Source organism: Streptomyces hoynatensis (assembly GCF_003626535.1).
GTDB classification, from domain to species: domain Bacteria; phylum Actinomycetota; class Actinomycetes; order Streptomycetales; family Streptomycetaceae; genus Streptomyces; species Streptomyces hoynatensis.
The window spans coordinates 1-54908 of record NZ_RBAL01000027.1; the positions used below are offsets into that span (position 1 = coordinate 1).

55 protein-coding genes and 1 pseudogene (1 of these 56 running past the window's edge) are annotated in these 54908 nt (G+C 75.1%); 30 read left to right on the plus strand and 26 right to left on the minus strand.

The window, feature by feature from the left end:
- The first annotated feature begins 132 nt into the window (after positions 1-132).
- Complete coding sequence (locus tag D7294_RS28510) at positions 133-717, plus strand: dihydrofolate reductase family protein (RefSeq protein WP_120684691.1); 585 nt, start codon at positions 133-135, stop codon at positions 715-717.
- Positions 718-799: 82 nt separating this feature from the next.
- Here D7294_RS28510 and D7294_RS28515 read toward each other — a convergent pair whose 3' ends face one another.
- Positions 800-1333, minus strand: coding sequence for a ferritin-like domain-containing protein (locus tag D7294_RS28515; RefSeq protein ID WP_120684692.1), 534 nt, complete (start codon positions 1331-1333; stop codon positions 800-802).
- A gap of 251 nt (positions 1334-1584) precedes the next feature.
- On the opposite strand from D7294_RS28515, the gene D7294_RS28520 reads away from it, so the two are divergent.
- Positions 1585-2061 carry a hypothetical protein gene (locus D7294_RS28520; RefSeq protein ID WP_120684693.1) on the plus strand — a complete coding sequence of 159 codons (477 nt, stop codon included), beginning with the start codon at positions 1585-1587 and terminating at the stop codon, positions 2059-2061.
- 81 nt (positions 2062-2142) lie between these two features.
- Here the strand turns inward: D7294_RS28520 and D7294_RS28525 are convergent, their stop codons facing one another.
- The 3 genes from D7294_RS28525 to D7294_RS28535 form a co-directional block, all read right to left on the minus strand.
- Positions 2143-2982 (minus strand): inositol monophosphatase family protein, encoded by an 840-nt coding sequence (locus tag D7294_RS28525; protein ID WP_120684694.1) that lies wholly within the window; start codon positions 2980-2982, stop codon positions 2143-2145.
- Positions 2983-3062: 80 nt separating this feature from the next.
- Entirely contained in the window at positions 3063-4811 is a 1749-nt protein-coding gene (locus D7294_RS28530) for a hypothetical protein (RefSeq protein ID WP_147450928.1), read from the minus strand.
- 451 nt (positions 4812-5262) lie between these two features.
- Complete coding sequence (locus D7294_RS28535) at positions 5263-7065, minus strand: gamma-glutamyltransferase family protein (protein ID WP_120684744.1); 1803 nt, start codon at positions 7063-7065, stop codon at positions 5263-5265.
- 124 nt (positions 7066-7189) lie between these two features.
- Here D7294_RS28535 and D7294_RS28540 point away from each other — a divergent pair, with 124 nt between their 5' ends.
- Positions 7190-7966 carry an SIR2 family NAD-dependent protein deacylase gene (locus D7294_RS28540; RefSeq protein ID WP_120684696.1) on the plus strand — a complete coding sequence of 259 codons (777 nt, stop codon included), beginning with the start codon at positions 7190-7192 and terminating at the stop codon, positions 7964-7966.
- Positions 7967-8096: 130 nt separating this feature from the next.
- Here D7294_RS28540 and D7294_RS28545 read toward each other — a convergent pair whose 3' ends face one another.
- The 4 genes from D7294_RS28545 to D7294_RS28560 all read right to left on the minus strand — a co-directional run bounded on the left by D7294_RS28545 (position 8097) and on the right by D7294_RS28560 (position 13477).
- Positions 8097-8918 carry a carbohydrate ABC transporter permease gene (locus D7294_RS28545; protein WP_120684697.1) on the minus strand — a complete coding sequence of 274 codons (822 nt, stop codon included), beginning with the start codon at positions 8916-8918 and terminating at the stop codon, positions 8097-8099.
- 156 nt (positions 8919-9074) lie between these two features.
- Complete coding sequence (locus D7294_RS28550; RefSeq protein WP_241562687.1) at positions 9075-10040, minus strand: carbohydrate ABC transporter permease; 966 nt, start codon at positions 10038-10040, stop codon at positions 9075-9077.
- A 30-nt stretch (positions 10041-10070) separates the two neighbouring features.
- Positions 10071-11327 carry an ABC transporter substrate-binding protein gene (locus D7294_RS28555; RefSeq protein ID WP_120684698.1) on the minus strand — a complete coding sequence of 419 codons (1257 nt, stop codon included), beginning with the start codon at positions 11325-11327 and terminating at the stop codon, positions 10071-10073.
- 56 nt (positions 11328-11383) lie between these two features.
- A complete protein-coding gene (locus D7294_RS28560; protein WP_120684699.1) occupies positions 11384-13477 on the minus strand; it encodes a glycoside hydrolase family 127 protein in 2094 nt (697 codons plus the stop codon).
- Between the two features lie 463 nt (positions 13478-13940).
- Between D7294_RS28560 and D7294_RS28565 the strand changes: the two genes are divergently transcribed.
- Positions 13941-14924 (plus strand): LacI family DNA-binding transcriptional regulator, encoded by a 984-nt coding sequence (locus D7294_RS28565; RefSeq protein WP_120684700.1) that lies wholly within the window; start codon positions 13941-13943, stop codon positions 14922-14924.
- Between the two features lie 30 nt (positions 14925-14954).
- On the opposite strand, the gene D7294_RS28570 is transcribed toward D7294_RS28565, so the two are convergent.
- The gene (locus D7294_RS28570; protein WP_120684701.1) at positions 14955-15551 is read right to left on the minus strand and encodes a CGNR zinc finger domain-containing protein; all 597 of its coding nucleotides are present in this window, start codon (positions 15549-15551) and stop codon (positions 14955-14957) included.
- An 86-nt stretch (positions 15552-15637) separates the two neighbouring features.
- On the opposite strand from D7294_RS28570, the pseudogene D7294_RS28575 reads away from it, so the two are divergent.
- A pseudogene (locus D7294_RS28575) lies at positions 15638-16523 on the plus strand (alpha/beta fold hydrolase).
- Between the two features lie 170 nt (positions 16524-16693).
- Here the strand turns inward: D7294_RS28575 and D7294_RS28580 are convergent.
- Positions 16694-17191: a MarR family winged helix-turn-helix transcriptional regulator gene (locus tag D7294_RS28580; RefSeq protein ID WP_120684702.1), complete on the minus strand. Its 498-nt coding sequence runs from the start codon at positions 17189-17191 to the stop codon at positions 16694-16696.
- 126 nt (positions 17192-17317) lie between these two features.
- Here D7294_RS28580 and D7294_RS28585 point away from each other — a divergent pair, with 126 nt between their 5' ends.
- Entirely contained in the window at positions 17318-17701 is a 384-nt protein-coding gene (locus D7294_RS28585) for a tautomerase family protein (protein WP_120684703.1), read from the plus strand.
- Positions 17702-17841: 140 nt separating this feature from the next.
- On the opposite strand, the gene D7294_RS28590 is transcribed toward D7294_RS28585, so the two are convergent.
- The 4 genes from D7294_RS28590 to D7294_RS28605 form a co-directional block, all read right to left on the minus strand.
- Positions 17842-18666, minus strand: a complete 825-nt coding sequence (locus tag D7294_RS28590; protein WP_120684704.1) for a class I SAM-dependent methyltransferase — start codon at positions 18664-18666, stop codon at positions 17842-17844.
- Positions 18663-19301 (minus strand): LysE family translocator, encoded by a 639-nt coding sequence (locus D7294_RS28595; RefSeq protein ID WP_120684746.1) that lies wholly within the window; start codon positions 19299-19301, stop codon positions 18663-18665. Before D7294_RS28595 ends, D7294_RS28590 begins: the two co-directional genes overlap by 4 nt.
- A gap of 133 nt (positions 19302-19434) precedes the next feature.
- Complete coding sequence (locus D7294_RS28600; protein ID WP_120684705.1) at positions 19435-20334, minus strand: aminoglycoside phosphotransferase family protein; 900 nt, start codon at positions 20332-20334, stop codon at positions 19435-19437.
- Between the two features lie 86 nt (positions 20335-20420).
- A complete protein-coding gene (locus D7294_RS28605) occupies positions 20421-21053 on the minus strand; it encodes a TetR/AcrR family transcriptional regulator (protein ID WP_120684706.1) in 633 nt (210 codons plus the stop codon).
- Between the two features lie 20 nt (positions 21054-21073).
- Here D7294_RS28605 and D7294_RS28610 point away from each other — a divergent pair, with 20 nt between their 5' ends.
- Positions 21074-22723, plus strand: coding sequence for an FAD-dependent monooxygenase (locus D7294_RS28610; RefSeq protein WP_120684707.1), 1650 nt, complete (start codon positions 21074-21076; stop codon positions 22721-22723).
- Positions 22724-22738: 15 nt separating this feature from the next.
- Here the strand turns inward: D7294_RS28610 and D7294_RS28615 are convergent, their stop codons facing one another.
- Complete coding sequence (locus D7294_RS28615; protein WP_120684708.1) at positions 22739-23107, minus strand: MerR family transcriptional regulator; 369 nt, start codon at positions 23105-23107, stop codon at positions 22739-22741.
- 565 nt (positions 23108-23672) lie between these two features.
- Between D7294_RS28615 and D7294_RS28625 the strand changes: the two genes are divergently transcribed.
- The 3 genes from D7294_RS28625 (at position 23673) to D7294_RS28635 (ending at position 26509) form a co-directional block, all read left to right on the plus strand.
- Positions 23673-24491: a polysaccharide lyase gene (locus D7294_RS28625; RefSeq protein WP_241562689.1), complete on the plus strand. Its 819-nt coding sequence runs from the start codon at positions 23673-23675 to the stop codon at positions 24489-24491.
- Positions 24492-24739: 248 nt separating this feature from the next.
- Positions 24740-25729 carry an RNA polymerase sigma-70 factor gene (locus D7294_RS28630; protein ID WP_120684709.1) on the plus strand — a complete coding sequence of 330 codons (990 nt, stop codon included), beginning with the start codon at positions 24740-24742 and terminating at the stop codon, positions 25727-25729.
- A gap of 174 nt (positions 25730-25903) precedes the next feature.
- Positions 25904-26509, plus strand: a complete 606-nt coding sequence (locus tag D7294_RS28635; protein ID WP_120684710.1) for a DUF4865 family protein — start codon at positions 25904-25906, stop codon at positions 26507-26509.
- Between the two features lie 114 nt (positions 26510-26623).
- On the opposite strand, the gene D7294_RS28640 is transcribed toward D7294_RS28635, so the two are convergent.
- The 3 genes from D7294_RS28640 to D7294_RS28655 form a co-directional block, all read right to left on the minus strand.
- Entirely contained in the window at positions 26624-27853 is a 1230-nt protein-coding gene (locus tag D7294_RS28640) for an MFS transporter (protein WP_120684711.1), read from the minus strand.
- 682 nt (positions 27854-28535) lie between these two features.
- The gene (locus D7294_RS28650; protein WP_120684713.1) at positions 28536-29282 is read right to left on the minus strand and encodes an SAM-dependent methyltransferase; all 747 of its coding nucleotides are present in this window, start codon (positions 29280-29282) and stop codon (positions 28536-28538) included.
- 235 nt (positions 29283-29517) lie between these two features.
- Positions 29518-30060 carry a hypothetical protein gene (locus D7294_RS28655; protein WP_147450929.1) on the minus strand — a complete coding sequence of 181 codons (543 nt, stop codon included), beginning with the start codon at positions 30058-30060 and terminating at the stop codon, positions 29518-29520.
- A gap of 126 nt (positions 30061-30186) precedes the next feature.
- Here D7294_RS28655 and D7294_RS28660 point away from each other — a divergent pair, with 126 nt between their 5' ends.
- Positions 30187-30576, plus strand: coding sequence for a hypothetical protein (locus D7294_RS28660; protein WP_120684715.1), 390 nt, complete (start codon positions 30187-30189; stop codon positions 30574-30576).
- A 172-nt stretch (positions 30577-30748) separates the two neighbouring features.
- Here the strand turns inward: D7294_RS28660 and D7294_RS28665 are convergent, their stop codons facing one another.
- From D7294_RS28665 to D7294_RS28675, 4 genes are all read right to left on the minus strand, one after another.
- On the minus strand, positions 30749-31480 hold the full coding sequence (locus D7294_RS28665; protein ID WP_120684716.1) for a hypothetical protein: 732 nt from the start codon (positions 31478-31480) through the stop codon (positions 30749-30751).
- A gap of 52 nt (positions 31481-31532) precedes the next feature.
- Complete coding sequence (locus D7294_RS28670) at positions 31533-32183, minus strand: hypothetical protein (protein ID WP_194117774.1); 651 nt, start codon at positions 32181-32183, stop codon at positions 31533-31535.
- Positions 32184-32254: 71 nt separating this feature from the next.
- Positions 32255-32389 carry a hypothetical protein gene (locus tag D7294_RS33810; RefSeq protein WP_277751126.1) on the minus strand — a complete coding sequence of 45 codons (135 nt, stop codon included), beginning with the start codon at positions 32387-32389 and terminating at the stop codon, positions 32255-32257.
- Positions 32386-32817, minus strand: coding sequence for an ATP-binding protein (locus D7294_RS28675; RefSeq protein WP_241562690.1), 432 nt, complete (start codon positions 32815-32817; stop codon positions 32386-32388). Before D7294_RS28675 ends, D7294_RS33810 begins: the two co-directional genes overlap by 4 nt.
- A 240-nt stretch (positions 32818-33057) precedes the next feature.
- On the opposite strand from D7294_RS28675, the gene D7294_RS28680 reads away from it, so the two are divergent.
- The 4 genes from D7294_RS28680 to D7294_RS28695 all read left to right on the plus strand — a co-directional run bounded on the left by D7294_RS28680 (position 33058) and on the right by D7294_RS28695 (position 35669).
- Positions 33058-33906, plus strand: a complete 849-nt coding sequence (locus tag D7294_RS28680; RefSeq protein ID WP_277751128.1) for a helix-turn-helix domain-containing protein — start codon at positions 33058-33060, stop codon at positions 33904-33906.
- On the plus strand, positions 33906-34130 hold the full coding sequence (locus tag D7294_RS28685; RefSeq protein WP_120684718.1) for a DUF397 domain-containing protein: 225 nt from the start codon (positions 33906-33908) through the stop codon (positions 34128-34130). Before D7294_RS28680 ends, D7294_RS28685 begins: the two co-directional genes overlap by 1 nt.
- A gap of 46 nt (positions 34131-34176) precedes the next feature.
- Positions 34177-34527, plus strand: a complete 351-nt coding sequence (locus tag D7294_RS28690; RefSeq protein WP_120684719.1) for a hypothetical protein — start codon at positions 34177-34179, stop codon at positions 34525-34527.
- 134 nt (positions 34528-34661) lie between these two features.
- The gene (locus tag D7294_RS28695; protein ID WP_120684720.1) at positions 34662-35669 is read left to right on the plus strand and encodes an aldo/keto reductase; all 1008 of its coding nucleotides are present in this window, start codon (positions 34662-34664) and stop codon (positions 35667-35669) included.
- 120 nt (positions 35670-35789) lie between these two features.
- Here D7294_RS28695 and D7294_RS28700 read toward each other — a convergent pair whose 3' ends face one another.
- Positions 35790-36935 carry a glutathione-independent formaldehyde dehydrogenase gene (locus tag D7294_RS28700; protein ID WP_120684721.1) on the minus strand — a complete coding sequence of 382 codons (1146 nt, stop codon included), beginning with the start codon at positions 36933-36935 and terminating at the stop codon, positions 35790-35792.
- A 203-nt stretch (positions 36936-37138) separates the two neighbouring features.
- Here D7294_RS28700 and D7294_RS28705 point away from each other — a divergent pair, with 203 nt between their 5' ends.
- A complete protein-coding gene (locus tag D7294_RS28705; protein ID WP_120684722.1) occupies positions 37139-38098 on the plus strand; it encodes a D-2-hydroxyacid dehydrogenase family protein in 960 nt (319 codons plus the stop codon).
- A gap of 115 nt (positions 38099-38213) precedes the next feature.
- Here the strand turns inward: D7294_RS28705 and D7294_RS28710 are convergent, their stop codons facing one another.
- Entirely contained in the window at positions 38214-38705 is a 492-nt protein-coding gene (locus tag D7294_RS28710; protein ID WP_120684723.1) for a MarR family winged helix-turn-helix transcriptional regulator, read from the minus strand.
- Between the two features lie 206 nt (positions 38706-38911).
- Between D7294_RS28710 and D7294_RS28715 the strand changes: the two genes are divergently transcribed.
- The 4 genes from D7294_RS28715 (at position 38912) to D7294_RS28730 (ending at position 45367) form a co-directional block, all read left to right on the plus strand.
- A complete protein-coding gene (locus D7294_RS28715; protein ID WP_120684724.1) occupies positions 38912-40396 on the plus strand; it encodes an MFS transporter in 1485 nt (494 codons plus the stop codon).
- A 118-nt stretch (positions 40397-40514) separates the two neighbouring features.
- Positions 40515-41498, plus strand: a complete 984-nt coding sequence (locus D7294_RS28720; protein ID WP_120684725.1) for an aldo/keto reductase — start codon at positions 40515-40517, stop codon at positions 41496-41498.
- Positions 41499-41609: 111 nt separating this feature from the next.
- Positions 41610-44063, plus strand: coding sequence for a SpoIIE family protein phosphatase (locus D7294_RS28725; RefSeq protein WP_241562692.1), 2454 nt, complete (start codon positions 41610-41612; stop codon positions 44061-44063).
- 116 nt (positions 44064-44179) lie between these two features.
- Positions 44180-45367 (plus strand): aminotransferase-like domain-containing protein, encoded by a 1188-nt coding sequence (locus tag D7294_RS28730; protein WP_120684727.1) that lies wholly within the window; start codon positions 44180-44182, stop codon positions 45365-45367.
- A gap of 16 nt (positions 45368-45383) precedes the next feature.
- On the opposite strand, the gene D7294_RS28735 is transcribed toward D7294_RS28730, so the two are convergent.
- Positions 45384-46370, minus strand: coding sequence for a LysR family transcriptional regulator (locus D7294_RS28735; RefSeq protein ID WP_241562693.1), 987 nt, complete (start codon positions 46368-46370; stop codon positions 45384-45386).
- A 74-nt stretch (positions 46371-46444) separates the two neighbouring features.
- Between D7294_RS28735 and D7294_RS31685 the strand changes: the two genes are divergently transcribed.
- Entirely contained in the window at positions 46445-46651 is a 207-nt protein-coding gene (locus D7294_RS31685; RefSeq protein ID WP_147450930.1) for a hypothetical protein, read from the plus strand.
- 120 nt (positions 46652-46771) lie between these two features.
- Here the strand turns inward: D7294_RS31685 and prcB are convergent, their stop codons facing one another.
- Complete coding sequence (gene prcB, locus D7294_RS28740; protein ID WP_241562694.1) at positions 46772-47617, minus strand: proteasome subunit beta; 846 nt, start codon at positions 47615-47617, stop codon at positions 46772-46774.
- Between the two features lie 221 nt (positions 47618-47838).
- Here prcB and D7294_RS28745 point away from each other — a divergent pair, with 221 nt between their 5' ends.
- The 9 genes from D7294_RS28745 to D7294_RS28785 all read left to right on the plus strand — a co-directional run.
- Positions 47839-48264, plus strand: a complete 426-nt coding sequence (locus tag D7294_RS28745; protein WP_206619580.1) for a GNAT family N-acetyltransferase — start codon at positions 47839-47841, stop codon at positions 48262-48264.
- 33 nt (positions 48265-48297) lie between these two features.
- The gene (locus D7294_RS28750) at positions 48298-48870 is read left to right on the plus strand and encodes a GNAT family N-acetyltransferase (protein ID WP_120684730.1); all 573 of its coding nucleotides are present in this window, start codon (positions 48298-48300) and stop codon (positions 48868-48870) included.
- Between the two features lie 123 nt (positions 48871-48993).
- Complete coding sequence (locus tag D7294_RS28755) at positions 48994-49782, plus strand: TetR family transcriptional regulator (protein WP_120684731.1); 789 nt, start codon at positions 48994-48996, stop codon at positions 49780-49782.
- A 104-nt stretch (positions 49783-49886) separates the two neighbouring features.
- Positions 49887-50867, plus strand: coding sequence for an HpcH/HpaI aldolase/citrate lyase family protein (locus D7294_RS28760; RefSeq protein ID WP_120684732.1), 981 nt, complete (start codon positions 49887-49889; stop codon positions 50865-50867).
- A 544-nt stretch (positions 50868-51411) separates the two neighbouring features.
- Positions 51412-52083, plus strand: coding sequence for a phosphatidylserine decarboxylase (locus tag D7294_RS28765; protein ID WP_120684733.1), 672 nt, complete (start codon positions 51412-51414; stop codon positions 52081-52083).
- An 82-nt stretch (positions 52084-52165) separates the two neighbouring features.
- Positions 52166-52936 (plus strand): CDP-diacylglycerol--serine O-phosphatidyltransferase, encoded by a 771-nt coding sequence (pssA, locus tag D7294_RS28770; protein ID WP_241562696.1) that lies wholly within the window; start codon positions 52166-52168, stop codon positions 52934-52936.
- A 111-nt stretch (positions 52937-53047) separates the two neighbouring features.
- The gene (locus D7294_RS28775; protein ID WP_120684749.1) at positions 53048-53719 is read left to right on the plus strand and encodes an MBL fold metallo-hydrolase; all 672 of its coding nucleotides are present in this window, start codon (positions 53048-53050) and stop codon (positions 53717-53719) included.
- An 81-nt stretch (positions 53720-53800) separates the two neighbouring features.
- Positions 53801-54580: an exodeoxyribonuclease III gene (locus D7294_RS28780; protein WP_120684735.1), complete on the plus strand. Its 780-nt coding sequence runs from the start codon at positions 53801-53803 to the stop codon at positions 54578-54580.
- 57 nt (positions 54581-54637) lie between these two features.
- Positions 54638-54908: the 5' portion of a DUF6278 family protein gene (locus D7294_RS28785; protein WP_120684736.1), read on the plus strand. The gene runs 155 nt beyond the window's last position; 271 of the gene's 426 nt are visible here — the first part of the coding sequence; the start codon lies at positions 54638-54640; the stop codon falls past the right edge of the window.

Sequence of the window (54908 nt, forward strand, 5' to 3'; positions counted from 1 at the left end):
AGCGCGCACATCTCAATCAGCAGCCAGGGCGCCCCGGAGAGCCGGACGGCCACTCCTAGTCAGCCACTGAAGGCAAGGACCCATAAGCCACATCCGGCCCTCCCGGGCCGCCCAACAACTTACGGAGCACCCATGAGCCCGAGGCGCGAGGCGAGCAAGGTGGTGGTGTCCATGTCGGTGTCGCTCGACGGCTTCTTCGAGGGCCGGGACGGGGACATCTCCTGGCACCGGGTCGACGAGGAATTGCACCGGCACTTCAACGAGGAGCTGGCCGCCGCAAGCGCCTTCCTCGAAGGGCGCGTCACCCACGAGCTGATGGCGGCCTACTGGCCCACGGCCGACGCGGACCCGGCCAACGCGGGGGCCGTCGCGGAGTTCGCCGCGATCTGGCGCGAGAAGCCCAAGATCGTCTTCTCCCGGAGCCTGCGGCAGGCGAAGTGGAACGCGAGGGTCGCGCACGCCGTGGACGCCGCGGAGATCAGGGCGCTCAAGGAGCGGTCCGCAGGCGACCTGTCGCTCGGCGGCGCGAACCTGGCGGCCGAGTTCGCCCGGCAGGACCTGATCGACGAGTACCGCCTGTACGTCAACCCGGTGCTGCTGGGCGCGGGCCGGCGCCTGTTCCCCGAGGGGCAGGCGCCGCGGAGCCTGGTGCCCGCCGGGACCAGGACGTTCGGGAACGGGGTCGTGCTCCTGCGCTATCTGCGCGGCGAGCGCTGAGCCCCTGCCGGGCGGCGCGGCGCGCCCTTCGGCCGCGCCGGGGACCGGCCGCGCGCGGGGGCCGCGGCCGGCCCGGCGGCCCTCAGATGCCCAGCAGGTCGACCAGGTCGTCGGCGTGCTCCTCCTCCTCTTCGAGGATCGACTCCATCACGCGCCGCGTGGTCGGGTCGTGCTCGCCGAGCCAGCGGATGATCTCCTGGTAGGTGCTGATCACGATGCGCTCGGCGAAGAGGTTGTCCTTCAGCATCCGGTCCAGGTCGCCGTCCGACGGGGTGGTGTAGTCGGTGTGCGCGCGCTGTTCGAGCGTCTTGGGATCGAAGTCGGGGTCGCCGCCCAGCTGGGAGACCCGCTCCGCGGCGCGCAGGGCGTGGTCCATCTCCTCCTTGGCGTGCTCGGTGAACTCGGCCGAGACCTGGGCCCGGTCGATGCCGATGGCGGCGATCGCGTGCCTGGTGTAGCGCAGCCAGCACACCACCTCCGTGGCGATCACGTCGTTGAGCACGGCGATCACCCGCTCCTTGTCCAGGCCGTAGGTCCCGGTGACGGGACCCGCCTCCATGCGCTTGCGGACCTCGTCGCGGATGCGCGTCACGTCGAGCACGAAGTCGTCCGTCATGCTGCTCGCCCCATCTCTCCCCCCGGCCGGTGTGCGTGTCAGCAGCGGACGGTACGAAGGCGGCCACGGGCGCCGGGAGCGGCGCGCCGCGCGCCCAGAGCGCCGACCCCAATGGCCCAGCGACCGCGGGCGCGGCCCTCGCCCGCGAACTGGTGACCAGCATTCACCCCTCCGAGGGATGCCGACGGGCGCCGCGAGGCGGATGCTGTAAGTGCTCAGTCCATCACACGTGGTAATGAGGGGGCCTGGTCGTGACACGCCGGATTTCCGCTGCCCTGGCCGTTCTCGGCCTCTTCGTCCTCTGCTTCCTCGCCTTCGCCGCGCCGGCCGAGGGCTCCGGCTACGGGCTCGGCCTGGCCATCCCCGGCTGGCTGTGCGAGTACGGGGGCGGCGTGGTCCTGGAGGACGGACCCGGCCTGATCTGTGCCGGGGGGAGGTTCGACGGCTGGGAGGTGGCGCCGCTCGCCCGCGAGTGGGGCGGGCCGGGCTTCGGCGGCCTGCCGACCGCGGAGCGGACGGCCGCCGCGGTGCACGCCGCGGTGGCGGCCTGCCACGCCGACCTCCGCGCCGCCCATGCCTGGGCCTGGGCGCGGGCCCGGTGCTGCGGGCCGCAGGCCATGACCGTGCTGCGGCGGGCCGTCGGGACCGTCCTGCCACGGCCACTGGCCGCGGCGGCCTCCCTCGGGCCGTGCCCCCTGCCGATGGCGTTGCCCCCGCTCGCGGCCTGAGGCCCCGGGGGCCGGCCGCCCCGGGCCCGGGCCGCCCGGCGCGGGGACGGAACCCCGGCCACGGCGGCCGGCGGCCGTTCGTCAGGCCCCGCCGGACGGGCCCCGGGCGCCCGCGGTGAGGAGGGACAGGACGCGGTGGGCGGTGCGCGCGTCGCGGGCGGCGGTGAAGGGAAGGGCGTTGCCCCCGGCTATGCGGAAGGGCACGCCTGACGAGGTGAGGTGGGCGCCGCCCGCCTCCTCGACCAGCAGCAGCCCTGCCGCATGGTCCCAGGAGTTCTCCCAGGTGAAGGCGGTGGCGTCCAGCCGGCCCGCGGCCACCGCCAGGTACTCGAGGCCGGCCGCGCCGCAGGGCCGGGGCGCCACGCCCTCCGTCCACAGGGCGGACAGGGCCCGCTTCTGGGCGGGCGTGGTGTAGTCGGGGTGGGAGCAGGCCACCTTGAGCACCCGGCCCTCGGGAGGCGAACCGGCCTGCAGCCGCTCGCCGTTGAGGAAGGCGCCGGCGCCGCGCCCGGCGTGGGCCAGCTGGCCGAGGGCCGGGGCGTGGGTCCAGGAGGCGAGCAGCTCGCCGCGGTGCGCCAGGGCCACGAGCGTGCAGAAGCCGGTCTCGCCGCGGACGAAGGGGCGCGTGCCGTCGATCGGGTCCACGATCCACACCGGCGCGTCACCGCCCAGGGCGCCGTAGACCGCCGGGTCCTCGTGCACCGCCTCCTCGCCGACCACCACCGAGCCGGGCAGCAGTTCCCGCAGGGCGTGCGTGAGCCGCCGCTCCGCCTCGCGGTCGGCCACGGTGACCAGGTCGTGCGGGGCGGTCTTGACCGCCACCTCGCCCTCGGCCAGCCGCCGCCCCCGCGGCATGATGTCCGTCGCGGCGGCCTCGCGCACGGCCGCCTCCGCCCCCGCCAGCAGCTCCTCGTCGATCACCTCCCCATCGAAGCACGCGCCCCCGCGACGGCCGTGGCGGCCCCCGCCGCCCGCGCCCGGGCCGGGCGCTGGCGGCCTCCTCAGGTCGCCACCCCGGCCCGGCGCAGCTCGCTGGTCACCGCGTAGTGGTGGCGCGGCGACACCCGGCGCGCGGCGTCCAGGAGGACGGGGGCCACCGCCCGGGGGTCCTGCGCCGCGGCGCGCGCCGCCTCTTCCGCGCCCCGGGCGCGCACCAGCGAGGAGAGCAGCGTGACCGCCTCCTCCCTGCGCCCGGCCGAGCACAGGCGCGCGGCGATCAGCCCGGCCTCGGCCGCGGGGCGTGCGGCGCCCTGCCGCAGCAGCCGCCCGCAGTCCGCGGCGCGACCGGCCGCCGCCAGCGCCTCGGCCGCGGCGGCCAGTTCGCCCGGCGGCAGGGAGGCCGCCTCCCACAGCAGCGTCGCCACGTCCGCGGCCAGCCCGTGGCGTTCGAGCGCCGCCGCGAGCAGGGGCAGGCGCGCGGCGGGGCCACCTGCCGCCTCGGACAGCAGGACGTGCGCCGCGGCGCTGCTGCCCTCCGCGCGGAGCCGCCGCAGCCGCAGCGCCGTCTCCGCGGCGGCCCGCTCGTGCTCCTCGGCGGACTGCCGCCCGCGCTCCCGGCGTTCGGAACGCTCCCGGCGCCGCGGGGCGTCCGCCCGCAGCGCCCCGGCGAACCGCGAGCCGCTCGGCGGGGGCACCCGCCCGGGCGGCGGGGCGGCCGTGGGCGCCGCGGCGGCCCGCGGCCCGGCCGCCCCGGGGTCCGCCGCCTCCCCGCTCCCGCCGGGCTCGCCGGCCGCGCCGGCGCGGTGTGCCTCGGCGTTGCCGGCCGGCGCGGCATCCTCGGCGGCCGTGGCGAGGCCGGCGAACCTCGCCCCGCGGGGCCGCCGTCGCGCCTGGGGAGGGGCCGCCCCCTCGGACCCGTGCTCCGCGGCGGCCCCCTGCTCCGGCCCGGCCGCCCCCGCGGCGGCGCCCGCCCGCCGCGCCCCGGCCCGCTCCCGGAAGGCGCCCGCCTGCCGCGCGCCGGTCCTCTCGCGCGGGCCGCCGTCCCCCCGCGCCCGCGCATGCCCGGCCGCACCCGCCCCCTCCCGCGCATCCGCCGCCTCCGGCGCGCCCGCCGCCTCCGGCGTGCCGTCGGCCTGCGGCCGGGCCTGGCCGGCGTCCGCCCGCGCCGGCTCCCGGCCCCCGGCCGTCTGCCCGCCCGCCGGGAGGACCGCCTCCCCGCCCGCCGGGTGGGCCTCCCGCCCGGCCCCGAGGCGTGCGGCCGGGCGCTGTCGCGGCCCGTGCGCCGGGGGTAAGGCGGCCAGCCTGGACCGCAGTTCGGCCTGCCTGGCCGCGCAACGCGCCTCGTCGTCCCCGGCCCACTCGCCCAGCGCGGCCAGCCGCCCGGCCGCGGCGGCCCGGCCGGCGCGCAGCGCCTCCCGCCGCGCCGCGGCCAGTTCCTCCCGCCGCGCCCGGGCCGCCAGGGCGGCACGGTCGAGCCCGGCCAGCCGCGCCGCGAGCGCCGCGCCCGCGCCCGGCAGCGCATCCTGGGCGCGCGTCACCGCCTCGTACGCCTGCCTGAGTCGTCCCGCGGCCTCTTCGGCCGCCTCCTGACCCCGCGCCATGGCCAGGTCCCCCACCAGGTCGGCGACCACGTCCCAGGGCGGCAGCTCCCGCCCGGCGAGCCACGCCGCCAGCCCCTCCGACTCCCGGCCGGCGAAGGCCCCGTACCAGCCCACCGCCGGATCCAGGCCCGCCACGACGGCGCGCAGTCCCGCCGCGAAGGCGGCCGTCCCGGCCGTGACATCCCGCGGGAGCATGGGCACATCTGCCATGGCCGCTACTGAAGCCAAGCCGTGTTACGAGACGTGTTTCCGGTTGGCTACGGCGAGTTTTCACGGCGCCGATTTCCGGCCCTCGCCCGCGGCCCCCGCACCGGCCGCCCACCGGTCCTCCACCGATCCGCGACGCCTTCGCGGTGCCTTCGCGGTGCCTTCGCGGCGCCTTCGCGGCGCCTTCGCGGCGCCTCCCGGACGTCTCCTCCGTACTTCTCCGTACGTGCCGATGCCCCCTCGGCGCCGCTTCCGCGCGCCCCTTCCGCGCGCCCTCGGCCGGGCCAAGGGACGACTCCCCGGCGCCGGGCCGGGTCCCGAGCCCCGCGGCGTGAACTCCCCGGCCCGCCCGGCCCGCCCGGCCTCCCGGGGCCACCGGCCCGGAGTCCGGGGCCGGCCCACGCCCCGGTTCCGGCCGCGAGGTTGCCGGGCCGGGGCGTGGGCTCCGCGTGGGTCAGCGGCCGACGGCGTACCCCTGCATCCCCCTGGGGTTGGCGGCGGCGGCCAGCACGCCGGTCTCCGGGTCGCGGGCCACCGCACACAGGCGGCCCTCGGTCCAGGGCCCGGCCACCGTCACCTCGTGGCCACGGCGCCGCAGCTCCTCGACGGCCGCCTCGCCGATCCGCGACTCCACGGTGACGCTGCCCGGCCGGCTCTCGCGCGGATAGAAGGAGGAGGGATGGTTGTCGTGGTGCCAGTTCGGGGCGTCGATCGCGCCCTGGAGGTCGAGCGCGCCGCGCACCGGGGAACGCAGCACCGCGGCCACGAAGAAGTGCAGCTGCCACTGGTCCTGCTGGTCGCCGCCCGGGGTGCCGAAGGCGAGCACCGCCTCGCCGTCCCGCAGCGCCAGCGAGGGGCTCAGCGTGGTGCGCGGGCGGCGGCCCGGCGTCAGCGAGGTCGGCAGGCCCTCCTCCAGCCAGGTCATCTGCAGCCGCGTGCCGAGCGGGAAGCCGAGCCCCGGTATCACCGGGCTCGACTGGAGCCAGCCGCCGCTCGGCGTGGCGCTGATCATGTTGCCCCAGCGGTCCACCACGTCCACGTGGCAGGTGTCGCCCCTGGTCTCGCCGTTGAACGCGACCGTCGGCTCGCCCGAGCCGACGAGGTCCTGCGGCAGGGCGGCGTGGTCGCGCTTCCCGGCGTGCGTGCTCAGCCGCGGCTCGCGCCCCCCGGGGCGGCCGGGCCGCAGCTCGTGCGAGGCCGTCTCGCCGATCAGCGCGCGGCGTTCGGCGTTGTACTCGGGGGAGAGCAGCACGTCCACCGGGACCTCGGCCGCGTCGCCGTACCAGGCCTCGCGGTCGGCGAGCGCCAGCTTTCCGCCCTCGATCAGCGCGTGCAGGTACGCGGGGGTGCCCAGGTCGGCGGCGTCGATTCCCGCGTCGAGCAGCGCGAGTTGCTGCGGCAGGACCGGGCCCTGGCTCCAGGGGCCCGCCTTGCACACGGTCCAGCCGCGCCAGTCGTAGCGGACGGGCTCCTCGTAGCCCGCCGACCAGTTCACCAGGTCGTCCCCGGTCAGCACCCCGGCGTGCCGCTCGCCCGAGGAGTCCATCGCGGGGGTCGCGGCGTGCCGGGCGATGGCCTCGCCGATGAAGCCCTCCCGCCACACCCGCCTGGCCGCCTCGATCCGCGCCTCCCGCCCGCCGGGCCCGGGGGCCGCGGCGGAGACCTCCCGCAGCAGCCGCCGCCAGGTCGCGGCGAGCGCGGGGTTGCGCAGCAGGCCGCCGGGGGCGGGGGGCTGACCGCCGGAGAGGTAGATCTCGGCGGATGAGGTCCACTCGGTCTCGAACAGCTCGCGCACCACGCCGACGCTGCGCCCGATCCCCTCCACGGCCGGGTGGCCGCCCTCGGCGTAGCCGATCGCCGCGTCGAGGACCTCGGTCAGCTCCTTGGTGCCGTGGTCGCGCAGCAGCAGCAGCCAGGCGTCGAACGCGCCGGGGACCACGGCGGCCAGCGGCCCGGTGCCGGGAACCAGTTCGAGCCCGAGCGAGGTGTAGTGGTCGATGGTGGCCCCGGCGGGGGCCGGGCCCTGCCCGCACAGCACCCGGACCTGCCCGCCGGCCGGGGCGATGATCATGGGCACGTCCCCGCCGGGCCCGTTGAGGTGTGGCTCCACGACGTGCAGCACGAAGGCCGCCGCCGTGGCCGCGTCGTAGGCGTTGCCGCCCCGTTCCAGCATCGCCATCGCCGACTGCGAGGCGAGCCAGTGGGTGCTGGAGACCATGCCGAAGGTGCCCTGCAGGGTGGGCCGGGTGGTGAACATGCGCCGGAGCATACGCTTTTCGTACGACATCGGACGAGGGGGGACGTCTCACCGGGCGGGGCCGCCCCACCGGCCGGGCGTCCCAGGGGCCGCCGGGCGGGGCGGCGGCGCCTACCCTCTTCCCATGACGACACAGGAGGGGGCCCGCCGCCCGCTGGTGGCGATCCTCAGCGGCGCCGGCGTCTCCACGGACTCCGGGGTGCCCGACTACCGGGGGCCGAACGGCCTGTGGCGGCGCGATCCCGAGGCCGAAAAGCTGGTGACCTACGAGTGCTACATGAACGACCCGGAGATCCGCCGCCGCTCCTGGCTGATGCGGCGCGACAGCCCCGCGCTGCGGGCCGAGCCCAACGCGGCGCACGCGGCCGTGGCCCGGCTGGCGAGGTCCGGGATTCCGGTGCGGGTCGTCACGCAGAACGTGGACGGGCTGCACCAGGCCGCCGGGCTGCCGGAGCGCAAGGTGCTGGAACTCCACGGCTCCGCGCGCTCCGTGGTGTGCACCGGCTGCGGGGCGCGTTCCCCCATGGCCGAGGCGCTGGCCAGGGTGGCGGCGGGGGAGCCCGACCCGGCGTGCGCGCACTGCGGGGGCATCCTGAAGTCGGCGACCGTGATGTTCGGCGAGCGGCTCGACCCCGAGGTGCTCGGGCAGGCCCTCGCCGTCGCCCGGGCCTGCGACATCCTCATCGCCGTGGGGACCAGCCTCCAGGTGCAGCCCGCCGCCTCGCTCGCCCCGCTGGCGGCCGGCCACGGCGCCCGGCTGATCATCGTCAACGCCGAGCCGACCCCGTACGACGACTTGGCGGACGAGGTGATCCGCGAGCCGATCGGCCGGGCGCTGCCCGCGCTGCTGGAGCGGATCGCGGCGGGCCGGACGGGCCCGCGAGAGCAGCAGCCCGGCTGACCCCCGCCCGCGGCCCCCTCACCTGCCCCGGCCCGGGCGGCACCCCCGGCCCGAAGGGCGCCCGCGCGGGCGGCGCGCCCCGGGCCCGCGGGCGGCCGGCGCCCCTCACCTCACCGCGGCCCGGCGCCCCTCACTTCACCGAGCCCGCGACCAGGCCGCGTACGTAATAGCGTTGCAGGATCAGAAAGATGACCGCGCAGGGCACCATGGTCACCAGCACGCCCGCCTCCAGCACGCCCCAGTCGATGGTGCCCAGCTGCCCCGAGGCCAGCACCGTCAGGAAGATCGGCAGGGTGAACTTCGCCTCGTCCGACAGCAGGACGAGCGCGGCCAGGAACTCGTTCCACGCCGAGAAGAACGCGAAGAGCGCCACCGACACCGCCCCCGGGCGCACGACCGGCAGCAGCACCCGCCACAGCGAGGAGAGGGTGGAACAGCCGTCGATCTGCGCCGACTCCGGCAGCGCCCTGGGTATCTGCTCGAAGGAGTTGCGCATGAGGAACACCGAGATCGGCAGCTGGAAGGTCGCGTAGACGAAGACGAGGCCGATCAGCGAGTTCTGCAGGTGCAGGAAGCGCAGGACCATGTACAGCGGCGTCAGGATCGCCTGGAACGGGATCATCATGCACAGCAGCACCGTCCCGAACAGCGCGCTGCGCAGCGGGAAGCGGAAGCGGGCGAAGCCGTACCCGGCGAGCGTGCTGACGGTCACGGTCAGCAGCACGGTGCCCAGGGAGACCAGCAGCGAGTTCCACACGTAACGCCACAGGCCCTCGCGGCTGTCGGCCAGCGCCTCGAAGTTCTCCGTGGAGATGCCGTGGGGCAGGTAGGCGGGCGGACTTGCGGCCGCGGCCTGCGGGGTCTTGACGACGGTGACGAGCAGCGCGACCAGCGGCAGCAGGAACATGACGGCGATCAGCGAGCAGACCGTCCACCAGGCCCAGGCGGGCATCCGGCCCCGGCCCGCGCCCGCGCGCCGCCCGGGCCCGCCCCGCCCCCCGGTGCCGCCTCCCCCTGTGCTCTCCCCGTCTCCCGGCGTGCCTTCCCCTCGGCTGCGCCGGCCTCGGGCCGTGGTGTTCAGCGCGGTGGCGGACATGAGTTCTCCCGATCAGTCGCGTTCGCGGAGGAGGTAGAGCTGGACGCCGTTGATCGCCATCAGCAGCGCGAGGAGCAGCACGGACAGCGCGGAGCCGTAGCCGAGCTGGAAGTTCGCGAAGGAACTGTTGTAGATCCACTGCACGACGGTGAGGGTCTCGTTGCCAGGTCCGCCGCCGGTCATGATGTAGAACTGCTCGAACGCCAGCATCGAACCCGACACCGAGAAGACCAGCACCAGCGCGATGTGGCGCCGCAGCAGCGGCAGCGTGATCCGCAACAGCGTGGACCAGCGGCCCGAACCGTCCATCAGGGCCGCCTCGTTGACCTCGTCGGGGATGGACTGGAGCCCCGCCATCAGCAGCAGCATCTGGAAGCCGACGACCTTCCACACGACCATCGCCAGCACGGCGGTGGTGGCGCTGTCCGCCGCGTTCATCCACTGGACGGGCGCGTCGCTCAGGTGCAGGTCCACCAGCACCCGGTCCACGAAGCCCACCGAGGAGTCGAAGAGCCACAGGAACAGGTAGGCCGCCGAGGCGAAGCCGAAGACGTACGGCAGGAACCACACGGTCCGGAAGAGCCCCACCCCGCGCCGCCGGTCCCGCACCAGGTACGCAAGGCCGAGGCCGGTGACGAGCAGCAGCGGCGTGATGATCACCGTGTAGAGCACGGTGTAGTCCAGCGCGTTGCGGAAGGTGCGGTCGCCCGGGATCGCCAGATAGTTGTCGAGGCCGGTCCACTCCGGGCTGCCGAGCAGCGGCCACGTGTGCAGGGACATCCACACCGTCAGGCACAGCGGGGCCAGGAAGAACACCGCGACCAGCAGCAGGGCCGGGCTGATCAGCAGCAGGCCGGTCAGGGAGCGCCTCCTGGCCAGCCCGCCCCTGGCCGGCCCGCCCCTGGCCCACGCGCCGCGGCGCGCCCGGCGCGGGCGGCCCACGCCGGCGGCGCCCGGGCCTTGGGAAATGGCAGTCATCGCGTCGTCTCCCTGCGTCCACTCCCGCGCTCAGCCGCGGGACAGGATGTTGGCCATGTCGTCCTGTGCCTGCGCGACCGCGTGCGCGACGCTGTCCGGGTCCTCCCCGAACACGCTCTGCGCGATCATGGTCGCCCACGGCGAGGTGCCGGCGTTGAACAGCGCGTTCTCCTGCACGCTGCGCACCGTGCGCCCGTTCACCAGCGCCTGCGCCAGCGCCGCGTACTCCGGGCCGCGTTCGCTGTACGCCCCGAGCGCGACGTCGGTGTGCACCGGCACCGGGCCGGACTCGGAGATCATCTGCTGCGTCCGCGGGCTCACCGCCCAGCTCAGGAACGTCCAGGCGGCGTCCTGGTGGTCCGAGTCGCTGGTGATCGCGATGTCGTCGCCCCCGGCGAAGGAGGAGCCGCCGCCCTCGGGACCGGGAATGGGCGTGACCCCGAAGTCCAGGTCCGGGTAGGTGGTGTGGATCTCGTCCACCGCGAAGGAGCCCGTCGCGTACATCCCCACCCGCCCGCCGCCGAACAGGGTCAGCGCCTGCGCCCCGGTGTCCGCCGCGGACTGCGGGGTCATCAGCCCCTCCCGCCACATCGTCCGGTACAGCTCCAGGGCCTGCGCCACGGCCGGGTCCTCGCCGACCACCGGGCGCTCCGCCCCCGCCTCGCCCTCCACGACCTGGCCGCCGGCCGCCCAGACGAACGGCGCCAGGGTGAAGATGTTGCAGCCGCCGCACCGGCCGGAGAAGTGGTAGCCGTGGTAGTCCTCGCCGAGCCCGCTGATCCGCCGCGCCGCGTCGAGGAACTCCTCCCAGGTGCCCGGCGGCCGCTCGGGATCGAGCCCGGCCCGGCGGAACAGGTCCTTGTTGTAGAACATCACCGAGGCGTCCCCGGTGAACGGCAGGGCGTAGCGCCGGTTTTCGTACAGCCCCTGGTCCAGGTGGGTGCGGCTGAGCCGGCCGAGCTCGGCCAGGCCGGCGGCGCGGTCGGTGATGTCCGCGAGCACGCCCGAGGACGCGAAGAAGGGCACGTACACGAGGTCGATGGAGGCCAGGTCGGGGCCCGCGCCGCTGGCGACGGCCACGCCGAGCTTCTGCACGTAGTTCCCCGAGGGCAGCAGCGTCAGCTCCACCCGCACGTCCGGGTGCTCCCGGTTGAAGGCCTCCACCACCGTGTCCATGAAGCCCGCCTGGTCGGAACGCGCCCACATGCTGAGCGTCACGGGGCCGCCCGCCCGCCCGCCGTCCCCGCCGCAGCCGGCCGCGGTCGCGGTCAGGACGGCGCAGATCACGAGCGCCAGCAGCGCCCGTATACCCCGGCGGCGCGGTGGGCGGCGCGGCCCCCGGCTCACCGCTCGCGCCCGTCCGCCGCTGCCGGCCGCTCACCGGGCCCGCCCGCCACCGGGAGCCACACCCGCATCGGGCCGTGCTCCCGGTGCCCCCACAGGTGGTAGGGGACGGCGGTGAACGTGCGTGCCTCTCCCGCGCCGGCCGCGGGGGCGCCCGCGGGGCGGTAGGGCCACCAGCCGCCGCCCGGGGCGGGCGGCCGCAGCTCGCCCTCGGCGTGCACCGCGACGATCCCGCCCAGCAGCCCTGGCTCCTCGCTCTCGCGCAGCGGCGCCCCCGGGTCCAGGCGCAGGTCGTCCAGGGCGGTGCCCTCCGGGTGCCCGGCGCGTTCCACGCAGTACACCAGCGGGCCGCGCTCGATGGCCAGGCAGCCGCGGAGCGCGTCGGCGCGCGGCGGGGGGCTGGTCAGCCGCGGCGCCAGCGCCTCCCCGAGGTCGAGTTCCACCACCTCGCCCGGCCGCCAGGCGCGCCGGAGGCGCAGCCAGCCGTCCCGCTCCGCCGCCGCGTCCACCGGCTCGCCCGCCACGCTCGCCCGCCAGCGCCCGGCCGCCCACTCCGGGACGCGCAGGGTCAGCGTCCACGCGCCGCCCTCGCCCGGGGTGCCGGTCACCGTGACGCGGACCAGGCCGCGCCAGGGGTAGTCGGTGCTCACCTCGACGGCCGGGCCGTCCGCCAGGCCGAAGCTCCCGGTGGCGTACTGGTGCAGGACCAGGCCCTCGGCGTCGCCCGCCGCCAGGTAGTGCGGCAGCGAGGCGAGCAGCCGCATGACGTTCGGCGGGCAGCAGGCGCAGTGGAACCAGCGGGTGCGGAAGGCCCCGCGGTCCCCGCTGCGTGGCACGTAACGGTCGCGCACCTGCAGCGGGTTGACGTAGGAGTAGTGCTCCCCGTCCAGGGAGACCCCGGAGAGGAAGCCGTTGAGGAGCACCCGCTCCATGTGGTCGGCGTAGCGGGCGCGGCCGGTGGCCAGCAGCAGCCGCCAGCTGAGCATGACCGCGGCGATCGCCGCGCAGGTCTCCGTGTAGGCACGTTCCGACGGCAGCTCGTACGCGTCGCCGAACGCCTCGTCGGTGTGCCGGGAGCCGAGCCCGCCGGTGAGGTACGACTTGCTCGCGGCCATGTCCTCCCACAGCCGCTCGCAGGCGGCGAGGAGTTCCCCGTCCCCGGTCTCGGCCGCCACGTCGGCGGCGCCGGCCAGGAGGTACAGCTGGCGGACGGCGTGCCCGGCGACCTCCGTGGCCTCGGTGATCGGGGCGTGGTCCTGCCAGTAGCGGTTGCCGAAGCCGCCGGGCGGCAGCAGGCCGTGGCCCCGGCGGTCGACGAAGTAGCGGGCCAGGTCGAGGTAACGCCGCTCGCCGGTGCAGCGGTAGAGCTCCACGAGCGCGGTCTCGATCTCGGGGTGCCCGCAGACGCCGTCGATCCGGCCCTCGCCGCGGCCGAAGACGGAGTCGATGTGGTCGGCGAACCGCCGGGCGATGCCGAGGAGTTCGGTGCGGCCCGTGGCCCGCGCGTCGGCGACGGCGGCCTGGATGAGGTGCCCGGCGCAGTACAGCTCGTGGCCCCAGTTCAGCTCCTGCCAGCGGCGCTCGGGGCGCACCACCTGGTAGTAGGACTGCAGGTAGCCGCCCTCCTCCTGGGCCTCGGCGAGCAGTCCGATCACCTCGGCGGAACGGGCGGTGAGCCGCTCGGCCTCGGCGTCGTCCGTGTCCGGGTCGCCCAGCTGCCAGGCCACCGCCTCCAGCCACTTGTGCACGTCGGAGTCGAGGAACGGCAGGTCGTTGACGTAGTCGGCGGGGCCGGGCGCTTCGGCCGCGTCCGCCGGGCCGCCCGCCGAACCCTCTGCCCGGCCGTCCCCGGGGCCGTCCGCGGCGCCCCGCCTGGCGGCGCGGGCGGCCAGGCGCAGGTTGTGCAGGTTGCCCGCCTCGGCCAGGCGGTCGTAGCCGCCGGGGATGCTCGTCGCGGCGTTCACCGATCGGCGGGCGGCCCACAGCCCGCCGGTGATCGTGGCGTGCGCGGCCGGGCGCAGGGCCAGGCCGGCCGCGCCGGTCGCCACGAGCGGGCCGGGGGCGGAGGTGGTGCGGTGGGGCGTGCGGGGCATGAAGGGGGCTCCCTGGGTGGTCCTTGGGTGTGCGGGGGAGGGCGCCGAGGCGGGCGCGGCTCTGCTGCTCGGCTCGCCTCGAAGGCAAATGAGGAAAACGGTTGCCTTCGTGGTTCGCCTGGAATCTAGGCCCGGCTCAAGCGGCAGGTCAAGGGGTGTGCACGGGTGGAGTATGATCGTTCCACGTTCAGCGGCGCGTTCGCCGCGCACGGGACCCGGGAGCACGGATGCCGGGGAGCGTGGTGAGCGGGTGGGATGAGGAAAAGGTTTGTCCAAGCCGGAAGTCACCGAGTCAGGGCCGGGAGCCGGGCCGGCGCCCGCGCCCGCGCCGGATGCCGGGCGTGACGCGGGCCGGGACGCCGGGCCGGCCGGCCGCGCGGGGTCAAAGGCCCCGGAAGCGCCCGGCGGGGCGGAGGAGGCGGGCCGGGAGCGTGCCAGGGGCAGGGGCGGGCGCCAGGCCCGGGTGACGATCGCGGACGTCGCGGCGCTCGCCGGGGTGTCCGTCGGCACCGCATCCAAGGCCCTGAACAACCGGGGCAAGCTCCGCCAGGAGACCCGTGCCCGGGTGGCCGACGCGGCGCGGCAACTCGGCTTCCGGCCCAACGAGATGGCGCGCAGCCTGCTCAGCGGGCGCAGCTTCACCGTCGGCCTGCTCACCACCGACCACGTGGGCCGCTTCAGCCTCCCGGTGCTGCTCGGCGCCGAGGACGCGCTGGGTGCCGGGGAGATCTCCGTCTTCCTGTGCGACACCAGGGGCGACGCCATCCGGGAGCGCCACCACCTGTCGGCCCTGGCCTCCCGGCGGGTGGACGGCATCATCGTCACCGGGCGCCGCACCGACAGCCGTCCCCCGTTGCGGCAGTTCCTCGACGTGCCCGTCGTCTACGCCATGGCCCCCTCCGAGGACCCGCGGGACGTGTCGGTGGTGCCGGACGAGTGGCAGGGCGCCCGGGAGGGGGTGCGCCACCTCATCGCGGCCGGGCGCACCCGCATCGCGCACATCACGGGCCCGGCCAGGCACCACTCCGCGCAGGTGCGCGCCGCCGCCTTCCGGGAGACCCTCGCCGAGGCGGGGCTGCGCCCGGCCGGCGGGGAGGTCATGTTCGGCGAGTGGAACGAGCCCTGGGGGAGGCAGGCCGTGCGGCACGTGCTGCACGCCGAGCCGCGCTGCGACGCGCTGTTCTGCGGCAGCGACCAGATCGCCAGGGGCGCGGCCGACGGCCTGCGCGAGATGGGGGTCGACGTCCCCGGCGACATCGCCCTCGTCGGCTTCGACAACTGGGACGTCATGTCCACGGCCTGCCGCCCGCCGCTGACCACCGTGGACATGGAACTGGGCGAACTCGGCCGCGTCGCCGCGATGTCCCTGCTGGAGGCGATCGAGGGCCGCGCCCGGCCCGGCGTCCGCCGCCTGCCCTGCCGCCTGGTGATCCGCGACTCCACCTGAGCCGCGCCGCCCCCGGCGGGCCCGCCCCCCTCAGGCCCGGGGGTCCCCGCCGGTGGGCGCGGGCCGGTGCCGCCGGTAGTAGCGGGCCACGCGGGCGCGGTTGCCGCATCGCGCGGCCGAGCACCACCGGCGCCGCGGGTGGGCGGGCAGGAACAGCAGCACGCAGTCCCCGGCCGCGCACTCCCTGACCCGCGCGGCGCCGGGACCGGCCAGCAGGTCGGCCGTGGCCTCGGCGAACACCGCCGCCAGCACCGTGCCCAGGGGACCCGTGCGCCGCGCGGTGGCCGTCACCGCCCTTCCGTCCCAGGCGAGTTCGCGGATCGCGGGCGCCTCGCGCTGGGCGGAGGTCAGGCCGCGCAGGGCCGGGGCCGGCGGCGCGTTCCCCGCCAGCAGGGCGCGCACCGCCGCCTCGGCGTCCGCGCGCACCGCGTGGACCGCCGCGAGGTCGCCCGGTCCCGGCGTGGCGCCCCGGATCTCCGCGGGCAGCCGGTCCTCCTCCAGGGACAGCCACGCGGCCAGCAGCGCCGGGGTGCCGATCAGGTCGGCGCGGCCGCCGGCCTCCGCCGGACGGGTGTTGATCAGGTCCAGGGCCAGGGGCTCGCCAGTCAGCGGTTCACGCTCCTCCACGCCGACTAATGCTACCTGTGGTGATTGACACGTTAGCTGCCCCGGGTTATGACTAATGCATCTTCTCGCCTAGGAAGCATGTGACAATGTCGGCCGGCACCGAATCCGCCGTGGCCCTTCCCGCGGTCACCGCTCACCGCCGCGTCACCGTCGAGGGGGTGGAGGTCTTCTACCGGGAGTCCCTGCCGGATCGCGCGGACGCCCCCGTCCTGCTGCTCCTGCACGGCTTTCCCTCGGCCTCACACCAGTTCCGCCGCCTGATGGACGCCCTCGGCCGGCGCTACCGGCTCCTCGCCCCCGACTACCCCGGCTTCGGGCACACCCGCGCCCCCGAGGGCTTCGTCCACACCTTCGACGGGCTCGCCGACGTCGTCGAGGGCTTCACCGACCGCCTGGGGCTGCGCCGGTACGCGCTCTACGTCTTCGACTTCGGCGCCCCCGTCGGCTTCCGCCTCGCCCTGCGCCACCCGGAGCGCGTCACCGGCCTGATCGTGCAGAACGGCAACGCCTACGAGGAGGGGCTCTCGGCCGACGCGCGCACCGTGCTCGCCGGCGACGGCCCGGGGGCCGAGCGGGCGGTGCTCGACCTGCTCACCCCGGACGCCACCCGCGCCCAGTACGAGACCGGCACCGCCGACCCCGCGCTCGTCGCCCCCGAGGGCTGGCTGCTCGACCAGTGGTTCCTGGAGCGGCCGGGGCGGCAGCGCGCCCAGCTGGCGCTGTTCCGGGACTACCGGAACAACATCGCGGCCTATCCGGACTGGCAGGCGTGGCTGCGCCGGCACCGCCCGCCGGCGCTGATCGTCTGGGGCACCGGAGACCCCTTTCCTCGAACCCGGCGCCCGCGCCTACCTGCGCGACCTGCCGGACGCGGAACTCCACCTCTTCGCGACCGGCCACTTCGCCCTGGAGGATCACCTCCCGGCCATCGCCCCGCTGATCGCCGGCTTCCTGGACCGGCTCCCCGGCTGAGCCGCCGGGACGGGCGATCCCGGCCGCTCAGTCCTCCCTACCTTGTTGATCGGGATGAGCGAGCCATTCGTAGGGTTGGCTCACCCAGGGGGCCCGGGTGTGGCTTTCAGTCCTCTGCCGTCCGTGGCTGCGCAGGATTTGCCGCCCGGCCCCCACGACGACTCGGCTGCTCATTGGGAATCCCGTTCCTCCGCGACGGCGGCCTCGTAGGCGAGCAGCGTGTCCACGAACATCCGCCGCTGCTCCGGCGTCAGCGGTCCGAGGGCCCGGCGCCAGGCGGCGGCGCCCGGGGCCAGCCAGGCGGCGATGGCGGGCCGCTTCTCCTCGGTGATGCTGACGATGCGGCGCCGCCGGTCGGACTCGTCCTCGCGGCGTTCGAGTACGCCCTTCCTGCTGAGTTCGCCGACCATCAGGCTCACCGTCGTCGGGGCGACCTCAAGGCGCTCGGCCAGGCCGTTCACGGTCATCGGCCCGTCCACGAGCAGGTAGGACAGCAGGGACAGGTGCCGGGGGGCCAGCGCGAGCGAGTCGAGTTCCCCGGGCACCCTGATCCGCTTCGCCCGCCCGACGATGCGGGGCATGAGCAGGAGCAGCGCCCTGACGGCATCCTCCACGGTCGGCCCCGGCGCCCTCCCGCCGTCCCGCCCGCCCGGTTCCCGCGTTGACATCACGCCCGCCCTCACTTACCTTTGCGATCAAAGAGACTTTGCTGTCAAAGATGTTTTGCCGATAAAGGTGAATGGGCTCTTCATCGTAGCCAGCAGAGAAGAGCAGCAGGAGGAGAGGGGAGTCCCGTGCCGCACTTCAGCGCACGCATCCAGGAGAAGGCGCTCGACGAGGCGACCGTGCCCGCGCTCATCGGGGAACTGACCGAGGCCGTGGTCTCGGTGTTCGGCGACTGGGCCCGCCCGGTGGCCGCCGTGGACGTGTTCGGCGTCCCGGAGGGCCGCCTCGGCGTCGGCGGCCTGCCGACCGGGGAGAACGCGCCGTTCGTCACGCTGCACATGCGCGAGGGGGCGCTTCGCCATCCCGAGGTCGAGAACGCCCCCGCCCGCCTGATCGCCGCGATCACCGAGGCCCTGGCGAAGGTCTTCGGCGAGCAGGCCGGGCGGCGGGCGGTCGTGGAGATCGTCGGCGTCCCCGCGGGCCGCTCCGGCGTCGGCGGCGAGGTGGTCTGACCGCGAGACGCCCGGGCGCGCGTGCGCGCGGGCGCGTTCGCGGGGGCGTGCCGCGCGGAGGGGGCGCGTGCCCGGACGCGGGAGCAGGGCGTACCCCGGGGCGCGGGAGCTGGGCGTACGCCGGGGCGCGTGGGGTGGGCTCAGGCCGTGCCCCAGGCGAGCAGCGCGACGTGAGGCAGCGCGAGGGTGCCGTCCCGGGCGGTGAACTCCTCGCTCAGCGCCTCGAATGCGGCCCGGATGCGGGCGACGGCGGCGGCGGGCGCGCCGGCCAGGATCTGCCCGACGGTCGCCACCCCGGCGGCCGGGCCGCTCCACCACTCCTCGCGGGTCGTCCGGTGATCCCAGCCGACGAGCTCGCAGGCCGCCCCGGTCAGGCGGGCCTCGTTCAGCAGGCCGGTCAGCCCCTGCGGCGTGCGGGGGAAGTCCTCCTCGGGCGCGAGGGTGGGCAGATGCGCCGGGCGCGCGACGCCTGCCGCCGCCACGGCCCGCCCCAGCAGCGCCTGCCCTGCGCCGCCGGGGGAGGCCCAGACGGTGACCGCCACCCGTCCGCCCGGGCGGGTCACCCGGCGCAGTTCGCCGAGGGCCGCCCGGGGCCGCCCGACGTGGTTCAGCACGAAGTTGCCCACCACGGCGTCGAAGGCGCCGTCGGCGAAGGGAAGCCGGGGCAGGGCCGCACGCAGCACCGCCGCCGCGGGGGCCGCCCGCGCGGCGAGTTCCGCCATGCCGGGTTCGGCGTCCACCGCGGTCACCCGCGCCCCGCGCCCGCAGGCGGCCACGGCCACGCCGCCGGGGCCGGTCCCCACGTCCAGGAGCCGCGTGCCCTCCCGCACCTCTGCCACGTCGAGAAGCCACGGCACCGTATGGGCGCACAACCGCGCGAAGCTGCCGGCGTAGGCCGCGGCCCGGCCCGCCCAGGCCCGCCGCTCGGCCTCGTCGAAGGGGGTGTCGAAGGCCGTCGCGTTCACTCGCTGCGGCCGGTCGCCGCCACGGTCACGCCCAGGCCGATCATCGTGAGGCCACCGGCCCCGCCGACCAGGGAGAGCCGCCGCGGGGAGCGGGCGAACCACTCGCGCGCGGTGGCCGCGGCCAGCCCCCACACGCTGTCGGAGAGCGCCGCGATGACGTTGAAGACGAGCCCGAGCAGCAGCATCTGGGCCACCACATGCCCCTGGTCCCGGTCGACGAACTGAGGCAGCGCGGCGGCGAAGAACACCATCGTCTTGGGGTTCGACACCCCGACGGCGAAGCCCTCCCACAGGGTGCGCAGGCCGCCCCCCGCGCCCTCCTCTGCGGCGAAGCCGGCCCGCAGCGCGCCCCGGTGCCGCCACGCCCGGACGCCGAGGTACACCAGGTAGGCCGCCCCGGCGAGCTTCAGTGCCGTGAAGACGGCGACGGAACGCTCCACCACGGACCCGACCCCCAGGGCGACGGCCATGACGAGCACATAGGCGCCCAGCGTGTTCCCCGCGACGGTGGTGAGCGCGACGCGGCGCCCCTGCGCCAGCGCCCGCCCGATCACGAAGAGGACGCTCGGCCCCGGGACGACGATCAGCAGCAGCGACATCGCCGCGAAGGCGAGGAGACGGTCGGCGGACACCATGGCGCCCATGGAAGCACGGGGCAGGCCGGCCCGGCAGCCCGATTTTCCGGCCGGGGCGCGCCGGTCCCCCGCCCGGCCGGGAACGCGGGTGCCCGGGCCCCTGCCGCACAACTCCCGGTCCATGCGGCCGAGTTCACAGCAGCGCCGAGGCCAGCAGGTCGGTGGCCTCCACCCGGAAGCGGTCGCCGCCGTGCGCCCGCTCCCACAGCGCGGCCGTCACCGCCCTGGCCTGGGCCCAGCGGCGCGCCCGCTCCCGGTCGATCTCCGCGGCCTCGGCGAAGACCGCGAGCCGGCGCAGCAGGGCGGCGCGCGGGTCGGATGCCGCGAGGAGGTCCTCGTAGCGGCTGCGCAGCAGGGTGATCCCGTCGTAGGCCGGGTCGCCGGCGCAGCCCTTCGGGTCGATGGCCAGCCACGGCTCCCGGTCGCCGCGCAGCACGTTGGTGAAGTGCAGGTCCCCGTGCACCAGCGTGTCGGGCTGGTCGGGGCCCAGTTCCGCGAGGGTGGCGAGGGCGGCGTCCAGGACGCGCGGGGGCAGCGGCCGCTCCAGGCGTGCGGCGTCGGCGCGCAGTTCGGCGGCCCACCGCGCCACCCCGTCCCGCAGCCTGGGCAGGCCGGGCGGGGCGGGGATCGCCAGCCGCCTGGCGAGCAGCCCGGCCGCCGCGACCGCCTCCTCCACGTCGGGCACCTCGGCCAGCGACTCGCGGCCGGCGCGTTCCAGCAGCATCGCGAAGCGCGCGCCGTCCCGCGCCAGGAGCCGCACCGCGCCGCGCCCCGCCCAGGCCGCGAAGGCGTCGGGCTCGTGGACGTTTCCCGGGTGCGGGAAGGACACCTTCAGCACGGCCGCGGCGCCGTCCTCGCACCGCACCGGCTGCACGAGGCCGACCTGCCCGTGCGTCGCCTCCCCCTCGGGGGCGCAGCGCCAGCGGGCGGTCAACTCCTCGACGATTCCGGCCAGTCCCGCGAGCCACCGCCTGCCGGGCTCGCCCTCCCGGTCCACGGTGAGCCGCGCGAACTCCTCCGGTATGCGCACCATCCGGGCAGCCTAGCCCGGGGCGCCGCCGTCCCCGCGAGCCCCCCCGCGAGCCCCCCGGTGCACCCCGGCCGCGGCCCCGGCGGCGCTCAGGAGAGGTCGCCCAGGCCCCGGGCGAGGAGCGCGAAGGCGCGTTCTGCCGCCTCCCTGGCCGCGGGGTGGCGTGCGTCCGCGGACTGGCCCGCCGTCAGCGCCTCGGCGTTGTCCAGGGTCAGCACCCAGTGCACCGCGACGAGTTGGGCCGCGGCCAGGCGGGCGGGGAGCGGGGAGGCGTCGGCCGTCTCGCACAGCGCCTCGGCGAGGCCCCGCTCGGCCGCCGTCCTGAACCTCCCCAGGCGGGCCACCAGCGCCGGGGTGGCGAGGAGCATCCGGTAGAGGTCCCGGACGGCGGGGGAGTCGTTGAGGCCGGTGAACGGGTCGCGGCGGCCGAGGGCGTCGAGGAAGTGCGCGCGCAGCGCGTCGAGCGGGGCGGTGCCCGGCGGCCTGGCCCGTACCACCCGGGCGGCCTCGGTCTCGTGGTCGGCGAAGCGGTGGACCACGAGGTCCTCCTTCGCCGGGAAGTACGCGAACAGCGTGCGCTTGGAGACCTCGGCCGCCTCCGCGATCTCCGCCACGGAGACCCGGTCGAAGCCGCGGTCGAGGAAGAGGGCGATCGCCGCCTCGGAGATGGCGGTGCGCGTGCGCTGCTTCTTGCGCTCGCGCAGCCCCGGCGTGTCCGTCACGCGCCCACGCTAGCAGCCTGCTGCTCCCGGGATATTTCTGCACCTGGTATACATGTAGTCCAAGTGCAGTTTTCCGGAGGGAGCGGGGAGTGGACCAGCAGAACGCGCGGGCGGCGCAGGGAACGCAGGCCGAGGTGATCGTCGTGGGCGCCGGGCCCACCGGGCTGACGCTGGCCTGCGAACTCGCCCTCGCCGGAGTGGACACCGTGGTGCTCGAACGGCTGCCGCGGCGCATGGACCGGATCAAGGGCGGCACGCTCCAGCCGCGCACCGCCGAACTGCTCGAACTGCGCGGCCTGCTGGAGCCCCTGGCCCGGCGGGCCCTGCCGCGCGAACCCGTCGGCGGGCACTTCGGCATGCTGCCGGTGCCGCTGGACTGCACCCCCTTCGGCACCCGGCACCCCCACCCCCTCTCGGTCCCGCAGGGGATCGTCGAGGAGGTCCTGGAGGAACGCGCCCGCACCCTGGGCGCCCGCATCCTGCGCGGCCACCCGGTGACCGGCGTCCGGCAGGACGCCGACGGCGCCACCGCGCACGCCGAGCCGCACGGGCCGGTCCGCGGGCGCTACCTCGTGGCCTGCGACGGGGGGCGCAGCGCGGTGCGCAAGGCGCTCGGCCTCCCCTTCCCCGGCCGCGACGGCACCTACCTCGCCGTGCTGGCCGACGTCAGGCTCGCCTCCGTCTCCGCCACCGTGCCGCGGCAGGCCGGCCACATCAGCGGCCTGACCCGGTCCGCGGGCGGCTACTGGGCCATGCTGCTCCCGGCGGGCGGCGACCGCTACCGGCTCACCTTCGGGCAGGCGCACGCGGCGGGCGGCCCGGCAGGCGACCGGGACGCGCCCGTCACCGAGGCCGAGATCGCCGCCGCCCTGCGCGCCGTCTACGGCCAGCAGACCGTCCTGGCCGCGGTGGAGAACGCCTCCCGGTTCTCCGACGCGACCCGGCAGCTGACCCGCTACCGGGAGGGCCGGGTGCTGTTCGCGGGCGACGCCGCGCACATCCACCCCCCGCTGGGCGGGCAGGGCCTCAACCTCGGCGTGCAGGACGCGTTCAACCTCGGCTGGAAGCTCGCCGCCACCCTGCGCGGCCGGGCGCCGCGGGGCCTGCTCGACACCTACCACGCCGAGCGGCACCCGGTGGCCGCCGCGGTGCTGCACCACACCGCCGCCCAGCGGGTGCTGGCCGCGCCCGAGCCGGACGGGGACGTGGCGGCCCTGCGCGACCTCCTGGGCGACCTGCTGCGGCTGCCCGAGGCCAACCGGCACCTCGCCGGGCTGATGTCCGGCCTTTCGCTGCGCTACGACCTGCCGGGCCGCCACCCGCTCACCGGCGGCCGCGTCCCCGACCCCGAACTCCGCACCTCCCGGGGACCCGCCCGGCTGTCCTCCCTCCTGACCGGGGGGCGCGCGGCGCTGCTCGACCTCTGCGGGCGCCTCGACCCCGGGCCCGCCCTCCCGGCGCACACCGACCTGATCCGGGCCGCGCCCCACCCGGCGATCCCCGCCACCGCCCTGCTGCTGCGCCCCGACGGATACGTCGCCTGGGCCACCGACGACCCCGCCCCCCGGCTGCCCCGGGCCCTCCGGCCGGCGGACGCCCCCGGCGGCGCGAGGGGCCCGGGCGGCCCGGGGGCACGCCCGGTGCGCGAGCCTGCGCCGGGCGGCGCGTGAGGCCGGGCGCGCGCCCTATTCCGCTCCGCCGTCCGCCGCCCGCTCCGTCACGTCGATCGTCCGGCGCAACAGGCGGCGGGCGGCGTCCAGTTCGGCGGCCCGCCGCTCCAGCACCGCCAGCTGCCCGTGCAGGCTCGCGAGCACCCCGGGGCAGGGGCGCAGCCCGGCCTCGCCCGAGGAACAGGGCAGGATCTGCCGCACCACCCGCAGCGGGAGCCCGGCCGCCAGCAGCGCCCGGATCCGCCGCACCGCCTGCTCCGCCTCCTCGCCGTACTCGCGGTAGCCGTTCGCCCGCCGCTCCGCGCGGATCAGCTCCCGCTCCTCGTAGTAGCGCAACAGGCGTTCGCTCACGCCCGTACGGCGGGACAACTCCCCGATCAGCACGGCCGCGCCTCCCTCTCCCTCGGCTTCCCCGGGACTCCGCCGCGCCCCCCGGCGTTCCCGGTGCTCCTTGACCTTCCCCTCGTGTGAGGGAGGAACAGCGGCCCCGCCCGGCCGCATTCCGCGTCGGCCGCCCAGGCCCCCTACGGCGACCCGGTGCTCGCCCGCGCCACCGTGGAACGGGCCACCGCGCCGGGCGAGTTGCGCGAGGGGGTGCCCGGCGGCGCGCTCGCCGAACTGCTCGGCCTGGCCTGAGGCCCCGGGCGGCGCCCGGCCGCCGCGGGACCGCGCTGAGACCCCGGCGCGCCGGGCGGCACGTGCGCTCCCGGCACCGGACCCGCCGCCCGCGCCCGGACCCGCCGCCCGGGCCCTCCCGGCGCCGGCCACCCGCCTGCCCACCCGCCACGTCCCGGCGGCGCACCGGCCGTTGCGTGGGGGAGCGCCGCACCAGCGGCCGGACGGGCTCTGGTCCTCGGGCGGCCCGGCCGCTATGGTCGCCAGGAATGGGAGCGCTCCCAAGGGTCGGCTGGGAGCCGCTGCCGTCCCCCCACACCTCTGGAGGCAACCCATGAGTTCTTCCCCTGCCCGTGCGCGCCGGTGGCGCGTCCCGCTGGCGGCCGGTGCCGCGCTGCTGCTCTCGGCGGCCGGCGTCTCGGCCGCCGCCGGGGAGCCGCGCGCCGCCGCCGGCGCCGAGGCGGCCTGCGCCGCCGACGGCTTCTGCGAGGACTTCGAGGGCCAGACGGGCACCACGCCATCGGGCCGCTGGAACACGCAGGTCCGCGACTGTTCCGGCTCCGGCACCGCCTCGGTGGACGCGTCCGTGGCCCACGAGGGCAGCCGCTCCGTCCGGGTGGACGGCGGCGGTGGCTACTGCAACCACGCCTTCGTCGGCACCACCCTCGACGAGGTCCCCGCGGGCTCGCCGCTCTACGTCCGCTTCTGGATCAACCACGAGACGGCGCTGCCGCCCGACCACGTCGCCTTCCTGGCCATGCAGGACACCGCGGACAACGGCCGCGACCTGCGGATGGGCGGCCAGAACCAGGCCCTGCAATGGAACCGGGAGTCCGACGACGCGACCCTGCCCGCGCAGAGCCCCGTGGGCGTCGGGCTCAGCCGGCCGCTGCCGGTCGGCGAGTGGTCCTGCCTGGAGTTCCAGCTCGACCCGTCCGCCGGAACGCTCCAGACCTGGCTGAACGGCGAGAGCGTCGAGGGCCTGATCGTGGACGGCACCCCGACGCAGGACGTGGACCAGCAGTGGCTGGCCCGCGGCGGCTGGCGGCCCTCCCTGTCCAACCTCAGGTTCGGCTGGGAGAGTTACGGCGGCGCCACGGACACCCTGTGGTTCGACGACATCGCGGTGGGCACCTCGCGCACGGGCTGCTGAGCCCCGGCGCACCGCCGCGGGAAGCCCCGGGTCACGCCCCCGGCCGCCGCCGCACTCCGGGGCGGCCGGGGGCGGGGCCACCCGGCCGGGTGCGGGCCGCGCCCGGCCGGGACCGGGGAACGCCCGCTCCCGCCGCCCGGGCCCCACCGCGGGGCCCGGGCGGCGGGAGCGGCTATCGTCCCGGTGTCACACGGAGACTGCGACCGGCATCTGGTGGGGGAGAGAGCCGGAACGAACAGGAGCCACCCATGGCCGCCACCCCGCAGACCGCATCCGACCACCACGACGGCCGCGGCGACGACCTCGACCACCACGACGGCCACGACGGCCGCCCCGGCCAGCCGGGCCCCGACGGCCGCCCGGACGAGGCCACGGAAACCTTCCTCGCGCATCGGAATCTGCTGTTCACGGTGGCGTACGAGTTGCTGGGTTCGGCGGCGGATGCGGAGGACGTGCTGCAGGAGACGTGGTTGCGGTGGGTGGGGGTGGATCTGGCCGTGGTGCGGGACCGGCGCGCCTACCTGGTCCGGATCGCCACCCGTCAGGCCCTCGCCCGGCTGCGCACCCTCGGCCGCCGCCGGGAGTCGTATGTGGGTCCGTGGTTGCCTGAGCCGTTGCTGACGGCGCCGGATGTGGCGGAGGACGTGGAGCTGGCGGAGAGCGTGTCGATGGCGATGTTGCTGGTGCTGGAGACGCTGGGTCCTGCGGAGCGGGCGGTGTTCGTGCTGCGGGAGGTGTTCGGCCTGGAGTACGGGGAGATCGCGGAGGCGGTGGGCAAGAGCCAGGCGGCGGTGCGGCAGATCGCGCACCGGGCGCGGTCGCACGTGGCGGCGCGGCGTCCGCGGGGCGCGGTGTCGGCGGCGGAGACGCGGGATGCGCTGGAGGCGTTCCGGCGGGCGGTGGAAACCGGCGACCTCCAGGGCCTCCTCGACCGCCTCGCACCCGACGTCGTCTGGCTGGGCGACGGCGGCGGCATCGTGCGGGCCGTGCTGCGGCCCGTCGTGGGGGCCGACCGGGTGGCCCGGCTGCTGGCCGGTGCCCTGGAGCGGGTCCCCGACGCCACCGCGCTGCTTCCGGCGCAGGTCAACGGCCACCCGGCGCTGGTCGTCCGGCTCGCGGGCCGGCTCGACACCGTGCTGGCGATGCGCCTCGACGAGGGCCTGATCACCGGCTTCTACGCGGTCCGCAACCCCGAGAAGCTCTCCCACATGGAGCGGGAGATCACGCTGAGCCGCTGAGCCGCTGAGCCGCTGAGCCGCCGGGGCTCCGGGGCTCCGGGGCGGGACGGCGCGGGGGCGTGCGGTGCCGTCTCCCCCTCGGGGCGCCGCGCCGCCGCCTCGCGTTCCCCTTGTACCTACTGGTATGTACGATGCGGGGGAGGCGAAGTGACAGCGGAGAAAGGCCGGAAGGCGATGTACGCCAAGCAGTACGAGATCACCCTGCCCGCGGACTACGACATGGGCATCATCCGCCGGCGCGTGGCGGACTTCGGCGCGCTCCTCGACGACCGCGCGGGGCTGGGCTGGAAGGCGTACCTGATCCGCGAGCGCGGCGTCCTGGGCTCGACGGTCAACCAGTACGCGCCCTTCTACCTGTGGCGGGACACCGGCGCGATGGGCCGGTTCCTCCTCGGCGGCGGCGGATTCCAGGGCATCGTCCGGGACTTCGGCCGCCCCGCGGTCCACCACTGGACGCCGGTGGCGACCCTGACGGGCCCCGCCCGCGCCGCCGAGCCGAGGCACGCCTCGCGCCGGCTGACCGCCGTCCCCGAGGGCCGGGACCTGTCGGGGGAGGACCTCGCGGCGCTGGTGGAAGGGGAGATCGCGGGCCTGCGGGAGCTGGCGGCGCGCCCCGGGGTGCACAGCGCCGCCCTCGCCGTGGACCCGCGGCACTGGCAGCTGGTCCGCCTCGTGCTGTGGGCCGGGGCCGCGGAGGACGAGGAGGCGACCGAACGGTACGAGGTGCTGCACCTCTCCGCCCCGGAGGCCGCCCGCCTACCCGAGGGCCGCCACTGGTGAACTCGCGCGACCCGCCGCCGCCGCGCGGCGGATGGCGCGGGGTGGTGCGGCGGGCGGGTGGCCGAGCGCGCGGGTGGCGCGTTCGCGGCGGGGGACGAGGGCGCCGGCAGCCGCTCAGCGTTGCCCCTCCGCCGTCGCCACCCGATCCCCGCCGGGCGTCGCACGCCGTTGGCGCGCATGGTCCCACCGGGCGGGGACGACAGCGGTGAGCGTAAGAAGCGCGGTCAGGGCGAAGGCCCAGGGGTAGCCGGTCGCACCGGCCAGCGCGCCGAAGCCGACCGCGCCGAGGCCCATGCCCGCGTCGTAGGCCAGGTTCCACAGGGCGCTCACCGTGCCGTACCCGGAGGCCGCGACCCGGGAGTACATCAGCGTGAGGGTGGCGCTCTGGGTGATGCCGAAGCCGGCGCCGAACACGGCCGCACCCGCGACGACCGCGGCCGGGATGCCCGTGAGGGCGACCGCGAGGATGCCGGCGGCCGAGACCAGCAGCCCCGGCAGGACCAGCCCGGCGGCTCCGCTCCGGTCCGCGCGCCGCCCGGCGAACCAGCGGGATGCGGTCGCGGCGGCCGGTTGCCCGAACAGCGCCGCGGCCACCACGCCGGAAGAGCCTCCCTCCACGGCCAGCGGCAGAAAGGTGACGACGATGCCCGCGCCCACCGCCGTCACCCCGAACACGGCCGCGGGGCGGCCGAGCGCGCCGGAGGCGGCCCCGGCGAAGATCCCCAGCTCGGGGCCCGAGGCCGCCTCCCGTCCCGGCAGGCCGGGGACCGCGGCGACGGACACCAGGGCGGCCAGGGCCGCCGCCGTGCAGACGGGCCCGTACCCGGTGTGCACGGCCAGCCAGGACCCGAGCGGCAGGCACACCAGCGAGGGCACCCCGGCCATCACCCCGATCAGGGCCAGCCCCTCCCCGCGGCGCTCCTGCGGGATCAGCGCGGCCGTCAGCGCCCCGCCCGCCACCAGGGTGAAGGCGAAGCCGAGCCCCCGCAGGAGGCAGACCGCCACGATCCACGCCATGCTCCGCGAGGCGGGCAGGCCCAGCGCCGGAGCACCCAGCAGCACCAGCCCGGCCCCCAGCATCAGGCGATGGCCACAGCGTGCGGCCAGCCAGGGGCCCATCGTCTCGCCGGCCACCGTGGCCAGCATCAGCGCCCCGGTGACCAGGCCCGCCGTGTCGCTGCCCCGCCCCGGCGCGGCCTGCGCGTACGCCGGGGCGACCGACAGCAGCAGATGGAAGCTCGCCGAGGAACCGGCGACCGTCGCGCAGCGCAACAGCAACGGGCGGGTCACCAGAGGCGGCCGCGCCCCCGCGGTGTGGTCCCCGGGACCGTCGGAAGTGGCCATGAGGCGAAACCTAGGAGAAGGAGCCGCCCGAAGGCTCCCCATTTACCGGCCCGTTCGGCTCGCCCATTCACCGGCCCGTTCGGCTCGTGGCCGGCCGCCGGACTCCGCACGGCCCGCGCCCTCCCGAGGCGGCGGCCGGCGAAGACGAGAGCCCACCGGCCGGCCCGGTCGCACGCCGGCGCGGCCTGCGTTGCCTCGGCACTGCCGTCCGGCAGCACGGTCGGCATCCCGTGCCCCAGCTCACCACCTCGGCGGGTCGCCGTCCGCGGAGCGGCCCATCCCGTGCCCCCGCGCTTGAGGCGACCGCCGCCCGGAGGACCACCGGCCCCGGCAGCCCCGGCGGGAGGGCGGAGACCACCGGCCAGTCGGTGAAGCCGGGGCGGTCCTGGTCCCTCATCCCCACTCATCTGGCCACCGCCCGCTCCGTCCGAACCTGACGAACACCCTAGGCGCCACCACTGACAACGGCCGATGCGGCGACCGGCCACGGCGCAGCGATGGCCACGGCACTACGACGGCCACGGCGCTACGGCGCTACGACGGCCACGGGGAACCGCAGTCAGCAGGAAGGCGGTGGGGGACGTGCGCCGGGTGGTGGGGGGCGCGGGGAAAGGGCCCTCGGCCCTCGCCCCACGCCCCCTTGCCTCGGCGGGCCGTCACCTCTCGGCGGGCCCGCCACTCCTCAGCGGGCCATCAGCGCGAACACGCCCCAGCCCAGGTACTCCCGCTGGTAGCGGATGAACCGGATGGGTTCCGTGTCGAGTTCGGCCCGCACCTCGGCGGCCAGTTCGTCCTCCGGGTTGGCGTCCAGCCAGCGGCGGAGGTTCAGCCACTGCGCGGCCCGGTACCGGTCCCAGTCGTCCGGGCCGGCGAGGACCATCTCGACGAGGTCGTACCCGAGCGCGCCGAACGTCCCGACCAGCTCCGGCAGGGTGCCGAAGTCGTCCCTGGCATGGGCCTGGCAGCCTTCGACGGTCTCCTGGTCCGGCGGTTCTTGCCGCCAGAAGGGCTCGCCGATCAGCATCAGCCCGCCGGGCGCGAGGCTGCGGCGCAGCAGCCCGACGGTGCCGGCCAGGCCGCCGCCGATCCAGGTGGCGCCGACGCACGCGGCCAGGCCGACGGGCTCCTCGGCGACGTGCCCCGAGGCGTCGCCGTGGACGAAGGCGACGCGGCCGTCCACGCCGAGCGCGACGGCGCGCGCCCTGGCCTGCGCGACGGAGACCGAGCTGATGTCGACGCCGGTGCCCGTGATGCCGTGGTCGCGGGCCCAGGTGCACAGCATCTCGCCCGAGCCGCAGGCCAGGTCGAGGGCCCGCGTTCCCGGGGGCAGGTGCAGCGCCCGGCCGAGCGCGGCGAGCTTGTCAGGGCTGAACGGGTTGTGGATGCGGTGGCTGCTTTCGCGGATGGTGAAGATGCGTGGAAGATCCACGGGATCGATTCCTTCGGTGAGATGAGGTCCTGTCGTTTCCCGAGGGCGGCCGACCGCGATCGGCCGCCGCTGCCCGCGTCGTCATCTCACGCACCCCATCTCGTCCCGTGGTACTCGAATCGGGCGACCGTAGTGCCCCGCCGCCCCCGGCGTCCACCGCTTTCCGCCCGCCGCCCGCCCCCTTGCGCCCTCGGCCCGCCGCCCGGCGCCTTGCGCCCGGCGCCGGCGCGGCGCCTCAGCCCTCCCCGCGCCACAGTGCGCCGGTCTCGCTGGCCGCCTTGTGCAGGCAGGGCTCGCCCCAGGGGGCGGGCCACAGCCGGATCAGGTACTCCTCCACCGGGTCCCCCTCCTCGCGCGGGTCCCCGTCGTCGCGGTTCCTGCCGTGCACGCGCACGCGGTAGTCCCCGGGCCCCGGCAGCCGCAGCTCCGCCTCCTCCTCGTCCGGGCGCGGCGTCGTGGCGAAGTTGAGGAGGGCCGACTCCCACGAGGTGGAGACCTCGGCGACGTCCTGCCAGCCGGCGAGGTCCAAGGGCGGCGGCCCGTCCCACAGTTCGGCGGCGACGGCGACGGTCCCGATCTCCTGCCCGCACACGATCCGCAGGCCCTCGCCGCCCTCCGGGTCGGCCGCGACGAGCCCGTTCCCCGTCCAGTCGGGTGCGAACTCCGTGACCAGGGACTCCCCGGTCACCTCGACCGTGGAGGCGTCGACGAACACATCCGGCACGGCGGCCCGGCGGATCAGCTGTGCCACGACGTTCCCGCTCCTCTCGTCACGCATGCGCCGGGCCATCCTGCCCCGTCCCGCCGGACGACGGCCGCGGGCCCCTGCCTTAGACTGAGCGGCTGCCCTGTTCCCCGCATGCCCGCCCCCGCGCGTCGCGTCCGTAAGAGAGGACCGCCGGCCATGTTCCTGCACCTGCCCGTCTCCGCCTGGGTCGCCGTCGCCGCCGTCGTCACCGTGGGCCATGTGGCCGTCATGCGCTGGTGCATGCCGACGCGGAAGGGGAAGAGGAGCGTCTCCTTCATTCCCCTCGTCCTCGGGGTGGCCATGGTCGGGTCGTCCGGGACGAAGGGCGTGTCGTTCCCCGCCGCGCTCTACCTGTACAGCGCGGTGCTGCTCCTGCTCGTGGTCATGATCGCCCCGGTGCGCAAGAGCGTGGCCGCCGACATCCTGCGGCAGGAGCAGAACCCGGACGTCAAGGTGGAGTTGAACGGGGTGGCCATGACGTGGATCACCGTCTCCCTGCTGGCCGGGCTGCTCGCCGTGGTCGGCGTGTGGGCGTCCCAGATCTGAGCCGTTCACCCCACCCGGTCCTGCCGCGGCCTCCTGCGGTCCCTTCGCGGTCGTGGTCCCTTCGCGGTCCGGCGGCGGGGCGGCGAGGGGCCGGCGGCGGTGCGGTGGCGGTCCGGCGGCGGGCCGTGGCGGTCCGGCTCGGGGCGGGGTGGCGCGGGTCGGCCACCGCCGCTCACCTGTCGTAGTTGGTGTAGCGGTGCACCGTGTGGGCGCGGTCGATGAGGAAGCAGGTCTGCTCCAGCCAGTCCCCGTGCGTGGTGACGGTCTGGTAGAGCACCCCCGTGCCCTGGCCGAACGCCGCGACGGTGTGCACGGCGTAGTCCCGGTGATCGCCGTACGTGTGCAGCTTCTCGTGGTGGCGGTCGAGGATGCCGGCGATCGCCCGGCTCACCGCCTCCCGCGCCTCCTCGCGCGAGGCGCAGGGGGTCTCCTTCTCCGGCCCCCAGACGCCGAGTCGGAGGGCAGCGAGACCGGCCGCCGCAGGCGGAACGTCCTCCCGCAGCGTGCCCGCGAGCCGGTCCACGACCGCCCGCACGGCGGCCAGCGAGTCCGGCTCGGCCCGCAGGCCGTGCTCGGCGCCGGAGTCGGGGAGCAGCCAGGGCCGGTGCCCGGCGGTGCGGGCGTACGTCAGCCGGGCGGCCAGCCGGGGGTACTCCTGTTGGCACGGCCCGCAGCAGTGGCCCCGCGGGCGGTCGTAGGCGCTGTCGTGCAGCGCGAGGAGGGTCACCCCGGGGCCGCCCGCGTCACAGAACCGGCACCTCAGGGGCTCCTCCTGCTCCGGCTCCTCCTGTTCCGGCTCCTCCTGCGGCGCGGGCGTGGGGGCCGGTGCGGGGGTGGGGGCCGGCGAGGCGGCCGGCGGAACGGGCGGGCGAGGGGCGGCCGAACGGCGCTTGAGGAACCGCATGGCCCCGTAACCTAGCGCCCCGCGCCCGGGACCGGTCCCGAGCGCGGGGCGATCAGCGCGGGGCGCGTGGCCGATCGGGCGCGCCGCCCGGCGCGCGGGGCGGGGGCGCGGTGCCGGCGAGCGCGACGGCCGTACACCGGGTGAGTTCGACGACGAGCTGCGAGGCCAGGAACCACCGGGCCTGCGGATGGCCGTAGGGCAGGTGATCGTCCTCGCCCGCGACCAGGCCGCCGCCGGGGCGGGGGAGGAAGAAGCCGCCGAACGCGCCCCACACGCGCGGCTTGCGCACCCGCACGAACGCCGGCGCGTCCAGGTGCGGACAGTGCCGGGTGGCGAGGCGGGCGCACGGCTCGCACACCGGGGGCTTGCTGCACAACAGCCCCTCCGGCCAGCCGGGCGTCCGTTCCTCAACCCCCGGCCGCCGCAAGGCGAACAGCCACCCCTGCGCGTTCCGGCTCGCCGGCCCGCCGCACACTTGGCACAGCCGCCGCAGCATCGCCGTGCGCTGCCGGACGGTGTGCATCTCCCGGAAGTCCGGGCGCCCCTGGCCCGGCGCCTCCGTGACGCGGGCCCACAGGACGCCGTGCCGGTCGCGGTCGCCCGCCACCTCGTCCGCGTACGCCAGCCCGCGCCCGTCGGCGCGCACGGTCAGCCGGGCGCCCACCATGGCCTCCTCCGCGCTCCACCGGGTGACCTGCGGCACCGGCAGTCCCCGCGGCCCCCACACCACGGGCGGCCGGGCCGACGGCGAAGTACCGCCCTGCCTCCGCGCGTTCACCACCGGCCCCCCTCTGCTTCCTCGATCCGCGCCACCAGGTGCAGCAGAACCCCGAGATGGCACGCGCCCCCCACCGCGGCAACCACCGCCGCGGCCCCCACGACCCCGGCCACCCCCGCCAGAACGCTCACCGGCCCTTCCCCCTTTCGAGGGAGCATGCGAACCACACGCACTTCCCGGCCAGGGGCGCGGGCACGCGTTCCCAGCCGACGCGCGGGCAGGCCGCCCTGAGCAGCCACAGTCCGCGGCCCGACTCCGCCTCCCAGGCCGGTTCGCTGATCTCCGGCAGCCCGGGGGAGTCGTCGAAGACCCGCACCACGGCCTCCCCGCCGTTCCGGCTGACCTGAAGGAGACACCGGCCGCCTCCCGCGTGCTTGTAGACGTTGGTCAGCAGCTCCGAGACGCCGAGCCGGCCCAACTCCACCGCGTCCTCCGGCGCTCCCCACGCCCGCAGCACCTCGGCCACCCGGCCACGCCAGAACTCGACCTCCCACGCCCCGACACGCAGCTCCCACCCGAACGCGGGCTGCTTCCCCAGAACTTCACGGGCGACCTCCACGGACACCTCCAGCACAGAGCGGCACACGCGACCCGAAGTCGTCACGACAGGTAGCCGTGACGCTCCTCGGCGTGATGTTTTCACCGTGGAGCAGCCGGAGAGACAATGTCAAGTCACGCGAACGGTCAATTGACAATCAAAGTCGCCGGACTGGCATGATGATGCAGTGACTGCCTGAGGCAGCCTCAGTTCGCTTGCATGGCTGGAGAAACGATGACCAATGGTTCAAGTACGGCGCTCATGGCCCGGGTTGCTCTGGGACGTGCGCTTCGCCGTCTCCGGGACGAAGTGCACGGCCTGAGGCTGAACGAGGTGGCCGAGGCGCTGGGCTACGACGTCTCGTTGATCAGCCGTATCGAGACCGGTAAACGTCCCTGCTCGCAGGTGATCTTCGGGAAACTGATGGATCTGTACGAGGTGCCTGCCGAGGAGCGGGAGGAACTGGCCCAGCTCCAGGCGTCGTCGAACGACCGTCGTCCGCCGTGGTGGGTCAGGTACCGCGAGATCATCTCGTCGAGTTACGAGCAGGTCATCGCGTTCGAGGACGCCGCGCAGAGCGTCTTCGAGTACCAGCCGGGCATCGTTCCGGGGCTGTTGCAGACGGAGGATTATGCGAGAGCCGTGACAGGAGTGGGCTTTGCCTCGCTGGGACCGGACCAGATCGACGGGCTCGTCGAGGTGCGCATGGTCAGGCAGCGGGAGAGGCTTTTCGACACGAGCACGCCGCTCCAGTGCCACTACGTGATCACCCAGGCGGCGCTTGAGTTCCGCGTCGGTGGCCCGGCGGTCCATCGTCGGCAGCTTCAGCACCTCCTCGACCTCTCCGAGCACCCCAGCGTCACGCTGCGGGTCATCCCCTACGAGAAAGGTGAAGAAGGCTGTCAGATTGCAGGTTTCCGCATCTTCCGCTTCCCCGATGAGCACATGCCGGACGTTGCCTTCGGCGAGTCCGTCGCTGGTAGCCTGACCATCGACGATCCCCGTGACCTCCGCCGGATGCACCGCCTGTTCCGAAGCCTCACCGGCGTCGCGCTTACCGTAGACGAGACGCGGGATCTCGTCTCACGAGTCAAAGACAGGGAAGACTGATGGAGAAGCAGGACCTGTACTCGATCGACCCGGCCACCCTCGACTGGCAGAAGAGCAGCCTGACGGCCAACAACGGCGAATGCTTCGAACTTGCGCCCCTGCCGGACGGCGGGGTGGCCGTGCGGGACTCGAAGAATCCCGACGCGGCGCACCTGTGCTTCACGGCCGGTGAATGGGCGGCGTTCAAGGGCGGCGTCCTGAAGGGCGACTTCGACAACCTCTGACAGAAGCCGCGGTGGTCGTTCTGTGGCCTCCAGCGAAGGAGATTCTGTGACCGACGAGCTGGGCCGTCTCTTTCGCGACGCGTGGATTGCCGGCGTGAAGAAGCACTTCCCGGGGGAGCCCAAGCCCGGCTACATCGCGCCGTGGGAGGAGACCCCGGAGTGGGAGAGGCAGGCCGCCGCGGCGGTCTGCGCCCAGATCCGGCAGTTCGTCGAACTCAGCGCTGGGAGCACGGCGAAGCTCAGCCGTGAGCAGAAGGGCCGCTTCGTGGCCGTCTGCTGGATCGCGCAGATCCACAAGCACTTCGACGCCCCGAAACCCGGCTACGTCGCGGACTGGGACGCGCTCCCGGCGTGGCAGCGCGAGACCGACGCGGACATCTTCGAGGCCATCGAGTAGCCCGGGGCCCGAGGCCGCCGTAAAAGGGGCGGCAAGCCCCGCCGCTTGACCTCGCGTGGACTCCAGCACCTAGCGTCGCCGACGTTCCCCGGCAGGAGCGGGGGACGCGGCTGATGTGAAGGAGGGTCCCAGAGATGGAGACCGTGGAACTCGGGGTCACCGGGCAGCGGGTCAGTCAACTGGCGCTCGGCTGCATGCTGATGGGGACCAGGACGGACGAGGGGACCTCGTTCGCCATGCTCGACCGCTACCTGGAGGCGGGCGGCGGCTTCCTCGACACCGCGAACTGCTACGCCTGGTGGGAGCGGCGCGGCGACTACGGAGGGCACAGCGAGTCGCTGCTCGGGCGGTGGTTCGCGCGCAGCGGGCGGCGCGACGACGTGTTCCTCGCGACCAAGGGCAGCGCCGTGATCGCGGATCTCGACGGCGTGTGGGGCGAGGACGGGCCGGACTGGACGCTGGCGCGCCGGCGTTTCGAGGGGGCGGGTGCCGAGACGCTGCGCCGGGCCCTCGACGACAGCCTGCGCAGGCTGGGCACCGACCACGTGGATCTGTACTACGTGCACGTGGACGACCTGGCGACGCCGCTTGAGGAGACGCTGGAGGGGCTGGCGGAGCTGGTGCGGGCCGGGAAGACCCGGTACATCGGCTGGTCCAACGCGCACACCTGGCGGCTGGAGCGGATCAGGCAGCTGTGCGAGCGCCACGGGTGGCCGGCGCCGGTGGCGCTGCAACAGGAGCACACCTATCTGCGGCCCAGGCGGGGGCTCGACCACTCCTCGATCGTCGACGACGAGCAGATGCACTATCTGCGGGCGCACCGGGACCTGAGCCTGGTGGCGTACTCGCCGATCCTCAAGGGGGTCTACGACGACGAGGCCAAGCGCCGGGGGCACTTCGCGATGGAGCCCTACGAGGGCGCCGACTCCGAGGCGCGGCTGAAGGTGCTCGCCGAGGTGGCCGCCGAGGTGGGGGCGACGCCGAACCAGACGGTGCTCGCCTGGATCCTGCACCGGCAGGAGCCGCGGATCTTCCCGCTGATCGGGCCGCGGACGCTGGAGCAGTACGAGGTGGCCGTCGCGGCGCTGGACGTGAAGCTGAGCGCGGAGCAGTTGGCGCGTCTGGACGCCGCGGGCGCCTGAGGCGCCCGCCCCCGCCCGGGGAAGAGCCGCGCACGCGGGCAGCCTTCGGCGGGGAGCGCCACCTCGTGCGCTCCCCGCCGTCGGCTCCCGGTCCGCGCCCGCAACGCCCCCGCGGGGGGTTCAGGCGGCGGTGACCATCGGTTTCAGCAGGACCTTCGTCCAGCCGTGCACCCGCTTGTCGAACTGGTCGTACGCCTCGGGGGCCTGTTCGAGGGGCAGCCGGTGGGAGACCACGAAGCTGGGCTCGGCCCGGCCCGCGATGATGAGGTCGCGCAGCTGCCTGTTGTACGCCTTGACGTTGGCCTGGCCGGTGCCCATCCGCAGGCCCTTCTCGAAGAACTTGCCGACGCGGAAGAGCAGTTCGCCGTGCTTGGCGCTCTCGGAAGGACCGCCGGGGTCCTCGGGCACGTAGAGGCCGACGACGCCGATGGTGCCGGTGGCCCGGACCGCCTCGATGAGCGTGTTGAGCACGAGGGCGGGCTGTTCCTCGCCCTCCGCGACGGTGGCCTGGTAGCCGACCGCGTCGATGCCCTTGTCGGTGCCGTCGCCGTTCGTCTGCTCCCTGATCTGCTCGACGGCGTCCGCCGTGGAGTAGTCGACGGGGATGGCGCCGATCTGCTCGGCGAGCAGCAGCCGGTCGGGCTGCCGGTCCACCACGAAGACCTTGGCGGCGCCGCGCAGCATCGCGGAGTAGGCGGCCATCAGGCCGACCGGGCCCGCGCCGAAGACGCACACCGACTCGCCGGGCGAGACCTGGGCCAGCTCGGTGGCGTGGTAGCCGGTGGGGAAGATGTCGGCGAGCAGCGCGAAGTCGTCCTCGTGCTCCTCGCCCGGGGGCAGCCGCAGGCAGTTGAAGTCGGCGAACGGCACCCTGAGGTATTCGGCCTGGCCGCCGGTGTAGGGGCCCATCGACACGTAGCCGTAGGCGCCGCCGGCGAAGCCGCGGTTCACGGTGAGGCAGAAGCCGGTCTTGCCCGCCAGGCAGTTGCGGCAGAAGCCGCAGGCCACGTTGAAGGGCATGACGACGCGGTCGCCCTTCTTGACGGTGGCGACGCCGGGGCCGACCTCCTCGACGATCCCCATGTTCTCGTGCCCGAAGACCATGCCGGACTTCGCGCCGGTCCTTCCCTCGTACATGTGCAGGTCGGAGCCGCATATCGCGGAGGTGGTCACGCGCACGAGCGCGTCCGTGGGGTCCTGGAGCGCGGCGTCGGTCACCTCCTCGACGGTCACCGAGTAGGGCTCCTGATAAACGACCGCCTTCACAGCTACCTCCCGCTCCCCGGCGAATGAGGGGAATTACTCCCTTTGCCCACTTTAGGGGTGGGGGCGGGGGGCCGCGACCGCAGCCGTGCGGTCCGGGGCGGCGGCCGGGCGCCCGGCGGCGATTACGCTGACTGCGCGCCCGGGGCCCGCCGCCGTGGCGAGCCCGGCACATGCCCGCTTGCGAACCTGCGAAGAGGTGGCCCATGCCCGCACCCCGTATCGCCGTCCTCGACGACTACCAGGAGGCCGCGCTCGGCAGCGCGGACTGGTCACCGCTTGAGGGCCGCGCCGACGTCACCGTCTTCACCGATCACCTGGCGGAGGAGGACGCGGTCGCGGAACGGCTGGCCGGCTTCGAGGTGGTGATCGCGATGCGGGAGCGGACCCCGTTCCCGCGCAGCCTGCTCGTCCGCCTGCCGGCGCTGCGGCTGCTGGTGACGGCCGGCATGGTCAACGCGGCGATCGACGTGGCGGCGGCGCGGGAGCTCGGCGTCACGGTCTGCGGCACCCGCAGCGGCCTGGCCGGGACCAGGGAGCTGATCTGGGGCCTGGTGCTGTCCCTGGTCCGCGACATCCCGGCGCAGGACGCCTCGATCAGGTCCGGCGGCTGGCAGCGCGGCCTCGGCGTCGAGCTGGCGGGCCGCACCCTGGGCATCCTCGGGCTCGGCAGGCTCGGCAGCGCCGTCGCCCGCTACGCCCACGCCTTCGACATGAACGTGGTGGCCTGGAGCGAGCACCTCACCGAGGCCGCCGCCGCCGAGCACGGGGCCGAACTGGTCTCCAAGCGGGAGCTGTTCGCGCGCAGCGACATCGTCAGCCTGCACGTCAGGCTCTCCGCGCGCAGCCGCGGCCTGGTCGGCGCGGAGGAGCTGCGCCTGCTCGGCCCGCGCGGCTACCTGGTCAACACCTCGCGCGGGCCGGTCGTGGACGAGGCGGCGCTGGTGGCCGCGCTGCGGGAGGGCACCATCGCCGGGGCGGCCCTGGACGTCTACGACCGCGAGCCGCTGCCCGCGGACCACCCGCTGCGCAGCGCCCCGCGCACGGTGCTCACCCCGCACATCGGATACGTGACCAGGGAGGGCCTGTCCGTCATCTACGGCGAGGCCGTGGAGGCGATCGTGGCCTGGCTGGACGGGGCGCCCGTGCGCGAACTCACCGCGTAGCGCCCGGCGCCACCCCGGCCGTGACGCGCCCCCGCCGCGCGCCGCCCTGCCCTGGCGGGCGCCGCCCGGGCCGCGCGCGTGAGGCCCGGCCGTGGTGGCGTGCCAGGCCGCCGTCTCAGCGGGGCGCCGGGAACTCGGGGGGCCGCGGCCAGGGGTGGCCCTTGACGCGTTCGCAGCGGGCGTTGAAGCGGGCGAGCAGGTGGGCGAACTGCCGCAGGTCCTCCCGGGACCAGTCCTCGAAGAGGACGGCGAGCCCGTCGCGGCGGCGCGCCCGCTCCGCCGCCAGCCGCCCGAGCCCCTCCTGGGTGATGGCCAGCCGCCTGGCCAGGCCCCCCTCGGGGTCGAGGTGCCGTTCGACGAGACCCGCCTTCAGCAGGGCCGCGGTCTGCCGGTTCACCGTGGAGGTGTCCAGGCCGAGCGCCTCGGCCAACTGCCCGATGGACATGGGGCCCTCGGCGTCGATGCGGCTCAGCAGCAGATGGGCGGACCGGTCCAGGCGGCCCTCGTGCCCCGCCGCCTGCCCGGGGCCGCAGCTCTCCAGGCCAGGGCACAGGTGATGGCGGCCGACGAGCATGAGTTCGCGCTCCAGATCGGACAACTCCTCCATGGCGGCCTCCTCTTCGATCGCCGGCCCGCCTCCCACAAACCGAAAGCAAGGGGGAAGCAAGTGGAAAGCAAGATAGTCGTGTTCAATCGAACAAGGACATGCATCCTACAACTCGTATGTACATTACATGAGACATGTATGATGCATCGCCGTTGCGCCCCGCCAGCGCCGGAACCCGGCCTGCGCAACGGAATCGGAGGCTTGCCATGGCTCAACCGCCCACGTCCGCCACGAACACCGCGCGGGCGCACACCGGCACGGGGACCATCGTCGCCGCGCTGGCCGGTGCCGGCATCACCGTCTCGATCATGCAGACCCTCGTGGTCCCCCTCATACCCGACCTGCCCCGCCTGCTCGGCGCCTCGTCCTCGGGGGCTTCCTGGGTCATCACCGCCACGCTGCTGACCGGCGCCGTCGCCACCCCCGTCATGGGCAGGCTCGGCGACATGTACGGCAAGCGCCGAATGCTGCTGACCTGTCTCGGCCTGCTGGTCGCCGGCTCGCTGGTGTGCGCCCTCAGCAGCTCCCTGGCCCCGATGGTCGCCGGCCGCGCGCTCCAGGGCTGCGCGATGGGCGTCATCCCGCTCGGCATCAGCATCATGCGCGACGAGCTCCCGCCCGAGCGGATGGGCTCGGCGATGGCCCTGATGAGCTCCTCCCTCGGCATCGGCGGCGCCCTCGGCCTGCCCGCCTCCGCCGCGATCGCCCAGAACACCGACTGGCACGTCCTCTTCTGGGGCTCCGCCGGGCTCGGCGTCCTGTCGATGACCGTGGTGCTGCTCTTCGTGCGCGAGTCGCCCGTCCGGGCCGGTGGCCGCTTCGATCTCGTCGGCGCCCTGGGGCTCTCGGCCGGCCTCGTCTGCCTCCTGCTCGCCATCTCGCAGGGCGCCGACTGGGGTTGGGGCAGCGCGGTGACGCTCGGCCTGTTCGCCGCCGCCGTCGTGCTGCTGCTCGTCTGGGGCGGCTGGGAACTGCGCGCCGGGCAGCCGCTGGTCGACCTGCGCACCACCGCGCGGCCCCGGGTGCTGCTGACCAACCTGGCCTCGGTGGTGCTCGGCTTCGCCATGTACGCCATGTCGCTCGTCCAGCCGCAGCTGCTCCAGCTGCCCGAGGAGACCGGCTACGGCCTCGGCAGGTCCATGGTCGTCGCCGGCCTGTGCCTGGCGCCCTCGGGCCTGGTGATGATGCTGGTCTCGCCGGTCTCCGCCCGCATCTCCGCCCGCTTCGGGCCCAAGATCTCCCTGATGAGCGGCGCCGCCGTCGTCGCCCTCGGCTACGGGGCCGGCATCCCGCTGATGGACGCCGTCTGGCAGATCGTCCTCGTCTCCTGCGTGATCGGCGCCGGCATCGCCATCGCCTACGCCGCCATGCCCGCGCTCATCATGTCCGCCGTCCCGCAGTCCGAGACCGCCGCGGCCAACGGCCTCAACACCCTGATGCGCGCCGTCGGCATCTCCTCGTCGAGCGCCGTGGTCGGCGTGCTGCTCGCCAACATGACCACCGACTTCGCCGGGCAGGCCCTTCCCTCCCTCAACGGCTTCCGCACCGCCTTCGCCATCGCCGCCCTCGGCTCGCTCGCCGCCGTCCTGGTGGCCGCGTTCATCCCGGCCCACCGGCCCGAGCGCGCGGTGGCGGCCCGCCCGAAGGCCCAGGGGGAGGCCGTGCCCGCCGACGCCGAGCCGGCCGGGTAGCCGGGCGGCCGGGCGCGCCGGACCTGCCGGGCCCGCCTGACCCCCGGACCTGCCAGACCCTTCCGGGCCTGCCGGGGCCCGCCGGGTGGCCGGGGCGCCCGCTTGCGAGAATGGGCCCGTGGAGAAGCGCGCATTCAGCAGACTGGACCGGCAGGCGTCCGTGATCGGCCTCGGCACCTGGCAGCTCGGGGCCGACTGGGGCCAGGTGCCCGAGGAGGACGCCCTGGCCGTCCTCTCGGCGGCCGTGGACGCCGGGGTGACCTTCCTGGACACGGCCGACGTCTACGGCGACGGCCGCAGCGAGCGGCTGATCGCCGCCTTCCGGCGGTCGCGGCCGGACGCGGAGGTCATGGTGGCCACGAAGATGGGGCGCCGGGTCGAGCAGGACCCGGCCCACTACACGCTGGACAACTTCCGCGCCTGGACCGACCGTTCCCGGGCCAACCTCGACGTCGACACCCTCGACCTGGTGCAGCTGCACTGCCCGCCCACCCCCGTCTTCTCCTCGGACGAGGTCTTCGACGCCCTGGACACCCTCGTCGCCGAGGGGCGCGTCGCGGCCTACGGGGTCAGCGTGGAGACCTGCGAGCAGGCCCTCACCGCGATCGCCCGCCCCGGCACCGCGAGCGTGCAGATCATCCTCAACCCCTTCCGGATCAAGCCGCTGGAGCGGGTGCTCCCGGCCGCGCGGGAGGCGGGCGTCGGGATCATCGCCAGGGTGCCGCTCGCCTCCGGGCTGCTGTCCGGCAGGTACACCGCGGACACCACCTTCGCCGCCGACGACCACCGCACCTACAACCGGCAGGGCGAGGCCTTCGACCAGGGGGAGACCTTCTCCGGGGTCGACTTCGCCACCGGGGTGGCCGCCGCGGCCGAGTTCGCCGCCCTCGCCCCGGCCGGCGCCACCCCGGCGCAGACCGCGCTGCGCTGGATCGTCCAGCAGCCCGGGGTCACCAGCGTGATCCCGGGGGCCAGGACCCCCGAGCAGGCACGGGCCAACGCGGCCGCCGCCGCGCTGCCGCCGCTGCCCGAGGCCACCCTGGAGGCCATCCGCGAGCTGTACGACCGGCGCTTCCGGGCCCAGGTGCACCACCGCTGGTAGCCGCGCGTGGCGGGACCCCTCCGCGGGGCGATACCGTTTCCGTAGCTATGGGCGCTTTGACGGCTCAACGGGCGGGCGCCCCCGACGGGCGCGAGGGTGAGGATGGGCGCGATGGACCGACCCGCTGGCGTCGTCGTCCCCGCGGCCGACGCCGCCTCCGCGGTGGTCGACGCCCGCGGCGTCGTGCGCGCCTGGAGCCCGGGGGCCGCGCGGCTCCTCGGGCACCAGGCGCAGGAGGTCGTGGGCCGGTCCGCGGCCGGCCTCGTCGCCCAGGACGTGCACTCCCTGGCCGCCCGCTGCGCCGGCGAGCGGTGCGGCTGGCACGGCTGGCTCGCGCTGCGTCACCGGGACGGCGCAGTGGTCCCCGCCGAGGTCAGGGCCTACCCGGCCGAGGACGGCGGGGGCACCACCACCTGGCTGCTGCACGCGGGCGTCACCCAGTCGAGCGCCGACTACCACCGGCTGCTCGAATGGGCCATCGACCAGTCCGCCAGCTCCCTCGGCATCTACGACGTCGACGCCAGGGTCCGGTTCGTCAACGCCACCGTGCTGCGTGACCTCGGCGTCACCAGGGAGGACTCCATCGGCCGCCACCTGGAGGAGATCTTCCGGGACAGCGAGGCCATCCGCACCGAGGCCGGCCTCACGGACGGCGAGTTCGAGGAGTCGGTGCGCTCCCTGGCCGAGGTCAGCGAGCTGATCCGGGAGGTGGCGCGCCGCAACGAGCCCCGCCGCCAGGAGGTGTCCGGGCCCCGGGCCGGAACCCCGGGCCACGTCACCTGGTCCCTGGAGATCTCGCCCATCCGCGACCCCGGGGGCCAGGTGCGCGGCGTGTTCGTCGCCGCCACCGACGTCACCGAGCAGAGCCTCGCCAGGCAGCGGCTCAACCTGCTGAACACCGCAGGCGACCGGATCGGCAGCACCCTCGACGTCAACCGCACGGCCCAGGAACTCGCCGCCACCCTGGTCCCCGAGCTGTGCGACTTCGCCACCATCGACCTCCTCCCCGAGGTGGCGGGCGGCGGCGAGCCCCCCGCCGTCGCCCCCGGCGGCACGATCACCCTGCGCCGCGCCGCCCACCAGTCCATCCACGACGGCATCCCCGAGTCCGTCGTCCCCGTCGGGCAGCTGGACACCTACCCCGACTACTCGCCGCCCGCCCGCTGCCTGGTCACCGGCCGCCCCTTCGTGGACGACCTGCCCTCGCCCAGCTTCGAACGCTGGATCGACGAGGACCCCGAGCGCAGGGAACGCGCCCGCGTCTACGGCTACCACTCGATCATGACCGTCCCGCTGCGCGCCCGCGGCACCGTCCTCGGCACCGCGCTGATGCTCCGCAGCCGCCAGGACTCCTTCGTGCGCGACGACGTCCTCCTCGCCGGGGAGCTGTGCGCCAGGGCCGCCGTCAGCGTCGACAACGCCAGGCGCTACGCCCGCGAGCGCGGCACCGCCCTCGCCCTCCAGCGCAGCCTGCTGCCGCAGCAACTGCACGGCCAGGTCGCCGTCTACGTCGCCTCCCGGTACCTGCCCGCGGGCGGCAGGGCCGGGGTGGGCGGCGACTGGTTCGACGTGATCCCGCTCTCCGGCACCCGCGTCGCCCTCGTCATCGGTGACGTCGTCGGCCACGGCCTGCACGCCTCGGCCACCATGGGCCGGCTGCGCACCGCCGTGCGCACCCTCGCGGACGTGGACCTGCCGCCCGACGAACTCCTCACCCACCTCGACGACCTGGTCTCCCACCTCGCCGAGCAGGAGGGCGTCGACGAGCCGGGGCAGGACCCCACCGGCGAGATCGGCGCCACCTGCCTCTACGCCGTCTACGACCCCGTCTCCCGGCAGTGCGTCATGGCCAGCGCCGGGCACGCCCCGCCGGTGATCGTCACCCCCGGGGGCGCCGCCACGGGCGTCGGCCTCAGCCCGGGGCCGCCGCTCGGCGTGGGCGGGCTGCCCTTCGAGTCGGTCTCCCTCGAACTGCCCGTCGGCAGCCTCATCGCCCTCTACACCAACGGCCTGATCGACCCGAAGAACCGGGAGTTCGACGAGGGCCAGCACCTGCTGCGCGAGGTGCTGGCCCAGCCCTCCGACTCCCTGGGCACCACCTGCGACCGGGTGCTGCGGACCCTGCTGCCGGAACGCCAGGTCGACGACGCCGCGCTGCTGCTCGCGCGCACCAGGGCCCTCGACGCCGAGCACGTGGCCACGATCGACCTCGACCAGGACCCGGCGCTGGTGGCCAGTGCCCGCAAGGCCGCAGGCGAGCAACTCGTCGCCTGGCACCTGCCGGAGGCGGCGTTCATCACCGAACTCGTGGTGAGCGAGCTGGTCACCAACGCCATCAAGCACGCCTCCCCACCCATCCGGCTGCGGCTGATCCGCGGCGAGACCTCACTGATCTGCGAGGTCTCCGACGGCAGCAGCACCGCCCCCCACCTGCGCCGCGCCCGCACCTTCGACGAGGGCGGGCGCGGCCTGCTGCTGGTGGCCCAGCTCTCCCAGCAGTGGGGCACCAGGCAGACCCCCACGGGCAAGACCATCTGGGCGGAACAGCAGCTCCCCGGCGGCTGAGCGCGACCCCGGCCCGGCCGCGCGACCCCGGGCCCGGCCGCGCGACGGATGCCGGCCGCGCGACCACATGCCGGAAAGGCCGGGGCCGCCGCGGGCGGAATTCGTACACTTCCCGCATGACCAGCCGAACCGCAGCCCCTGCCCTCGCCTCCCGCGCCCGTTCGGTCGGTTCCTCACCCGTACGCGAGATCCTCGCCCTCACCGCGCGGCCCGAGGTCATCTCCTTCGCCGGCGGCCTGCCCGCCCCCGACCTCTTCGACGCCGCGGCGATACGCGCCGCCTACGACCGGGTGCTCGCCGAGGACCCGCACCGCGCCCTGCAGTACTCCACCACCGAGGGCGACCCGGCGCTGCGGGCCGCGGTCGCCGCCAGGCTCGGGGCGCGCGGCCTGCCGACCGGTCCCGACGACCTCCTGGTCACCGGGGGCTCCCAGCAGGCGCTGACCCTGATCGCGACGGCGCTGCTCGAACCGGGAGACGCCGTCCTCGTGGAGGACCCGACCTACCTGGCGGCGTTGCAGTGCTTCGGCTTCGCGGGAGCGCGGGTGGTCCCGGTGCCCTGCGACGAGGAGGGCATCGACCCCGAGGCGCTGGCCGGCCTGGTGGACCGGGAGCGGCCCAAGCTGCTCTACCTCGTCCCCAACTTCCAGAACCCGACCGGCCGCACGCTGCCCGCCGAGCGCCGGCGTGCCCTCGCCGAGGTCGCGGCGCGGCACGGCCTGTGGATCGTCGAGGACGACCCGTACGGCGAGCTGAGGTTCGGCGGCCGGGAGGTCCCGTGGATCTCCTGCTTCGAGGCGGCGGGCGACCGCACGGTGCTGCTCGGCAGCTTCTCCAAGATCATGGCGCCCGGGATGCGGCTGGGCTGGCTCCGCGCCCCCGCCGACCTGCGGCGCGCCTGCGTGATCGCCAAGCAGGCCGCCGACCTGCACTCCTCCACGGTGGACCAGGCCGCGGCCGCCAGGTATCTCGCCGACGCCGACCTCGACGGCCACCTCGCGCGGGTCCGCGCCGCCTACCGGGCCCGCAGGGACGCCCTGCTCGACGGTCTCGGCGCCGCGCTGCCGCCCGGCAGCACCTGGAACCGGCCCGAGGGCGGCATGTTCGTCTGGGTCAGGCTGCCCCAGGGGCAGGACGCGACCGCCCTGCTGCGCAAGGCCGTGACCCACGACGTCGCCTACGTCCCCGGCGCCCCCTTCTACGCCGGGCCGCCGGACCCGGCCACCCTGCGCATGTCCTTCACCACGCACACTCCCGCGGAGATCAGGGAGGGCCTGGCGCGGCTGGCCAGGACCTTCGGCTGAACGGCCCCGGCGCCCCTCAGCGCGGCTCCGCGAGGGCGGCGCCCTCCGGCGCGGGGCGCGGGGGAGGGGAGGCGGCCGGCCGGCCCGGGCCGGCCGGACCCGCGGCCGCCACCTCGGCCAGCGCGCGCAGCCCGTGCGCGACCAGCGGGTGGGTGCGGCTGCCCTGCCGGACGCAGGTGAGGATGCGGCGGCTCAGTACCGGCTCGCCCGTCAGCGGCACCCGGACCGTGGCGTGGCTGGCGGGGATCTCGGTGAGCCGCGGGAAGAGGGAGACCCCCAGACCGTGGCAGACCATCGCGGAGACCACGTGCCACTCCTTGGCCCAGTGGGCGATCCGCGGCGAGAATCCGGCCACCGCGCAGAACACCAGCACCCGCTGGTAGTGGTCGCAGCTGCCAGGCATCGGCAGCACCCAGTCCTCGTTCGCCGTGTCCGCCAGCGTCGCCTGCCCGCGCGCGGCGAGCGGGTGCCCGGCGGGCACGATCAGGTCGAGCGGCTCCTCCAGCAGCGGCTGCTGGTCGAAGCGGGAGTCGCTGGGGTGCGGGAAGTCCTCCGAGGGGGCCAGGACCGCGATGTCGGCGTCGGTGGAGAGCAGCAGGTCGAAGCTCGCCGCCGTCTCGGCCTCGGTCACCTGCACCCGCAGCCCCGGGTGCCGCTCCCGCAGCAGCGGCATGGCCGGGGCGATCAGCCCGCTGACGGCGCTGGGGAAGCCGCACAACCGCAGCAGGCCCGCCCGGCCCTCGCGGTAGGCGTCCAGCGCGGACTCCGCCTCCTCCCAGCGGGCGAGGAGCGCGTCACCGTGCTCGATGACCAGGTGCGCGGCGCCCGTCAGCCGGATGCCCCGCCCCTGCGGCTCGATCAGCGTCACCCGCAACTCCCTGGCCAGCTCCCGGAGATGGTGGGAGACGGCGGAGGGCGTCAGGTGCAGGGCCGCCGCGGCGGCCGTCACGGTCCCGTGCTGGTGGACGGCCCGCAGCACCTGCAGGCGACGCAGATCAATCATGAAACCATTTTGCACATAGTCGCGAGAAAACATGCAATGGACGTGCACGGTTGGGTCGCCGCACACTGAACTCCATGACCGCACCGACGATTGCGAAGAGCCCGACGCCCCCTACCGCATCGGCCCCCGTGGAGATCTCCCGGCACGTCACCGGCGAGGGGACCGTCCTGTGGCTGCGCTGCACCTGCGGCAGGCTGCGGATGGTGAGCACCCCCGACTCGCCCCTCGGCACCCCGCTCGTCGCCGGCGGCAGCACCCCCGGCTGCCCCGACTGCCCCTGAGCCCCCGGGGGCCCGGGCGCGCCGGAACGGCGGCCGCCCCCCGGCCCCTCCGGCGCACGCCCACCGGGCGCCGCCGCCCCGCGCCACCCCCGGGCGCGGGGCGGCGGCGCCGTTCCGCACTCAGCCGGCGGAGGCCACCGGCCCGTCCGGGCGCCGCAGGCGCTGGTCGACCACCGCGCGGGCCTTCCGGGAGACCTCCTCCTCGGACAGCTCCCGGTACCCCGACTCGGTGATCAGCGCGACCAGCGGGAAGACCCGGCGCGTGAGGTCGGGTCCGCCGGTGGCCGTGTCCTCGTCCGCCGCGTCGTAGAGCGCCTGCACGGCGGCGGTGACGACCTCGTCCTCGCTCATGCCGGGCCGGTACAGCTTCTTCAGCGCCGCCTTGGCGAAGGGGGAGCCGGAGCCGGTGCCGTCGAACTCGTACTCCTCGTGGTAACCGCCCGTGATATCGAAGGAGAAGATGCGGCCCTTCTCCGCCGCCAGGTCGTAGCCGGCGAACAGCGGGACCACCGCCAGGCCCTGCATCGCCATGCCGAGGTTGCCCCGGATCATCGTGCTCAGCCGGTTGACCTTGCCCGGCAGCGAGAGCCGGGTGCCCTCGACCTTCTCGTAGTGCTCCAGTTCCAGCTGGAAGAGGCGGAGCATCTCCACGGCCGGGCCCACCGCGCCCGAGTAGCCCACGGCGGAGAACTCGTCCGCCCTGGCCACCTTGTCGGCGTCCCGGTGCGCGATCAGGTTGCCCTGGGTGAGGCGGCGGTCCCCGGCGATCAGCGCGCCCTCGGCGTAGACCGCGGCCACGATCGTGGTGCCGTGCGGGATCTCCAGGGCCCGGCCCGCCTCGGGCAGGGACCGGCGGCCGGGCAGGGACTCGGGAGCGTGCTCCGCGAGGAAGTCGAGGAACGAGGGCGATCCGGGGGCGAGGAACGCTGCGGGCAGCTCACCCCACTCGGAGACATCGGCCGGCACGGCTTCTCCCCTTTCTCCGCTTGTGCTGCGTTTCCCGGTTTCCCGTGTGTGCTCCACCGCGTGGCTGCGGTTTCCCCGCTGCGCTGCTGCCAGCGCATCTCCCGCGGCTCTCTCTTGCTTCCCCCGCCGCGCACCCGGCACTCCGGGCACGCGCGGACTGCCGCCCATCGTAAGGGTTTTGGCCGGCCGCACCGGATCGCGCCCGGCGGTAGCGTGGCCGCGTGATCCGCTACACCGAGGACCCGGGCGAGGTCCACGAGGAGATGCTGACCGGCTTCTTCGCCGACTGGCCCAGGGCCCCCACGCCCGCGCAGCACCTGGCGGTGCTGCGCGGCAGCCACCGCGCGGTGCTCGCCGTCGACGAGGAGACCGGCGCGGCCGTCGGCTTCGTCAACCTGCTCAGCGACGGGGTGCTGACGGCGTTCGTCCCCTGGCTCGAGGTGCTGCCCGGCTACCGGGGCCGCGGCATCGGAACCGAGCTGATGCGCCGGGTCCTGGCCGGGACCGAGGGCCTCTACTCGATCGACCTCATGTGTGACGAGCCGCTGCTGCCGTACTACGCGCGCTTCGGCATGGTGCCCCTGGGCGGCGCCACGCTGCGCCACCGGGAGGCGCTGGCCCCCCGCGAGGAGGGGAAACCGACATGAGTTCGGTGCCGGGCGCCGCCTACGCTGCGTGCCATGCGCATCGACATACGTGAGATGGCCGAGGCGGACGCCGACTCCGTCGCCTCGCTGCGGGTCCTCGGCTGGCGCCACGCCTACCGGGGGCTGATGCCGGGGGACTTCCTGGAGAGCATGCGGCCGGAGCGGGCGGCCGAGCGGCTGCGCGCGGAGGCGGGCGCCGGGCCCGGGGGCCTGGTCCATCTCGTCGCCGACGCGGGCGAGGCCGGGGTCGTGGGCTGGGCGAACGTCGGGCCCTACCGGCCGGTCGAGGGCGTCGACGGCCCGCCGCCCGCGCTCCCGGCCTCCGACGCGCCCCCCGGCGGCTCCCCCGCGCCGGACTGGGGCGAGCTGCACGCCCTCTACCTGCACCCCGAGTTCATCGGCCGGGGCCTCGGCCGGGAACTGCTGCGGGCCTCGCTCGGCGTCCTCGGCGAGCAGGGCCGCCACCGGGTGCGGCTGTGGGTGCTGCAGGGCAACGCCCACGCCCGCCGCTTCTACGAACGGGCGGGTTTCGCCGCCGACGGGGCCGAGCAGACCCTGCGGATCTCCGGAACGCTCCTGACCGACCTGAGGTACTCCCGCGCCTGAGCGCCCCCCTTTTTTCCCTCCGCCGCGCGCGGCGGAGGGGGCTTCCCTCCCGTCTTCCCTCCCGTCCCACAGGTCACCTGAGTCCCGGAGGTGGCGGGGAATGAGGGGGTGCCGGGGTGGCGGATGCAGTACGTTCGCTCCATGGCCCAGCCCGTCAAGTCCGCGTCCCGCCCGCAGAGCTCCGCGCAGCGTCTGAAGGTGCGCCGCGAACTCGCCGCGGCGGCCATGGAGCTCTTCGAGACCAAGGGATACGAGGCGACCACCGTCGACGAGATCGCCGCCGCCGCCGGGGTGGCCAGGCGTACCTTCTTCCGCCACTTCCGCTCCAAGGAGGAGGCGATCTTCCCCGACCACGACGACACCCTGGTCCGGGTGGAGGCGGTGCTGGACGCTGCCCCGCCGCACGAGAACCCGCTCGACACCGTCTGCCGCGGGATCAAAGAGGTCATGAAGATGTACGCGGTCTCGCCCGCCGTCTCCGTGCAGCGCTACAAGCTGACCCGCGAGGTGCCCACGCTGCGCGAGCGGGAGATCGCCTCCGTGTCCCGCTACGAGCGGCTCTTCACCCGCTACCTGCTCAGCCAGTTCGACGAGAACTCCCACAACGGCGACGAGCCGCTGCTCGCCGAGGTCGCCGCCGCCGCCGTGGTCACCGCGCACAACCACGTGCTGCGCCGCTGGCTGCGCAGCGGCGGCCAGGGCGACGTGGAGGCCGAACTCGACCACGCCTTCGCCATCGTGCGCCGCACCTTCGGCTCGCTGCCGGTGATCGCGGCCGCCTCGCCGGGCCAGGCCCCCGCCGTGTCCGCCTCGGCAACGGGCGAGGTGCTGGTGACCGTGGCCAGGACGGACGCGCCGCTGAGCGAGGTCATGCGCACCATCGAGCAGGCGCTGCGCCCGCGCCTGGGCTGAGGCGCCCCGGCCGCGGCCGGGCCCCGGCCCGCCCCCCGGCCCCGGCCCGCCCCCCGGCCCCGGCCGGCCGCGCGCCCGGGCGGGTTCCGTGGCAGATTCTCCGCATGGTCTCCCGCAACATTCCGCCCACCGGCGATCGACAGCGCCCCCGCCGCTCCTGCCTCGCGGTGCCGGGCAGCAGCCCCCGTTTCCTGGAGAAGGCCCAGGGACTCGACGCCGATCACGTGTTCCTCGACCTGGAGGACGCCTGCGCCCCGCCCGTGAAGGAGGAGGCGCGGCACCTGGTCGTCGCGGCGCTGAACGAGGGCGACTGGCGCGGCAAGACCCGGGCGGTCCGGGTCAACGACTGGAGCACGCACTGGACGTACCGGGACGTGATCACGGTCGTGGAGGGGGCCGGGGCCGCCCTCGACTGCGTGGTGCTGCCCAAGGTCCGCGACGCCGCCCAGGTCGGGGCCCTTGACCTGCTGCTGACCCAGATCGAGCGCACGGTGGGCCTTGAGCCCGGCCGGATCGGGATCGAGGCGCAGATCGAGGACGCCGCGGGGCTGGTCCACGTCGACGAGATCGCCGCCGCCTCCCCGCGCCTTGAGGCGCTGGTCTTCGGCCCCGCCGACTTCATGGCCTCCCTGAACATGAAGTCCCTGTCCGTCGGCGAGCAGCCCCCGGGCTACCCCGCCGACGCCTATCACTACGTGCTGATGCGCATTCTCGTCGCGGCGCGCGCCAACGGGCTCCAGGCCATCGACGGCCCCTACCTGAAGATCCACGAGCTGGACGGCTTCCGTGAGGCGGCGGGCCGGGCCGCGGCGCTCGGCTTCGACGGCAAGTGGGTGCTGCACCCCGGGCAGATCGCGGCCTGCAACGAGGTCTTCTCGCCCGCGCAGGAGGACTACGACCGCGCCGAACTCATCCTGGACGCCTATGCCTTCCACACCTCACGGGAGGGCGGCGCCCGGGGGGCGGCGATGCTGGGGGAGGAGATGATCGACGAGGCGAGCCGGAAGATGGCGCTCGTCGTCGCCGCCCGCGGCCGGGCCGCGGGGCTGGCGCGCACCGCGGCCTTCGAACCGCCCGGAAGTTGAGCGCCTGACCAAGGATTGGCCTGCTTTTTGCCAAGCCATGGGATTGTCCCGCCTGGCCGCGGTGCGCCGGGGCGGGCGGGGCGCCTGGGGCGCGCGCGACACGCGGAGCGCCGCGGCGGGCCGCTGTCCCGCGCCCGCTCACAGCCGGTGACCGGCCGCGCGCGCCGCGACCGGCCCCAAGTCTCTGTTTTTGCGGCGGAACGGCCCCCCGGGCGCCCGCGCCCCCGCCCCGCGAGGGGGCCGGTCAACTCCCTTGCGCCCGCCGTCTTTTCTTCACGCAACGCGAGATTCTGCGACCCTCGCGTGTGCGTGCGGTGGAGGCAGGCGGGCAATGGTCCGGCCAAAAGCGGCGGGCGATCCGGCTCCCCGGACCCCGCGGGGGGCGCGCGCAAGCGAAGAGAATGTCCGTTATGGGCGTTATATGGGGTGCCGGGGGAGGCCCCGACCGGCCCACTGGCTTGCCGAGTTGCCGCCGGAAACCTATAGCATCGGCGTAGCCGCGCCGCTTCGGACAGGTGCGGTTTCCCCGCTACGAAGGTCTTTCATGCCTTACCGCTCATCTCCTTTTCCCGGTCGTCTCCCCGGGCGCTCCCCGGGCGCCCGGGTGCGGCTGGCGCGCGGTGCCTCCCCGTGGCTGCTGCCCACCGCCGCCGCGGCCACGGTCAGCCTGGTGCGGGCCCGTACCTCGGGGCGCTGGGCCGCCGTGGCCGTGCCCGCCACCGTGCTCACCGCGGGCATGCTGTGGTTCTTCCGCGACCCGGAGCGCGAGATCGGCACCGGCCGGGTGCTCTCGCCCGCCGACGGCGTGGTGCAGAGCATCATGCCCTGGCCGGACGGCAGGACGCGGGTGGCGATCTTCATGAGCCCGCTCAACGTGCACGTGAACCGCGCCCCGGCGGCAGGGACCGTCGCCTCCGTCGAGCACATCCCCGGCGGCTACGTGCCGGCGTTCGACAAGGAGAGCGAGAACAACGAGCGCGTCGTGTGGCGTTTCGACACCGAGCTCGGCGACCTGGAGGTGGTGCAGATCGCCGGCGCGGTGGCCCGCCGCATCGTCCCCTATGTGCCGCAGGGCTGCAAGGTCGAGCAGGGCGAGCGGATCGGGCTGATCCGCTTCGGCTCCCGGGTCGACGTCTACCTGCCCGAGGGCATCGAACCGGCCGTCGCCGTCGGCCAGCACACCACCGCGGGAGTGACACGTCTTGACCGCGACTGAGCGGAAAGCCCCGGCCGCCCCCTGGGTCGTCGACGTCCCGCTCGAGGACGAGGGGGGCGAGGCCGACGAACTGCCGCTCTCGATGCGGCTGTCGATAGCGGACACCCTGACCCTCTCGAATGCCACCTGCGGCTTCCTCGCGGTCTACTTCACGACCACGGGCGTCCTCATCCCGCACCTGACCAACAGCGGCGACGCCGGCGTCGTCCGCAACAACGCGGCGACCGCCGTCCTGCTGATGCTGCTGGCCTCGGTCTTCGACCTCTTCGACGGCCTGGTGGCCCGCAAGCTGCGCGCCTCGCCGATGGGCGCCGAGCTGGACAACCTCTCGGACCTCATCAGCTTCGGCCTCGCCCCGGCCTACTTCGTGCTGGTGTGGGGGATGGTCGTCGGCGACGTGCACGAGCCGCTGTCGGCGCTGGCGGCCACGGTGGTGCTGCTGGCCGTGGTGCTCAGACTGGCCCGCTTCTCCTGCACCACCATGCCGGACGGCGTCTTCCAGGGCATGCCAAGCCCCTTCGGCGCGCTGACCGTGGTCTCCATCGTCCTGCTCGAACTGCCCTTCACGCCGACGCTGCTCGCCATCGTCGGGGTGGCCTGGCTGATGGTCAGCCGCGTCGAGTACCCCAAGCCGCGCGGCACCCTGGCCGCCGCCATGCTCGGCTGGATCGTGCTGAGCATGGCGCTGCTCACCGCCTGGGCCTTCGACGCCCCCGGCGGCCTGCTGCTCCTCCAGACCGGCTGCTCCCTGCAACTCGTCCTCGGCGCGGTCATCCCGCTGTTCGCCATGGCCCGCAGGGTCTACGCCTTCCGCGACCACCGGCGCGAGGCCAGGGCGGGCCTGGAGTCCTGAACCCCGCGCCCGGCCGCCCGGCGGCCGGGCGCGCGCCGGACGCGGGCGCGGGGCGGCGGGGGCAGGGCGCCGCACGGGCGGCTGTCGGTGGCCCGTAGCACAATGTCCGGCATGGAGCAGACTTCCCCGAGCGGGCCCATCGAGCTGCGCAAGAAGGGCCATGCCTGCGTCCGCCTCAGCAAGGGCGGGCGCACCCTCGTCATCGACCCCGGAGGCTTCAGCGAGCCGGACGCGGCCGTCGGCGCCGAGGCCGTGCTCGTCACCCACGAGCACCCGGACCACTTCGACGAGGGCCGCCTGCGCGCCGCCCTCGACGCCTCGCCCGGCGCGGAGATCTGGACGCTGCGCAGCGTCGCCGAGCGGGTGTCCGCCGCCTTCCCCGGCCGCGTGCACACGGTGGGCCACGGGGACACCTTCTCCGCCGCCGGGTTCGAGGTCGAGGTGCACGGCGAGCTGCACGCCGTGATCCACCCCGACATCCCCCGCATCACCAACGTCGGCTACCTCGTGGACGGCGCCCTCTTCCACCCCGGCGACGCCTTCACCCACCCCGGCCGCGAGGTCGACACGCTGCTGCTGCCGCTCCAGGCGCCGTGGAACAAGATGTCCGAGGTCGTGGACTACGTCCGCGAGGTCGCCCCCCGGCGCGCCTACCCGGTGCACGACGGCCTGATCAACGAACAGGGCCACGCCGTCTACGGGCGCAACCTCGGCCCCCAGGGCGCCGGCATCGCGCCCACCGAGTACGCCGTGCTGCGCCCGGGGGACCGCGTCACCCTCTGAAGCCGCCGCCCAGGACCGGCCCGGCCTCCCGGGGCGGCCCGCCCGCCCTCCGCCCGTCCACGCCAGCCCGAGAGAGCCCCCATGCGCATCGCCACCTGGAACGTCAACTCCGTCACCGTCCGCCTCGACCGGCTGCTCGCCTGGCTGGAGCGCAGCGGCACCGACGTGCTGTGCCTGCAGGAGCTCAAGTGTGAGGCCGCCGCCTTCCCCACCGAGGCGCTGCGCGCACGCGGCTACGAGGCGGCGGTGCGCGCCGACGGCAGGTGGAACGGCGTCGCGGTGCTCTCCCGGGTCGGGCTCGCCGACGTCTCGGGCGAGCTCGTCGACGGGCCCGCGTACGAGGGGGCCACGGAGCCGCGCACCGTGGCCGCCACCTGCGGCGGGGTCCGGGTGCGCTCGGTCTACGTCCCCAACGGCCGGGAGATCGGCCACCCCCACTACGCCTACAAGCTGCGCTGGCTGGCCGCCCTGCGCGAGACGGTGGCGCCGGAGGCGGCGGCGGGCACCCCGTTCGCGGTCCTCGGCGACTTCAACGTGGCGCCCGCCGACGAGGACGTGTGGGACATCTCCCTCTTCGAGGGCGCCACGCACGTCACCGAGGCCGAGCGCAACGCCCTGGCCGCGCTGCGGGAGACGGGCCTCGGCGACATCGTGCCCCGCCCCCTGAAGTACGACCGGCCGTTCACCTACTGGGACTACCGGCAGCTCGGCTTCCCCAAGAACCGCGGCATGCGCATCGACCTCGTCTACGGCAACGCCCCGTTCGCCAAGGCCGTTCAGGACGCCTTCGTGGACCGCGAGGAACGCAAGGGCAAGGGCGCCTCCGACCACGCGCCGGTCGTCGTCGACCTGGAACTGTGAACAACTGGTGACGTGTGACTGTGGTGTGGCCGGGCGTGGGGGTGGAATCCTTGAGGTATGAACATCCCTTTCCTGGACAACTGGCGCAAGCAGCGCACCGCCGCGGAGGAAGGCGTCTGGTCCGACCCCGAAGGGGTGACGCAACTGCTCTCGGAATGCGAGCTGCTGAGGACGCGGGCACAGCGCGCCGGAGTGGTGCTCGGCGACACCCCCGTCTCGCTCGAAGCGCTCGACCAGCTCCTGCCCGGCTGGCGTGACGACCCGGAGGAGCTGCCCTGGCTCGCCAACGACGCGGGCCTCTACCTCGGCACGGTCATCGTGCGCACCG

Bases quoted from the DNA above. Each gene is read 5' to 3' on its own strand.
- D7294_RS31685 (WP_147450930.1), top strand. From the start codon at position 46,445: ATGACCGCACCGACGATTGCGAAGAGCCCGACGCCCCCTACCGCATCG.
- D7294_RS28750 (WP_120684730.1), top strand. From the start codon at position 48,298: ATGCGCATCGACATACGTGAGATGGCCGAGGCGGACGCCGACTCCGTC.
- D7294_RS28735 (WP_241562693.1), bottom strand. From the start codon at position 46,370: ATGATTGATCTGCGTCGCCTGCAGGTGCTGCGGGCCGTCCACCAGCAC.
- D7294_RS28715 (WP_120684724.1), top strand. From the start codon at position 38,912: ATGGCTCAACCGCCCACGTCCGCCACGAACACCGCGCGGGCGCACACC.
- D7294_RS28510 (WP_120684691.1), top strand. From the start codon at position 133: ATGAGCCCGAGGCGCGAGGCGAGCAAGGTGGTGGTGTCCATGTCGGTG.
- D7294_RS28705 (WP_120684722.1), top strand. From the start codon at position 37,139: ATGCCCGCACCCCGTATCGCCGTCCTCGACGACTACCAGGAGGCCGCG.
- D7294_RS28730 (WP_120684727.1), top strand. From the start codon at position 44,180: ATGACCAGCCGAACCGCAGCCCCTGCCCTCGCCTCCCGCGCCCGTTCG.
- D7294_RS28595 (WP_120684746.1), bottom strand. From the start codon at position 19,301: ATGGTGTCCGCCGACCGTCTCCTCGCCTTCGCGGCGATGTCGCTGCTG.
- D7294_RS28660 (WP_120684715.1), top strand. From the start codon at position 30,187: ATGTTCCTGCACCTGCCCGTCTCCGCCTGGGTCGCCGTCGCCGCCGTC.
- D7294_RS28530 (WP_147450928.1), bottom strand. From the start codon at position 4,811: ATGGCAGATGTGCCCATGCTCCCGCGGGATGTCACGGCCGGGACGGCC.
- D7294_RS28550 (WP_241562687.1), bottom strand. From the start codon at position 10,040: ATGACTGCCATTTCCCAAGGCCCGGGCGCCGCCGGCGTGGGCCGCCCG.
- D7294_RS28630 (WP_120684709.1), top strand. From the start codon at position 24,740: ATGGCCGCCACCCCGCAGACCGCATCCGACCACCACGACGGCCGCGGC.
- D7294_RS28600 (WP_120684705.1), bottom strand. From the start codon at position 20,334: ATGGTGCGCATACCGGAGGAGTTCGCGCGGCTCACCGTGGACCGGGAG.
- D7294_RS28680 (WP_277751128.1), top strand. From the start codon at position 33,058: ATGGCCCGGGTTGCTCTGGGACGTGCGCTTCGCCGTCTCCGGGACGAA.
- D7294_RS28640 (WP_120684711.1), bottom strand. From the start codon at position 27,853: ATGGCCACTTCCGACGGTCCCGGGGACCACACCGCGGGGGCGCGGCCG.
- D7294_RS28725 (WP_241562692.1), top strand. From the start codon at position 41,610: ATGGACCGACCCGCTGGCGTCGTCGTCCCCGCGGCCGACGCCGCCTCC.
- D7294_RS28710 (WP_120684723.1), bottom strand. From the start codon at position 38,705: ATGGAGGAGTTGTCCGATCTGGAGCGCGAACTCATGCTCGTCGGCCGC.
- D7294_RS28545 (WP_120684697.1), bottom strand. From the start codon at position 8,918: ATGCCCGCCTGGGCCTGGTGGACGGTCTGCTCGCTGATCGCCGTCATG.
- pssA (WP_241562696.1), top strand. From the start codon at position 52,166: ATGCGGCTGTCGATAGCGGACACCCTGACCCTCTCGAATGCCACCTGC.
- D7294_RS28775 (WP_120684749.1), top strand. From the start codon at position 53,048: ATGGAGCAGACTTCCCCGAGCGGGCCCATCGAGCTGCGCAAGAAGGGC.
- D7294_RS28635 (WP_120684710.1), top strand. From the start codon at position 25,904: ATGTACGCCAAGCAGTACGAGATCACCCTGCCCGCGGACTACGACATG.
- D7294_RS28695 (WP_120684720.1), top strand. From the start codon at position 34,662: ATGGAGACCGTGGAACTCGGGGTCACCGGGCAGCGGGTCAGTCAACTG.
- D7294_RS28540 (WP_120684696.1), top strand. From the start codon at position 7,190: ATGACGACACAGGAGGGGGCCCGCCGCCCGCTGGTGGCGATCCTCAGC.
- D7294_RS28665 (WP_120684716.1), bottom strand. From the start codon at position 31,480: ATGCGGTTCCTCAAGCGCCGTTCGGCCGCCCCTCGCCCGCCCGTTCCG.
- D7294_RS28760 (WP_120684732.1), top strand. From the start codon at position 49,887: ATGGTCTCCCGCAACATTCCGCCCACCGGCGATCGACAGCGCCCCCGC.
- D7294_RS28580 (WP_120684702.1), bottom strand. From the start codon at position 17,191: ATGTCAACGCGGGAACCGGGCGGGCGGGACGGCGGGAGGGCGCCGGGG.
- D7294_RS28755 (WP_120684731.1), top strand. From the start codon at position 48,994: ATGCAGTACGTTCGCTCCATGGCCCAGCCCGTCAAGTCCGCGTCCCGC.
- D7294_RS28625 (WP_241562689.1), top strand. From the start codon at position 23,673: ATGAGTTCTTCCCCTGCCCGTGCGCGCCGGTGGCGCGTCCCGCTGGCG.
- D7294_RS28515 (WP_120684692.1), bottom strand. From the start codon at position 1,333: ATGACGGACGACTTCGTGCTCGACGTGACGCGCATCCGCGACGAGGTC.
- D7294_RS28765 (WP_120684733.1), top strand. From the start codon at position 51,412: ATGCCTTACCGCTCATCTCCTTTTCCCGGTCGTCTCCCCGGGCGCTCC.
- D7294_RS28685 (WP_120684718.1), top strand. From the start codon at position 33,906: ATGGAGAAGCAGGACCTGTACTCGATCGACCCGGCCACCCTCGACTGG.
- D7294_RS28535 (WP_120684744.1), bottom strand. From the start codon at position 7,065: ATGTTCACCACCCGGCCCACCCTGCAGGGCACCTTCGGCATGGTCTCC.
- D7294_RS28655 (WP_147450929.1), bottom strand. From the start codon at position 30,060: ATGCGTGACGAGAGGAGCGGGAACGTCGTGGCACAGCTGATCCGCCGG.
- D7294_RS28560 (WP_120684699.1), bottom strand. From the start codon at position 13,477: ATGCCCCGCACGCCCCACCGCACCACCTCCGCCCCCGGCCCGCTCGTG.
- D7294_RS28780 (WP_120684735.1), top strand. From the start codon at position 53,801: ATGCGCATCGCCACCTGGAACGTCAACTCCGTCACCGTCCGCCTCGAC.